Source organism: Pedobacter frigidisoli, from assembly GCF_032678525.1.
GTDB lineage: Bacteria > Bacteroidota > Bacteroidia > Sphingobacteriales > Sphingobacteriaceae > Pedobacter > Pedobacter frigidisoli_A.
Map to the genome: position 1 here is coordinate 288,357 of NZ_JAVTSE010000002.1, position 57,671 is coordinate 346,027.

Annotated in this window: 48 protein-coding genes and 1 tRNA gene (2 of these 49 cut by a window edge); 24 read left to right on the top strand and 25 right to left on the bottom strand. The window is 40.5% G+C overall.

Features of this window, described 5'->3' with window-relative positions:
• Both R2Q80_RS06225 and R2Q80_RS06230 read right to left on the bottom strand, forming a co-directional pair.
• Positions 1–1,108, bottom strand: the 5' portion of a protein-coding gene (locus R2Q80_RS06225) for an amidohydrolase family protein (protein ID WP_316798769.1). 59 nt of this gene lie to the left of the window's left edge; the window shows 1,108 of its 1,167 coding nt (coding positions 1–1,108); the start codon lies at positions 1,106–1,108; its stop codon lies beyond the left edge, outside the window.
• A gap of 113 nt (positions 1,109–1,221) precedes the next feature.
• Positions 1,222–1,294 (bottom strand) — tRNA-Thr (locus tag R2Q80_RS06230).
• Positions 1,295–1,539: 245 nt separating this feature from the next.
• Here R2Q80_RS06230 and R2Q80_RS06235 point away from each other — a divergent pair.
• The 5 genes from R2Q80_RS06235 (at position 1,540) to R2Q80_RS06255 (ending at position 5,656) form a co-directional block, all read left to right on the top strand.
• The gene (locus R2Q80_RS06235; protein WP_316798770.1) at positions 1,540–1,854 is read left to right on the top strand and encodes a hypothetical protein; all 315 of its coding nucleotides are present in this window, start codon (positions 1,540–1,542) and stop codon (positions 1,852–1,854) included.
• 116 nt (positions 1,855–1,970) lie between these two features.
• Complete coding sequence (locus R2Q80_RS06240; protein ID WP_116169014.1) at positions 1,971–2,285, top strand: hypothetical protein; 315 nt, start codon at positions 1,971–1,973, stop codon at positions 2,283–2,285.
• Positions 2,286–2,353: 68 nt separating this feature from the next.
• Positions 2,354–3,685, top strand: a complete 1,332-nt coding sequence (locus R2Q80_RS06245; protein WP_316798771.1) for a sigma-54 dependent transcriptional regulator — start codon at positions 2,354–2,356, stop codon at positions 3,683–3,685.
• A gap of 55 nt (positions 3,686–3,740) precedes the next feature.
• Complete coding sequence (gene rsgA / locus R2Q80_RS06250) at positions 3,741–4,661, top strand: ribosome small subunit-dependent GTPase A (RefSeq protein WP_316798772.1); 921 nt, start codon at positions 3,741–3,743, stop codon at positions 4,659–4,661.
• 41 nt (positions 4,662–4,702) lie between these two features.
• Positions 4,703–5,656 (top strand): Smr/MutS family protein, encoded by a 954-nt coding sequence (locus tag R2Q80_RS06255; RefSeq protein WP_316798773.1) that lies wholly within the window; start codon positions 4,703–4,705, stop codon positions 5,654–5,656.
• 56 nt (positions 5,657–5,712) lie between these two features.
• On the opposite strand, the gene R2Q80_RS06260 is transcribed toward R2Q80_RS06255, so the two are convergent.
• From R2Q80_RS06260 to R2Q80_RS06270, 3 genes are all read right to left on the bottom strand, one after another.
• Positions 5,713–6,399 (bottom strand): hypothetical protein, encoded by a 687-nt coding sequence (locus R2Q80_RS06260; RefSeq protein WP_316798774.1) that lies wholly within the window; start codon positions 6,397–6,399, stop codon positions 5,713–5,715.
• A gap of 4 nt (positions 6,400–6,403) precedes the next feature.
• Positions 6,404–6,910: a hypothetical protein gene (locus tag R2Q80_RS06265; protein WP_316798775.1), complete on the bottom strand. Its 507-nt coding sequence runs from the start codon at positions 6,908–6,910 to the stop codon at positions 6,404–6,406.
• A 67-nt stretch (positions 6,911–6,977) separates the two neighbouring features.
• Positions 6,978–7,709, bottom strand: coding sequence for an intradiol ring-cleavage dioxygenase (locus R2Q80_RS06270; protein ID WP_316798776.1), 732 nt, complete (start codon positions 7,707–7,709; stop codon positions 6,978–6,980).
• 208 nt (positions 7,710–7,917) lie between these two features.
• On the opposite strand from R2Q80_RS06270, the gene R2Q80_RS06275 reads away from it, so the two are divergent.
• Together R2Q80_RS06275 and secA are read left to right on the top strand one after the other, a co-directional pair.
• Positions 7,918–8,217, top strand: a complete 300-nt coding sequence (locus tag R2Q80_RS06275) for a hypothetical protein (protein ID WP_316798777.1) — start codon at positions 7,918–7,920, stop codon at positions 8,215–8,217.
• Positions 8,218–8,349: 132 nt separating this feature from the next.
• Positions 8,350–11,652, top strand: a complete 3,303-nt coding sequence (gene secA / locus R2Q80_RS06280) for a preprotein translocase subunit SecA (RefSeq protein ID WP_316798778.1) — start codon at positions 8,350–8,352, stop codon at positions 11,650–11,652.
• Positions 11,653–11,734: 82 nt separating this feature from the next.
• On the opposite strand, the gene R2Q80_RS06285 is transcribed toward secA, so the two are convergent.
• Together R2Q80_RS06285 and R2Q80_RS06290 are read right to left on the bottom strand one after the other, a co-directional pair.
• Positions 11,735–12,547, bottom strand: a complete 813-nt coding sequence (locus tag R2Q80_RS06285; protein ID WP_316798779.1) for a DUF4249 family protein — start codon at positions 12,545–12,547, stop codon at positions 11,735–11,737.
• Positions 12,538–15,312, bottom strand: coding sequence for a TonB-dependent receptor (locus R2Q80_RS06290; RefSeq protein WP_316798780.1), 2,775 nt, complete (start codon positions 15,310–15,312; stop codon positions 12,538–12,540). Before R2Q80_RS06290 ends, R2Q80_RS06285 begins: the two co-directional genes overlap by 10 nt.
• A gap of 247 nt (positions 15,313–15,559) precedes the next feature.
• Between R2Q80_RS06290 and R2Q80_RS06295 the strand changes: the two genes are divergently transcribed.
• The 7 genes from R2Q80_RS06295 to R2Q80_RS06325 all read left to right on the top strand — a co-directional run bounded on the left by R2Q80_RS06295 (position 15,560) and on the right by R2Q80_RS06325 (position 22,593).
• A complete protein-coding gene (locus R2Q80_RS06295; protein ID WP_316798781.1) occupies positions 15,560–16,003 on the top strand; it encodes an SPOR domain-containing protein in 444 nt (147 codons plus the stop codon).
• Positions 15,990–17,171, top strand: coding sequence for a M20 family metallopeptidase (locus R2Q80_RS06300; RefSeq protein ID WP_316798782.1), 1,182 nt, complete (start codon positions 15,990–15,992; stop codon positions 17,169–17,171). The genes R2Q80_RS06295 and R2Q80_RS06300 overlap by 14 nt, the downstream gene beginning before the upstream one ends.
• Before the next feature lie 56 nt (positions 17,172–17,227).
• Positions 17,228–18,169, top strand: coding sequence for a hypothetical protein (locus tag R2Q80_RS06305; RefSeq protein WP_316798783.1), 942 nt, complete (start codon positions 17,228–17,230; stop codon positions 18,167–18,169).
• A 92-nt stretch (positions 18,170–18,261) separates the two neighbouring features.
• Positions 18,262–18,921, top strand: a complete 660-nt coding sequence (locus R2Q80_RS06310) for an SGNH/GDSL hydrolase family protein (RefSeq protein WP_316798784.1) — start codon at positions 18,262–18,264, stop codon at positions 18,919–18,921.
• A gap of 124 nt (positions 18,922–19,045) precedes the next feature.
• Positions 19,046–21,031 carry a DNA primase gene (gene dnaG, locus R2Q80_RS06315; RefSeq protein ID WP_316798785.1) on the top strand — a complete coding sequence of 662 codons (1,986 nt, stop codon included), beginning with the start codon at positions 19,046–19,048 and terminating at the stop codon, positions 21,029–21,031.
• Between the two features lie 133 nt (positions 21,032–21,164).
• Positions 21,165–21,530: a YraN family protein gene (locus R2Q80_RS06320; RefSeq protein WP_316798786.1), complete on the top strand. Its 366-nt coding sequence runs from the start codon at positions 21,165–21,167 to the stop codon at positions 21,528–21,530.
• Positions 21,508–22,593, top strand: a complete 1,086-nt coding sequence (locus R2Q80_RS06325) for a glutaminyl-peptide cyclotransferase (RefSeq protein ID WP_316798787.1) — start codon at positions 21,508–21,510, stop codon at positions 22,591–22,593. Before R2Q80_RS06320 ends, R2Q80_RS06325 begins: the two co-directional genes overlap by 23 nt.
• Here the strand turns inward: R2Q80_RS06325 and R2Q80_RS06330 are convergent.
• Positions 22,534–23,160 carry a DUF4251 domain-containing protein gene (locus R2Q80_RS06330; protein ID WP_316798788.1) on the bottom strand — a complete coding sequence of 209 codons (627 nt, stop codon included), beginning with the start codon at positions 23,158–23,160 and terminating at the stop codon, positions 22,534–22,536. The two genes, R2Q80_RS06325 and R2Q80_RS06330, sit on opposite strands and share 60 nt — an antisense overlap.
• Before the next feature lie 180 nt (positions 23,161–23,340).
• On the opposite strand from R2Q80_RS06330, the gene R2Q80_RS06335 reads away from it, so the two are divergent.
• The 4 genes from R2Q80_RS06335 to R2Q80_RS06350 all read left to right on the top strand — a co-directional run bounded on the left by R2Q80_RS06335 (position 23,341) and on the right by R2Q80_RS06350 (position 27,145).
• Positions 23,341–23,949, top strand: a complete 609-nt coding sequence (locus tag R2Q80_RS06335) for a ribonuclease HII (protein ID WP_316798789.1) — start codon at positions 23,341–23,343, stop codon at positions 23,947–23,949.
• Between the two features lie 22 nt (positions 23,950–23,971).
• Positions 23,972–25,174: a glycosyltransferase gene (locus R2Q80_RS06340; protein ID WP_316798790.1), complete on the top strand. Its 1,203-nt coding sequence runs from the start codon at positions 23,972–23,974 to the stop codon at positions 25,172–25,174.
• Between the two features lie 92 nt (positions 25,175–25,266).
• Positions 25,267–26,346 (top strand): glycine cleavage system aminomethyltransferase GcvT, encoded by a 1,080-nt coding sequence (gene gcvT / locus R2Q80_RS06345; RefSeq protein WP_316798791.1) that lies wholly within the window; start codon positions 25,267–25,269, stop codon positions 26,344–26,346.
• An 82-nt stretch (positions 26,347–26,428) separates the two neighbouring features.
• Positions 26,429–27,145 (top strand): 2-phosphosulfolactate phosphatase, encoded by a 717-nt coding sequence (locus R2Q80_RS06350; RefSeq protein WP_316798792.1) that lies wholly within the window; start codon positions 26,429–26,431, stop codon positions 27,143–27,145.
• 52 nt (positions 27,146–27,197) lie between these two features.
• Here R2Q80_RS06350 and R2Q80_RS06355 read toward each other — a convergent pair whose 3' ends face one another.
• Both R2Q80_RS06355 and R2Q80_RS06360 read right to left on the bottom strand, forming a co-directional pair.
• On the bottom strand, positions 27,198–28,088 hold the full coding sequence (locus R2Q80_RS06355; RefSeq protein WP_316798793.1) for a hypothetical protein: 891 nt from the start codon (positions 28,086–28,088) through the stop codon (positions 27,198–27,200).
• A gap of 96 nt (positions 28,089–28,184) precedes the next feature.
• Positions 28,185–28,889, bottom strand: a complete 705-nt coding sequence (locus R2Q80_RS06360; protein ID WP_316798794.1) for a DUF2490 domain-containing protein — start codon at positions 28,887–28,889, stop codon at positions 28,185–28,187.
• A 191-nt stretch (positions 28,890–29,080) separates the two neighbouring features.
• Here R2Q80_RS06360 and fabV point away from each other — a divergent pair, with 191 nt between their 5' ends.
• Positions 29,081–30,274 carry an enoyl-ACP reductase FabV gene (fabV, locus tag R2Q80_RS06365; protein ID WP_316798795.1) on the top strand — a complete coding sequence of 398 codons (1,194 nt, stop codon included), beginning with the start codon at positions 29,081–29,083 and terminating at the stop codon, positions 30,272–30,274.
• A gap of 253 nt (positions 30,275–30,527) precedes the next feature.
• A complete protein-coding gene (locus R2Q80_RS06370) occupies positions 30,528–30,980 on the top strand; it encodes a cold shock domain-containing protein (protein ID WP_316798796.1) in 453 nt (150 codons plus the stop codon).
• 120 nt (positions 30,981–31,100) lie between these two features.
• Here the strand turns inward: R2Q80_RS06370 and R2Q80_RS06375 are convergent, their stop codons facing one another.
• The 11 genes from R2Q80_RS06375 to R2Q80_RS06425 all read right to left on the bottom strand — a co-directional run bounded on the left by R2Q80_RS06375 (position 31,101) and on the right by R2Q80_RS06425 (position 46,556).
• A complete protein-coding gene (locus R2Q80_RS06375; protein ID WP_316798797.1) occupies positions 31,101–32,726 on the bottom strand; it encodes an NADP-dependent glyceraldehyde-3-phosphate dehydrogenase in 1,626 nt (541 codons plus the stop codon).
• A 97-nt stretch (positions 32,727–32,823) separates the two neighbouring features.
• A complete protein-coding gene (locus R2Q80_RS06380; RefSeq protein ID WP_316798798.1) occupies positions 32,824–34,263 on the bottom strand; it encodes an MFS transporter in 1,440 nt (479 codons plus the stop codon).
• A gap of 21 nt (positions 34,264–34,284) precedes the next feature.
• On the bottom strand, positions 34,285–34,947 hold the full coding sequence (locus R2Q80_RS06385; RefSeq protein WP_316798799.1) for a bifunctional 4-hydroxy-2-oxoglutarate aldolase/2-dehydro-3-deoxy-phosphogluconate aldolase: 663 nt from the start codon (positions 34,945–34,947) through the stop codon (positions 34,285–34,287).
• A complete protein-coding gene (locus R2Q80_RS06390) occupies positions 34,940–35,995 on the bottom strand; it encodes a sugar kinase (protein WP_316798800.1) in 1,056 nt (351 codons plus the stop codon). The genes R2Q80_RS06385 and R2Q80_RS06390 overlap by 8 nt, the downstream gene beginning before the upstream one ends.
• Positions 35,996–36,109: 114 nt before the next feature.
• Positions 36,110–37,510 (bottom strand): glucuronate isomerase, encoded by a 1,401-nt coding sequence (gene uxaC / locus R2Q80_RS06395; RefSeq protein WP_316798801.1) that lies wholly within the window; start codon positions 37,508–37,510, stop codon positions 36,110–36,112.
• 81 nt (positions 37,511–37,591) lie between these two features.
• Positions 37,592–39,238 (bottom strand): altronate dehydratase family protein, encoded by a 1,647-nt coding sequence (locus R2Q80_RS06400; protein ID WP_316798802.1) that lies wholly within the window; start codon positions 39,236–39,238, stop codon positions 37,592–37,594.
• Positions 39,239–39,241: 3 nt separating this feature from the next.
• Positions 39,242–40,753 (bottom strand): tagaturonate reductase, encoded by a 1,512-nt coding sequence (locus R2Q80_RS06405; RefSeq protein WP_316798803.1) that lies wholly within the window; start codon positions 40,751–40,753, stop codon positions 39,242–39,244.
• Between the two features lie 29 nt (positions 40,754–40,782).
• The gene (gene pelA, locus R2Q80_RS06410; RefSeq protein ID WP_316798804.1) at positions 40,783–41,814 is read right to left on the bottom strand and encodes a pectate lyase; all 1,032 of its coding nucleotides are present in this window, start codon (positions 41,812–41,814) and stop codon (positions 40,783–40,785) included.
• A gap of 17 nt (positions 41,815–41,831) precedes the next feature.
• On the bottom strand, positions 41,832–43,763 hold the full coding sequence (locus R2Q80_RS06415) for a DUF4350 domain-containing protein (protein ID WP_316798805.1): 1,932 nt from the start codon (positions 43,761–43,763) through the stop codon (positions 41,832–41,834).
• A 5-nt stretch (positions 43,764–43,768) separates the two neighbouring features.
• Positions 43,769–45,442: a glycoside hydrolase family 28 protein gene (locus R2Q80_RS06420; protein ID WP_316798806.1), complete on the bottom strand. Its 1,674-nt coding sequence runs from the start codon at positions 45,440–45,442 to the stop codon at positions 43,769–43,771.
• A 163-nt stretch (positions 45,443–45,605) separates the two neighbouring features.
• Positions 45,606–46,556, bottom strand: coding sequence for a pectinesterase family protein (locus tag R2Q80_RS06425; protein WP_316798807.1), 951 nt, complete (start codon positions 46,554–46,556; stop codon positions 45,606–45,608).
• 288 nt (positions 46,557–46,844) lie between these two features.
• On the opposite strand from R2Q80_RS06425, the gene R2Q80_RS06430 reads away from it, so the two are divergent.
• Complete coding sequence (locus R2Q80_RS06430; RefSeq protein ID WP_316798808.1) at positions 46,845–48,485, top strand: glycoside hydrolase 43 family protein; 1,641 nt, start codon at positions 46,845–46,847, stop codon at positions 48,483–48,485.
• A gap of 20 nt (positions 48,486–48,505) precedes the next feature.
• Positions 48,506–49,285, top strand: a complete 780-nt coding sequence (locus tag R2Q80_RS06435; RefSeq protein WP_316798809.1) for a rhamnogalacturonan acetylesterase — start codon at positions 48,506–48,508, stop codon at positions 49,283–49,285.
• A 72-nt stretch (positions 49,286–49,357) separates the two neighbouring features.
• On the opposite strand, the gene R2Q80_RS06440 is transcribed toward R2Q80_RS06435, so the two are convergent.
• A complete protein-coding gene (locus R2Q80_RS06440) occupies positions 49,358–50,140 on the bottom strand; it encodes a GLPGLI family protein (protein ID WP_316798810.1) in 783 nt (260 codons plus the stop codon).
• A 2-nt stretch (positions 50,141–50,142) separates the two neighbouring features.
• Positions 50,143–52,956 (bottom strand): TonB-dependent receptor, encoded by a 2,814-nt coding sequence (locus tag R2Q80_RS06445; protein ID WP_316798811.1) that lies wholly within the window; start codon positions 52,954–52,956, stop codon positions 50,143–50,145.
• 305 nt (positions 52,957–53,261) lie between these two features.
• Between R2Q80_RS06445 and R2Q80_RS06450 the strand changes: the two genes are divergently transcribed.
• Positions 53,262–54,899 (top strand): DUF4153 domain-containing protein, encoded by a 1,638-nt coding sequence (locus R2Q80_RS06450; RefSeq protein ID WP_316798812.1) that lies wholly within the window; start codon positions 53,262–53,264, stop codon positions 54,897–54,899.
• Positions 54,900–54,949: 50 nt separating this feature from the next.
• On the opposite strand, the gene R2Q80_RS06455 is transcribed toward R2Q80_RS06450, so the two are convergent.
• Both R2Q80_RS06455 and R2Q80_RS06460 read right to left on the bottom strand, forming a co-directional pair.
• Positions 54,950–55,666 (bottom strand): 3-ketoacyl-ACP reductase, encoded by a 717-nt coding sequence (locus R2Q80_RS06455; RefSeq protein ID WP_316798813.1) that lies wholly within the window; start codon positions 55,664–55,666, stop codon positions 54,950–54,952.
• Positions 55,667–55,685: 19 nt separating this feature from the next.
• Complete coding sequence (locus R2Q80_RS06460) at positions 55,686–57,227, bottom strand: aldehyde dehydrogenase family protein (RefSeq protein WP_316798814.1); 1,542 nt, start codon at positions 57,225–57,227, stop codon at positions 55,686–55,688.
• Positions 57,228–57,346: 119 nt separating this feature from the next.
• On the opposite strand from R2Q80_RS06460, the gene R2Q80_RS06465 reads away from it, so the two are divergent.
• A protein-coding gene (locus tag R2Q80_RS06465; RefSeq protein WP_316798815.1) for a M1 family metallopeptidase crosses the window boundary here: on the top strand, positions 57,347–57,671 show its 5' portion. Its footprint extends 2,186 nt past the window's final position; the window shows 325 of its 2,511 coding nt (coding positions 1–325); its start codon is at positions 57,347–57,349; its stop codon lies beyond the right edge, outside the window.

Below are 57,671 nucleotides of genomic sequence, written 5' to 3' on the forward strand. Positions count from 1 at the left end.
AATTCAAACCTGGAGATTTTCCAACCTCAATAGTCCCCAACTGACCCTGCAAGCCTAAAAATTCAGCACCGTTTTTTGTTGCCCATAACAAAAGATCTTCGAAACTCACTTTTTTGTGTTGCTGCAAAGTTTTCATTTCCGCTAAAATATTCAGCTGGCGATTGCTGGCTAAACTATCTGTTCCAAGCGTAATTTTCAGGCCTTCCGAAATCAGGAGATCTACATCAGGCAAAGCATTTTCGATGTATAGATTGGCCAGCGGGCAAAGACACCAATATAAATCAGGGTGATTTTGTTTAGCAAACTCAACATCGCCTTTTCCGGACATGGTATTGTGAACCAGGAGGGTTTTCTGACTGGTGCTATAGGGTAGCCAGCTGGGCAACGAGGTTTTCCCGGTGGGTTTAAAAAAAGAAATATCTAAACCTAAGAATTCGTAAAGCCCCAGAAAACCTCCTGTTTTGGATTTGAAGAATAAATTCTCGTTTACAGTTTCCTGATTGTGTATACTGATAAAAGTGTTTTCTTTTTCTGCACAATGGTTGATGAGCTCAAAGAGCGCCGGAGACACTGAATACGGCGCATGTGGAACAACCGAAGCCGGAAGAGGGGCGAAATCATTCTTAATTCCCAGAGCATACTCCATAATGGCGGTTGCCCTTTGGGGATTGAAACCCATGGCTTCCACAAAAGTATGGTAGTAAATCTGACTTTTCTGCTTGACTGCTTTCGATATCAGTTGATTGGAAATATCTCCAACGGCTACAATGCCATTATCGAACATTTGCTGATCAGCTTGCAACATCGCATTCTGAATTTGCACAGAGTCAGCCTGCCTGCTTTCGATAATGGTTTGTACAAACTCTACCAGGCCTGTATTTTCAGGAACCCGCCCCAGCATGTGCGACAACTCCAGATGACAGTGCGTATTCACAAAGCCGGGTACTATTGCACCTTTATATTTTACAATAGCTAAGCCGAGCAACTCTGCGTTTTCAAAAGTGAGTAATTGTGCAATTCTCCCCTCAGCATCAACAGCGACGACGCCATTGCGTATAGGTGATTCATTTACGGGAAATACCCAATCGGCAGAAAAGTATGTTAACATGGTGCAAATTAAGCGGATTATCAGGTTGCAAAAAAATTATTCTTTTTAAGCCTGCTTAATTTGATGATGAAATGATTTTGATTGAATGTCAGGATGGACTAAAGAAGAAAAAGAGCCTCCTATCGGAATCGAACCAATGACCTACTGATTACAAGTCAGTTGCTCTACCAGCTGAGCTAAGGAGGCTTTCAATCGGGCTGCAATGATAGAAAAAATATTTCTTTTCAAAAAATAATTTGGAAAAAAAGCCCTGAAAACGATGACATCTTGTAGCCCTTCACCCCAACCTGTGGAGAATCTCCACAGGCAGCATTTTCTGGCACAACAATAAAGTGCTCACCATAAGCGATTTACATAAATACACCGCTTTGGCATTATTATGAAACATTAGCAAGTATTGTTACACATATAAATTTTAAAAGTTATATACTATGAAAAAGTTCATTTTATCAGCTACATTTTTAGCTTTCGCAGGGTTCTCAGCAGTTCAGGCAAGTGAAGTAAAAGATTTAAAATCAGCTGCAATTGTTGCAGTTCAAGATAGCGCAGTAAAAACTCCGGTTAAACTGGAAGAATTACCAGAGCCGGTAACAACAGCATTAAAATCTGACGCTTATAAGGGTTGGACAGCAACTGAAGCCTGGTCGGTTAAAGAGGGTGCTAAAGAGTACTATTTAATCAACGTTAAAAAAGAAGCAGAAACTGGCTCAGTAAAAATCGATAAAGACGGTAAACCAGTTCAATAATAAACTGCCTTTAACCAAGGCATAATCAACCAGACCGTGGCCTCCGGGCCACGGATAATTAAATCAGAATAACGAAATTGCTAACCACAATTTCATAACATTTAAATAATAAGACGATGAAAAAGTTAATTTTATCAGCTGCGTTCTTAGCTTTTGCAGGATTCTCAGCAGTACAGGCGAGTGAAGTAAATACAATTAAAAATGCTGCAATTGTTGCAGTTCAGGATAGTGCAGTAAAAACTCCGGTTAAACTGGAGGAGTTACCAGAGCCAGTTACAACCGCATTAAAATCTGATGCATATAAAGGCTGGACGGCAACTGAAGCATGGTCAGTGAAAGAAGGTACAAAAGAATACTACCTGATTAATGTTAAAAAAGAAGCAGAAACAGGATCAGTGAAAATTGATAAAGACGGTAAGCCCGTACAATAACCCCAAATATTACATCTACCTAGTATAAGAAAAGCCGGTTTTTAACTGGCTTTTCTTATTTTTGTTGTATGGCGAGAATCCTGATTTTAGAAGACGATACAACTTTTGCGCAGTTACTTGACGGTTTTTTAACTAAAAATGGCCACGAGATTTCTCTTGTAACCAGCATTAAGCAATGTGTTAAATTAATTGAAAATCAGGAATTTGATTTGTGCCTGATCGATTATCGCTTGCCCGATGGAATTGGATTTGAAGTAATTACACACACCCGGAACTTAGGTTTGAGTGTGCCAATTATTATCATGACCAGCTTCAACGATGTTCGGACGGCAGTGAAATCTATGCAAATGGGCGCATTCGATTACATTACCAAGCCGGTTAATCCTGATGAACTTTTGATGGTGATTAAAGATTCTTTAAACAAGAAGGATCAAAAAACGGTAATAGCCGATAACACTGATGAAGATTTTATTAAAGGTAAAAGTGCAATTGCCGACCGCCTGTATGAACACATTGCATTGGTAGCACCAACAGATATGTCGGTAATTATTCAGGGGGAAAGTGGTACGGGTAAAGAATTTGCCGCGAGGACCTTGCATCAGCAAAGCAAGCGAGCAGATAAACCATTTATCGCCATAGATTGTGGGGCCCTATCAAAAGATCTGGCCGCAAGTGAGTTGTTCGGACATATGAAGGGCGCTTTCACCGGCGCACTGAATGACAAAAAAGGGCAGTTTGAAGCCGCCAATGGTGGAACCTTGTTTTTGGACGAAGTTGGAAACCTGAGTTATGAAGTGCAGATTAAGTTGTTGCGGGCGTTACAGGAACGGGTAATACAGCCATTGGGGAGCACCAAACAGGTAGCAGTTGATGTGAGGATAGTAACCGCTACAAATGATGACTTAATTAACAGTATATCTGGCGGCGAGTTCAGAGAAGATTTATATCATCGCCTAAACGAGTTTAAAATTCAACTTCCGGCTTTAAGGGAAAGAGGGGGTGATCTGGAACTCTTCATCAACCACTTTATCCGTTTATCCAACCGTGATCTGGATCGTAATGTAAAAAGCATATCGGCCGAAGCCAAATCGCTGTTATTAAACTACGACTGGCCTGGTAACCTTCGTGAGTTAAGCAATGTAATCAAACGGATGGTATTGTTAACACCAGGAGATGTTGCACAACTTAGTGCACTTCCCGATGAAATGACTATTGCAGTCAATCAGCAAACTATGCCTGGAAGTTCATCTGATTTAAAGGCATTAAATGAAGTTAACGAGAAAGCGCTCATTGCGGAAGCACTGATTAAGGCAAAATATAATAAATCTAAAGCAGCAAAAATGCTGAATATCGACCGGAAAACATTATATGCGAAAATGGAGCGATATGGCATTGAGTAATAAGTAACCGGATTTCACTTACATCTTCTATCGTTTTCATACCTTTGTTCAATATATGCAGGGCTTAGTTATAAAATCTACAGGAAGCTGGTATAGTGTTTTGGCTGATGATGGCGAACGCTATGATTGCCGGATTGTAGGGAAATTCAGAATTAAAGGAATTAAAACCACAAACCCTATCGCTGTTGGCGACCGTGTAAAGTTCGACATGGAAAGAGACAGTAATCAGGGCTTAATCAACGAATTGCTGCCACGCAAAAACTACATCATCCGGAAATCGATCAATTTAAGTAAACAGGCTCAAATTCTGGCTGCAAATCTGGATATGGCAATTTTGCTGGTTACACTTGCCTCACCCAGAACCTCATTAGGATTTATCGATAGATTTCTGGTGACAGCAGAAGCTTATGATGTACCTGCTGTGCTTGTTTTTAACAAACTGGATTTATTCAGTAAACAGGGACTGGAAATTCTTCAGGAATTTAAAGATATATATGAAAACATTGGTTATCCATGTTATGAGGTGTCGGCACTTAAAGGCATCAATATTCCAGTGGTTCAGGAATTGATTACTGATAAAATCACCCTGATATCAGGCCATTCGGGAGTGGGTAAATCAAGTTTGATTAATGCCCTTTTACCCGACCGGGATCTGCGGACCGGTGAGGTATCTGACTGGAGTGATAAAGGGCAGCACACTACCACCTTTGCAGAAATGTTCCAGTTACCACAGGGTGGCTTTATTGTAGACACGCCGGGAATCAGGGAATTGGGGATTATAGATATTGAGAAAGAAGAACTCGGACATTTCTTTCCCGAAATATTTAAAACTTCACACGATTGCCGCTTTAATAATTGCCGGCACATTAATGAACCCGGCTGCGCAGTGATGGAAGCGGTTGAAGCAGGCGAAATTGCCGGTTCCAGGTACGACAGCTACCTGAGTATTTACCATAACAACGACACCAGACATTAAGCAGAAGATCTTTGCACTTTACCTTTGGTTAAAAATTAAATATGAAATTCAAACTTGGAGATTTTGTCCGTTTTGTTGATGAAAAACGAGAAGGTTATGTGACCAGAATTATTGATGCACAAACACTTGGTGTAACCGATGAAGATGGTTTTGAAATTCCGGTTGCAGTAAGTAATTTAACTTCGGTTCACGGCTACGGCGAAACTGCAGCAGACCATGATGCGCCGAAGCCAATTCAGGTTAATGCACCCTCTATCCATAAAATAGAAAACGGAATCTATGTTGCCGTAGCTACCGATAATAAAGCGGGAAACGTAGTACATTTTCATTTGGTAAACCACCTGCCTGTGGTTCTTCTGGCAAGCTTAACCAGTGAGAAAAAAGCAAAATATGCGGGACTGTACCATGGCATTATTCAAAGTTCTGAGGCTACATTAATACATTCGGCCTCACTGGCTGATTTAGACCTTTGGCCTGAATTTATCTTCCAGATATTGCTTTTCAGCAAGAACGATATAAAGCCTGCCGATCCGTTAGTGATATACAAAAAATTCAGGGCTAAGGATTTCTCTACTGAGCAAAAAGATCTCCCTTACCTAAAGAATAAGGGCTGGCTTATTCGGCTGGATGATATTGCCCAGGTCAACATCGACCCGCAAAAACTAAAGGAAAGTTTCTATAAATCGGCTGCCGAAAAGAAAACGGTAGATATACCTGCCAAGGAAATCGACCTTCATATTGAAAAGCTTCGCGATGACCATCATTTTCTGGAAACGGATGAGATTTTACAGATTCAGCTTAACCATTTCCAAAATGCACTGGATGCGGCCATTGTACACCATTTCGATAAAATTATTTTCATCCATGGAACGGGCAACGGAACGTTAAGAAACAAAATCCATAAACTGATCAGCATGAATCCACATATCAAAACTTATATGGATGCACAAAAAGAAAAGTTTGGTTACGGAGCAACTGAGATTATATTTAAATAACAAAATATCAAAGTAATAATGAATTTAAACTTGTTTATTTACAGATAGCAAATCCATCAAAACTCTAAAATTAATATGATAGCGTTATTGCTGAGGGCTTCCAGTTCTACCTGTTCGGTATCCCAAAGCGATAAACTATCTCTGGCATGCATTAACCTGCCTTCAATTTCAAATGCGCCATCAATAACGATACAAAAAAACTTACTTTGATTATTTTGCATGCTATAGATGGCTTCCTCGCGTCCCGCAAAAATACCAGCACTAAGCTTAAAGGGCAATTTGGGATGTGATACAATCTGGATCAGCTGGTTGGGATTTTTCTCAAAATCAAAATTAAAAAGCATATCACGCGCCCGCAGCAAAAACATATCTGTATTTATGCCTAACTGGATATAATTCACCACACTGTTAGCATAAGGGTTACTAATCTCCAATACTTCACCTTTCCCTAAGTTAAGTACCTGTACCTGCCCGGTATCTATCGAAAATTCATTACCGCCCTGCACCAGATCAATGCCCCCTGTTATCGGAAAGAAAATCTGATAGGAGTCTTGCTTTGAAAGAAAGAAATTAAGCTTCCCACCGGCAATAGATTCGTCGTTGCATAGGAACAGATCTCCATATGGCGCTCGGTGTTCACTGTAGTATTTTTCAAAATTGAATGTGCTGTATCTTCGGAAGATAGCGGTTTCATCAAATCCGCGCTGATCTGCCAAAAATATTTGTCCAGGTGTAAGTGCCATAACTTTAGCTTAAATGTTTGATAGAATGAATGCTCACAAATGGTTGCAGTTGAAAAAGGTTAGTAAATATTTCATCACCTTCTGTTGCCTGCTCCTGTGAAACAAGCAACTGATTGTCGACGGTATCATGCCAAACCATTGGTTTCGAAAAAAAGTTAATAGCGACTTTATGCCTCCCAATATCATTAATATCAGAGTTAATAATCTCAAATTTAAAGTTTTCGAAAGTTAGAAACCGCCTGCCTAAGTTGTCAAGTATATCAGGGATAATACCATTTAACTGCCGTAGATAGCCTGTAACCGCTGCACTTACCAGAAAATGAAGCTTATCTGCTCCTGGCACATTGATTATTAACTCAGCAAAGGTATTGTATTTCAGCTCCTGATTATATAATTGCGATTGCATTTTAAATTCCAGAAAACTGTCTTCATGCACAAATTTGTCCCAGGGATTTGCGTTCGAGTCGTCGATTATTTTTCGGTAGCAGAGAATAATTTTTTTCTTAGGCATGGCATAAAATTAAAAAAGACGTCAGGAAATCCTAACGTCTGATTGAAAATAAAAAAATATAAGGATACTACGCTTTTACGTTTAACTTAAAAGTAAGATCGAACCCGGCAGCGAGTGTACCTGTTACTGCTGCTATTTGCACACCTGTTTTATCATCACTGAAAACATTGTCGGCATTATTATAAGTATAGCCTGTTAAACCTTTGCTATAACCGTTTACCAATGCAAGAGAAGTACCTGAACCTTCAGGAAAAGCAATTTGGGTAACATTCAATGATGTACCTGCAGCATTGTAAACATGCACATGTATATGTGTTGCGCGCCCGCTGTACCAGCCGGGAAAGATAGATGTAAAAGTTACCAGACCATTTGAATCGGTAGTTTGGCGCCCACGCAGGAAGTGAACAGACTGATAGTTGGTGGATTGCATACTGGTACCGCCATATTCTGAATAGTTACCTTCTGCATCGCAATGCCAGATATCTACAATTGCACCGGCTAAGGCTGCACAACTATTGTTAAGGTTACCAATGGTGATTTTAGCTGTTAACTTATAGCCGGTCCGTCCGTCGGTAATATCACTTCGAACATAAGATGCCGGGGTCTTTGTAGGGAAAGGCCCTTCTGTTTCCGTTGGCGCAACTGTACAGGTACCATTTGTACTTGCCGTTGTGCCAGCACTGCCTGATCCAGATGTAGTACCATCGTCACTAATGCTGCTCTTTTTGCAGGCTTCAATAATTACCGGAGTGGAGACTGCCCCAATCATCAAACTCCTGATGAAATTTTTTCTTTCCATGGCTAGACTGTTTTGTTTCGTTAGATAAAGTTAAGAATACGTCAGGATGTAACAACGATGTGACGGTGTATGGCAGAATTGTATCGTTAAATACTAAGTTGTTTAATAAAAACAAGCAGCGATAAGTTAGCCCTTAATTTGAGGTACAGTTTTTGACCGGATGTAATTTCGTTTTATAAAAGATTAAAACTAGCTTTGCCCCAATTTAATGAAACACCTCGTTACCATATCTCTTGTATTCTTTAGCTTAACACATTTGGCAAAAGCCGAGCGCGTTGAGGGGCTTCGGATATTAAATGAATATTGCAATGAGCACAAAATCAGCTTTAATGCCACAGGCAGGACAACCATTCAGCTCAATGAAGATAGAAATCCTTACCTGCTATCGTACAGCAAACTTGCTTTAATAGGTACGCAGGCGCCATTAAAAGTAGCAAAATATATCAGCGCAGACCAGGTAATTGCTGACCTAACGATTCGGAGAAAACCGAAAAACAACAGCCCTTAGTTCTTTTTCAAAAATCTAATACAAGATTTTCCCCACCCCATTTAACTCAATAACGGCCAAATTGACTTATTAAAGCAATGGCTCGCTTATTGAAATTCAATTTTATTTATATACAATACGATTTAAAATATAATGTTAGGATTTTTAGCAAAGATTTTCGGAAGTAAATCTGAAAGAGATATCAAGACCATTCAGCCATTGGTGGTCAAAATAAACGAACAATACAGTAAACTATCAGCACTTAGCAATGATGAGTTGCGCGGTAAAACCATTGAATTCAAAAGCAGAATTGCAGACTTTTTAACCGAAGTCGATGGCAAAATCGCTGCACTGAAAGCTGATGCAGAGAATGAAGCACTTGATCTGCATGAAAAAACAGCCATTTATGATCAGGTTGATGCTTTAGGCAAAGACCGTGATGCAGAATTGGAGAAGGTACTTTTGGAAATTTTGCCTGAAGCATTTGCAGTAGTTAAAGAAACTTCACGCCGTTTGAGTGAAAATGACTATCTGGAAGTTACGGCCACGGAGTTTGACCGGAACTATGCTGCGCGCAGAAACAATGTTAAAATTGTTGGTGACAAAGCACACTGGGCCAATAAGTGGGAAGCTGCTGGTACTGAAGTTGCCTGGAACATGGTTCATTACGATGTACAGTTAATTGGTGGTATTGTCTTGCACAGTGGTAAAATTGCTGAAATGGCTACCGGTGAGGGTAAAACCCTGGTAAGTACACTACCTGCATATTTAAATGCATTAGCAGGTCAGGGTGTTCATATCGTTACCGTGAATGATTACCTGGCCCGACGTGATAGTGAGTGGAATGGCCCGTTATTTGAATTCCACGGTCTAACAGTAGACTGTATCGACAAGCACGAGCCAAATTCTGAAGAAAGAAGAAAAGCTTATGCTGCTGATATTACTTATGGAACCAACAATGAGTTTGGATTCGACTATCTTCGTGACAACATGTCGCAAACACCGGATCAACTGGTACAACGTAAGTTGCATTTTGCAATGGTGGATGAGGTCGATTCAGTGTTAATTGATGATGCCCGTACGCCTTTAATTATATCAGGTCCCATCCCGCATGGAGATCAACACGAGTTTTACGAGCTGAAACCACGCATTGAGCGTTTGGTAAATGCGCAGAAAGCTTATGTTACACAGGCATTGAACGAAGCAAAAAAATTAATCAATGCAGGTAATACCGGAACCGAAGAAGGTGAAGGAGGTTTAGCATTGTTACGTGCTTACCGTGGTTTACCAAAAAACAAGGCACTAATTAAATTCTTAAGTGAAAGCGGTGTCCGCGGACTGTTATTGAAAACTGAGAACCATTACATGGCCGATCAGTCTAAGAATATGCCGAAAGTAGATTCTGAATTGTTTTTCTATATAGATGAGAAAAACAATCAGGTTGAGCTTACCGAAAAAGGTATCGAACTGATTACGCAATCAGGAGAAGACCCTCATTTCTTTGTATTGCCTGATGTTGGTACTGAAGTAGCAGAACTGGAAAAATCTGCTTTACCGCTGGAAGATAAAGTTGTACAGAAAGATGCTTTAATGCGCGACTATTCAGTAAAAGCTGAGCGCATCCACTCGGTGAACCAGTTATTGAAAGCCTATACCTTATTTGAGATTGATGTGGAATACATCATCGATGAAGGAAAGATTAAAATTGTTGATGAGCAAACCGGCCGTATTATGGATGGCCGCCGTTACTCAGACGGATTGCATCAGGCTATTGAGGCTAAGGAAAATGTTAAAGTTGAAGATGCTACCCAAACCTATGCAACTGTAACCTTACAGAACTATTTCCGGATGTACCACAAACTTTGCGGTATGACGGGTACAGCTACTACAGAAGCAGGTGAGTTCTGGTCGATCTATAAATTAGATGTTGTTGAAATTCCAACCAACAGAAATATATCCAGACAGGATGAACAGGATTACGTTTACCGTACTGTTCGTGAAAAGTACAATGCTGTAGCGGATGAGATTGTAAAATTAACGCAGGCAGGTCGCCCGGTACTGGTAGGTACAACTTCGGTTGAAATCTCTGAGCTATTAAGCCGCATGCTTAAACTTCGCGGAATAAAACACAATGTATTGAATGCGAAGATGCACCAGAAAGAGGCAGATATTGTTGCCGAAGCCGGACAGGCAGGGCAGGTGACCATTGCAACGAACATGGCCGGTCGTGGAACGGATATTAAACTGGGTGCTGGTGTTAAAGATGCCGGTGGTTTAGCTATCGTAGGTACTGAACGTCACGAATCCCGTCGTGTTGACAGGCAGTTACGCGGTCGTGCCGGTCGCCAGGGTGATCCGGGTTCTTCTCAGTTCTTTGTTTCATTAGAAGATAACTTAATGCGACTATTCGGTTCTGAAAGAATATCAAGCATTATGGTGCGTATGGGAATCGAAGATGGAGAAGTGATCCAGCATTCTATGATTACCAAATCTATCGAACGCGCACAAAAGAAAGTTGAAGAGAATAACTTTGGTATCCGTAAACGTTTACTGGAGTATGATGATGTGATGAACTCACAACGTACTGTAATTTACGCTAAACGTAAAAACGCCTTGTTTGGCGAGCGTTTGGATGTGGATATGAACAATATGGTTTTTGATGTCGCTGAAGATATTGTAACAGAATATAAAGAAGAAGCAAATTATGAAGGTTTTAAACTGGAAGTAATTAAAAACTTCTCTGTGGATACAGCCATCACTGAAAAAGAATTCACATCGACCAATGTGGCACAGTTAACGGAAAGATTATTTGAGGAAGCTGAAGCATTTTACAGCAGAAAATCTGAAGCCATTGTTCAGCAGTCACTACCTGTTTTAACTCAGGTCTATGAAGAACGCGGTCAGCATATCGAACAAATCGTGGTTCCTTTTACAGATGGCATCCGCGGTATTCAGGTGGCTGTTGATTTGAAAAAAGCAATCGATAACAAAGGAAAAGAAGTTGTACGCTCATTTGAAAAAACGATTGTATTAGCCTTGATAGACGATAGCTGGAAAGAGCATTTACGTGAAATGGATGACTTAAAGCAATCGGTTCAAAACGCTGTTTATGAGCAAAAAGACCCATTGGTAATTTATAAAATGGAAGCATTCAACCTGTTCAAGAGCATGCTGAATGCGGTGAATAAAGAAGTAGTAAGCTTCCTGTATAAAGGTGGAATCCCTGTTCAGCAAGATCCGGAGCAAGTTAAAGAGGCACCAGCACCTGTTAAACAGCCGAAGTTGCAAACCACCAAACAAGAGTTTGGACGTGAAGAACCAGGCATTGAATTTGGTGACACCCGCGAAGCGGTTCCGCAACAACCTGTTCGTAAAGAAGCGACAGTTGGCCGTAATGAACCCTGCCCTTGTGGTAGCGGCAAGAAATACAAAAATTGCCACGGCGCGAATTTGTAAGTAAATTCAAGCTAAAATATAAAAGCCTTTTCGATCAAATCGAAAAGGCTTTTTTGTTAATTAAAATTCAAATAGTTTTCCTTTATTCCTGATAAACGTGAAGTAATACAGAATCCCTTGTCATTGCGGTAAAAATCCCAAGGCCATTTTTGATATTGGTTGGCGGATTGGTGAGGTTTAAAGAACTTGTTGAACTGCTGTTCACGATATTATTGTATTCTGCATTGACATGGTAAAGGTATACATCATAATAGCCAGAGAACTGGAACATCATTCGCTGCGTTTTGAACGTCGACACCTGCCCGAGATACTCTTCAATATCCTCATAATCATTTCGGCGTCCAAATCCACTCCCAATACGGTTCGGGCTGGTTTCCTGGTTTTTAAATACCATCAGATATTCGCCCTTATCCGGATTACTCCAGGAAAAATTAACTGCCGTAAAAGTGGTTGTGCTCGAATCAGGATCTGGATCCGGAACAGCCTGTTCAATAGATGAAGAGGCAAAAGAAACCGGTTTAGCAGGAACAAGAGTTTCTCCTGATACTGTTGTACCATTGTACACAAAACTGAAAGAGCAGGTGTTACCCGGAATAATCAAATCTGTTTCTGTACTGGTATAAACACCCCCTGATGATTCCTTCAGGGTGAGGCCTTTACTGCCATTGTTAAAACTTACAGTCAGCCCGGTTACTGGAGCACCGTAACTGGCGGTATCCAGTAAACCTTTCTGCTTATAAACCTTCAATATTACGATCTTTCCATTGGTTAAATAAGCTTGCACTACAGGACGGTCGGCAATTGAATCTTCGCCTCCATCCTTTTTACAGGCCAGGTAAGCAGTAGCGATGAGCAGCAAGAAGAATATTCTTTTAAGTATATTTTTTATTTCCATTTTAAGCTAAGGGTAATGTTTGGTGTAAAGCCCAGATAATTTACGTTGGTAGTAATCACCTGATTATTGTAAATGGTATATTCCTTATACCAGACATTTGTTCTGTTGTAAACATTAAATAGTGAGAAGCTAATACTTCCGGTTTTCCGGTTGTCAATCTTGATTAAATCTAGTGTAGCAGCAAGATCCAGCCTGTGGTAAGCCGGCATTCTTTCCGTATTCTTTCCGCTGATGGTTAAGTAAGTTTTGCTGCTTCCACTGGCATTATCGATAGTATAACTGGCTATTGGTGCGGTGTAAGGTTTGCCGGTAGCAAATATCCAGGTGGCAGAGAATGTCCAGTTTCCAAGTTTGTACATGTTTACCGCTTTGAATTCATTTCGTGCATCCTGGTTTGCCGAGTAATAACTGGCTCCGTAATCGTCGAACTGGTTTCTGGCAATGGCCATGGTATAGCTTAGCCAACCGGTATATTTCCCTGCTTTCTTTTGCAGCAAAAACTCCACTCCAGAGGTATACCCGTGCCCGTTGTAAAAGTGCTCTTCTAAGGTAGACGACATCCTGTTACCTGACAAACGCTGTGAATATTCTGTTAATCCATTGAGTGTTTTATAATAGCCCTCTACATCGAAGAGGTATTTATCGGTTTCGTAACTGAAACCGGCAATGTAATGATTGGCACTTCCAACAGGTATACTGTTTCCGTTAGCCAGCACCCAGAAATCTCTGCTACCCGAGAGGATATCCTCACGTACCACCCGGTTAATAAACTGATAAAACCTGCCAGTGGCGGCTTTCAAGGTAAAGCGGTTAGTTAATGTATAGGTTCCTGAAAAACGGGGTTCAAAATAGGTTTTACCCGTAGACGAATAATAGGTTTCTCTTACTCCGCCTTTAAACTGTAACTTTTCCCAGGGGCTGAATTCACCTTCTGCATATGCAGCAACAGTTTTGGCGTCTTTTGACTGATCAATTAAAGTGCTGGTGTCGTTCTGACTGTACTTATAAATCACATTTTGTGCCGATCCGTATGCTCCGAATAAAAACTTAACCTTGTTATTCACCTGATATTCCCAGTCTGATTTAAAACTCCAGTCTTTTAACCGGTTACGTTCAATGGTTCCGGTACTTACCGAACTCTCTGTGCCATCGGCATTGGTAACACCAATGGTATTGGTTCTATCCCGATCGCTATGGTAGCTGGAGTAACTCACCAATGTATTGGAATATAATTCACTATTCCAGCGTCTTGACCACTTCATGCTGGATCCCAAATTACCATAAGTGGTTTTGTCGGTAATCGTTGGACTTATAGACGAACTGCTGGTGGTCAAAAATGATGGCACACTGATCGTGCGACTGTTGTCGAGGTCATCATCACCCTGGTAAACGCTCCATGCAACCAAATCTTTTTGCCCTAAATTGAGGGTGTATTTAGCATTTAAATCGTAAAAAAATGATGTAGGTGTAGTTGAAGCCTGAGCTCCCCCAAAACCTCCACCACCGCCTGGACCTGCGGAAACAGTACTGGTTTTGTTAAACTGGCTAAAAATTTTATTGTATAAAGGGCCCTGATACGATTTTCTAAGCGCCAGTAAGAAGGATCCATTCTTCTTAACAGGTGTTTCCAGATAAACATTGGCCGACAATAAACTGATATCCCCTCCAACATTCCAGTCTTTCTTAGTTCCTTCTTTACCGGTAATTTCTGTGACACTTGATAAGCGTCCGCCATATTTTGCAGAGAAACCACCTTTAAACAGCTGCACATCTTTTACAGCGTTACTGTTAAACGCACTAAAGAAACCATAAAGGTGATCTACCTGATAAACCGTAAATCCATCAAAAAGTACCAGGTTCTGATCAGGCGTACCACCGCGCACATAAGCGCCGGAGGATGATTCATTACTCGCACTCACCCCAGGCATCAGCTGAAAGGAACGTAAAATGTCTTTTTCTCCTAAATTTGGAAGTTCTGCAAGTTTAGCCGGCGATATCTGCAGCACACTTACCTTGCGCTTGTCGGTGCTCATGATCCCATCATTCTTCTTACTTTTAATGGTTACCTCTTCCAGATTATTTCTGGCAACTGTTAAACCAATGGATAGTACTTCCTTAGGATTTATGGAAGTGAGTGCCAAACGATCAGACAAATAGCCAACATAAGCGGTAGCCAATACGCAGGTATCAGCCGGAATGTTGGAAAGGGTAAAATAGCCGTCGGCATTGGTGGTGGCCCTTAAGCCTGTGTTTTCAATATTAACCACAGCCCCCGGCAGCGATTCTCCGCTAAGCTGATCCACTACCCTGCCTGTTAATTTAAACCGTTGCAGGTTAACCTTCCCGCCACCTTTACGAACCGTATCGACTTTTTCTGTGGTAATGGTCCTCACACTCTGGCTTTCCAAAGGCTGGCTTGATCGTTGTGCACGTTGTAAAGCCCTTACCTCTTCAGGAGTTCTGACGATGTAGATGGTACCATCGGGCTCTACCCAATAATGGAGTTCGGCCGATTGACAAAGCATTTTCAAAGCAATGTTTAAGGGTGTATTATCAAAGCGCTCGGAAATCAGCTTTTTTTCAGCAAGACTCCGGTCAAATACAATTTTAAGTTGGTGTGTTTTGACGAAGTTATCCAAAACAATATCAAGCGTTGTAGTATAAAAGCCATTTACAGTTACTTTGCTTAAAAGCTTTTGTTGAGCGGAAGAATAGTGGATGGAAATAAAACCTAGAAATAAGGTAATGAGTATCTTTTTTATCATAATTGGAGCTAAATTTAACTGACAATAAGTGGCTCATTTTAAAATATCGACAGAACGGCCTTATGTATCGATAACTATCCCGGACTTTGAGACGACCGTTAAATTTGTTTTCTCTAAACAGAATTATTGTTGGTTTGCAACGCCAGGTTTAATGCATTTGCACAACCCATTAAGAATGTCGATTTTTGCAACAGGTTTGGCATTTCTATTGTTCAAACAATTTTTGAATCGCCAAGGTTAATGATACATGAAAATAATACTTACCTCCATTTTTTGCTTATTACTGTTTAATGCATCATTTGCACAAAAAGGTGAGGTAACCGTGATTAAAGATCCTTTGATCGATAGCCTGATTGCGAAACGTGCTCAAGTATATAGAGCTGTTGGAGAAGTGAAAACAGGAAAACCTGTTGTATCGGCTTATGGTTATCGCGTACAGGTATTTTACGGCTCTGACCGGCGTGAAGTATTTAACCAGCAGGCACGTTTTAAAAGCTTATATCCGAAACTAAATACCTACCTGGTTTACAAAGAGCCAAACTATTACGTGCGCGTAGGCGATTTCCGGACACGTTTGGAAGCCCAGCGCCTAATGAATGAGATCAGACCAACATTCCCTACATTGTTTATTTTCAGGGAAAAAATTAATGCCCCACAATTAGATACCACAACAAACGATGATCAAAAATAAAGTTCAGGACTTAGCCGCTCAGATTTTTAAAGATGTAGTTGGTTTTCGTCAACATTTACATGCCCATCCCGAATTATCCTTCAAGGAATTTGAAACTTCTTTATATGTAAAAGATAAATTGAGTAAATGGGGAATTGAATTTACAAGCTGTGCGAATACAGGCGTGGTAGGTTTAATTAAAGGCAACAAGCCATCGGATAAAGTAATTGCACTAAGGGCAGATATGGATGCCCTGCCGATCCATGAGGCTAATGACAAGCCCTATGCATCAAAAAATCCCGGGGTAATGCATGCCTGCGGACATGATGTCCATACTTCCTCTTTATTGGGTACAGCATACATATTAAATCAGTTAAAAGATGATTTCGGTGGAACGGTTAAACTGATTTTTCAACCTGCGGAAGAACTTCTTCCTGGAGGGGCGAGTATCATGATCAAAGAAGGTGTGCTGGAAGATCCTAAGCCAGATTATATTGTTGGCCAGCATGTAATGCCTTTAATTGATGCGGGCAAGGTGGGCTTCCGTTCCGGGATCTACATGGCCTCTACAGATGAATTATATGTTACCGTTACCGGAAAAGGTGGCCATGGTGCACAGCCTCACCAAAACATAGACCCTGTACTCATTGCTTCACATATTATTATTGCCTTGCAGCAAATTGTATCACGCAATGCCGATCCCAGGTTGCCGTCTGTACTTTCTTTTGGTAAGGTAACAGCAAACGGTGCAACGAATATTATTCCCAATGAGGTAAAAATTGAAGGTACTTTTAGAACTTTAGATGAAGATTGGAGAGCGGAAGCCCATAAAAGAATGAAAAAAATGGCAGAGGGAATTGCAGAAAGCATGGGCGGAAGCTGTGATTTTGATATCCATAAAGGTTATCCGTTTTTGATTAATGAAGCAAAACTAACGGCTAATGCCAGAATATCTGCAGAGGAATATCTGGGCCAGGAAAATGTAGTTGATCTGGATATCTGGATGGCTGCAGAAGATTTCTCCTTTTATTCCCAGGTAACTGATGCTTGTTTTTATCGCTTAGGTACTGGCAATGCAGAAAAAGACACACAGTATTCGGTGCATACGCCAAGGTTTGATGTAGATGAGGATGCATTACAATTATCTACAGGTTTAATGGCCTATATTGCACTGAAACAACTGGATTAGTACAGTGGATGATGAGATCCAGATTTTTCAAGGCATTTTTTTGCCCTATCATTAATATGAAAAAAACATTATCGGCTTTATTATTCCTTTCCCTATCTTATTTTGGTTATGCGCAGGAAATCCCGCGCTTTAATCCTGATACGATAAAAACCATTACACTTGATTCTACCGTTAGTATAAAAGCAGAGCGATTGAATATTGAAACTTTTATCAACCGGATTGTGAACGATACCTCCTTCTATGAATCATTCCGGGATATGAAGCGATACAGTTTTATTGCTGAGAACCGGATTTATAGCTACGACAAGAAAAACAAGGTAGATGGAAAAATTTACCGTAAAATAAAACATAATAATGCAGGTCAATACAAGATGGAATACCTCGCAAAAGAAGAGAGCGGCAACCTTTATAAAAAGAACGGGAAATATCAGCTTTACACCGTGGAAATGTTCGATTACATTTTTATGAATGCCTATAACAGTGATTTTGTTCCCAATGCCCCGGCCAGTGACGGCAAAGGAGGCACCAACGAAAGCTATAAAGATAAACTCAAAACCCTGATTTTTAATCCGGGGCGACCAGTTAAGGTCCCTTTCATTGGCAGTAAAACTGAGATTTTTTCTGCTAATATGCGCCAGTATTATGACTACGCATTTTCAAGTGGCACCTACCTGGATTCCATCCCTGTATATCGCTTTAAAGTATCTGTTAAACCTGATTTAAGCAGCTGGACCAAAGATGGGTTGATGATAAAAGACCTGGTGACTATTTTCGATAAGCGAAATTTCAATATCTTGGGCAGGTACGTAGATATGAAATACAGTAACATGCTTTTTGATTTCGATGTACAGATGAATATTGAGATGGGTTATTTCGGAGACGATAAGCTACCCACCAAAATTACCTATCAGGGGAACTGGGATTACCCATTCAAAAAAGAAGAACGGGCCAGTTTCCTGATTGTACATAAAGATTATAAGCTTGAAAAGGGCAAGTGATATAATACATCCATGTGAAAAGACTTATCTTTAATATCATAAATTATTAATCAGGCTTAAAACCAAGAGCCATTATATCATTAGAAATAAATATGAAAAAATTAATCAGAGCCACCGTTTTACTAAGTTTTTGCTTCATTGCGTTCACATCTATGACATTTAAACCCAAACGAATTATTTTCTTCGGCGACTCCATCACTCAGCAGGGGGTTTCAAAAAACGGTTATGTAACATTAATCAGGAAAGCACTCGATTCTACTAAATATGATGTTATTGGTGCAGGTATTGGTGGCAACAAAGTGTATGATTTATACCTTCGTTTAGAAGATGACGTTTTAAATAAAAAGCCGGATTTGGTGGTGATCTATGTTGGCATAAACGACGTGTGGCATAAACAATCTTCGCACACCGGAACAGATTACGACAAATACCTGAAGTTTTACCAGGCCCTAATCAAGAAGATTCAGGATGTAGGTAGTAAAGTAGTTTTGGTTACGCCATCAGTTGTGGGCGAGAGGAAAGACGGCACCAATCCTTTAGACGGGGATCTGAATAAATATGCTGCCGGGATTCGCGAGCTTGCTGCTAAGAACAACCTTCCCGTATGTGATTTGAGAAAAGTATTCACGGAATACGAGAATAAAAACAATCCTGAAGATAAGGAAAAAGGTGTTTTAACAGTAGATCGCGTTCATTTAAATGAAACAGGCAATCAGCTGGTTGCTGACCAGTTACTGCCCTTGGTAAAATAATATTTCTTAAAACCTCAGCCTTAACAAGGCATTTTATCAGAACACAAAGATATTTCTTTGTGTTCTTTGTGTTTTTTCTCTGTTATCTTTGTGGTGAACAAGAAGAGGAAAGCGCCGTGCGTATATGATCAACCGCGAAACGATAGATAAGATAATGGATACCGCCCGTATTGAGGAGGTAGTTGGGGATTTTGTGCACTTAAAAAAACGCGGAACAAGTCTAATTGGCAACTGCCCCTTCCATGGGGAAAAAACGCCTTCATTTCACGTGTCGGTAACTAAAGGTATTTATAAATGCTTTGGGTGTGGCAAAGGTGGTGATTCCGTTAGGTTTATCATGGATCATGAGAAATATTCATATCCTGAAGCACTTAAATTTTTAGCCAATAAATACAACATCGAAGTTGAGGAAGCAGAGCTGTCGCCCGAAGCTGCCGAAGCACAGAGTGCTAAAGAGAGCCTCTATATTGTATCGCAGTATGCGGCGGCATTCTTTGTAAAACAGCTTTGGGATACTTCGGAAGGAAAAGCTATTGGCCTCAGCTATTTTAAAGAACGGGGATTCAGAGAAGATATCCTAAAGAAATTTGAAGTGGGTTATTCACCCGATGTTTGGGATGCACTTACTCAAAGCGCAACAGGAGCGGGACATAAAATGGAGTTTGTGGAATCTACAGGATTATCCATCAAAAATGATAATGGAAAAATTTACGACCGGTTCCGCGGTCGCGTAATGTTCCCCATTCATAATTTCACAGGCAGAATAATTGGTTTCGGAGGTAGAACCCTAAAAACCGACAAAAATGTTCCCAAATATGTGAATTCGCCTGAGAGCGAGATTTATCATAAATCTAATGTGCTTTACGGCTTATTCCATGCCAAAAAAGCCATTCGCGACCTGGATAACTGTTATCTGGCAGAGGGCTATGCCGATGTGCTTTCCGTTCATCAGGCTGGCATTGAGAATGTGGTGGCCTCTTCAGGAACCTCATTAACAGTGGAACAAATTAAGCTAATTGGCCGTTTCACTCAAAACATTACCATTCTGTTTGATGGCGATGCCGCAGGAATAAAGGCTTCTTTAAGAGGATTGGACATGATTCTGGAAGAGGGGCTTAACGTTAAAATTGTTTCTTTCCCGGATGGGCATGACCCAGATTCTTATATGCACCACGTTGGAGCGGGAGCGTTCAAAACTTATCTCGAGAACAACCGGAAAGACTTTATCCTGTATAAAGCAAATGTATTGCTTAAAGACGCCGGAAACGACCCGATCAAACGCGCAGGCATTATACGCGACATTGTAGAAAGTATTGCCAAAATACCCGATCCGATTAAAGCTTCGGTCTTTGTACGCGAGTCGAGCAACCTGCTGCAAATTGAAGAAAGTATTTTAATGAGCGAGCTGAACAAAATGCGTTCCGCTAAGTTGAAAAAAAACTTTGAAGGAAGTCAAAGGGCTGGGAATGTAAATTCGAATAATAGCCCATATTCTTCAGGTCCGCCTGAGCCCCTTGGACCACCGGATGATTTATGGGATGATAGTGCAGGGCCTGGTGGCCAGGAGCAGCAAACAGCGAATACCGATGAGATACAGGAAAAGGAGATTGTTCGCTTGTTGCTCACATATGGGCACGAGTTCGTAAACTGGGATAAGATCGATGATATGTATATAGGCCCGTTCATTATGCAAAACCTGGCCGATGTGGAGTTTGAGGATTTACTCTGCAAGAAAATTGTAGACCATTATAGCTCAGAAATTGATCAGGGCAGACTCCCTACAGCCAATCATTTTATAAAACACGAGGAACGTGATATTGCAGATCTGGCGATCACCTTATCTACATCCGAATATGCATTGAGTGAAAACTGGTTAAACAAGCACTTAATTTATGTTAAAGATGAAAGCATGAACCTCAAGGCAACTATCCTGGGCGGAATTTTTCACCTGAAAAAACGTAAAGTTGATAAAATATTAACTAATCTGCTAAAGGAAATAAAAGAGGAGAAAGACACCGATAATCAAATGATTTTAATGCAACGATACGGTGTGATTAAGGGTGTAGAAAGGGAGATATCAAAATTTCTGGGGTCAGTAATTGTTAAATAAGATCAATATGCAGAGATTTTATTTTCAGTCTTAGCCCGAAAGATTCGATTTTTATTTTGAACCTGATACAAAAATTAATACTTTCAAACTTAGTCATCCCATTCTATCAGTTTATCATTTAATTATTGATCAAATGGCAAGACATAATGAATTAGGAAAAGAAGGAGAAGGTATTGCAAAAACATATCTGCAAAAGCAGGGATTTGAAATCCTCGACGAAAACTGGACGAGCGGAAAATCTGAGATAGATTTAATTGTCCGCAAAGACCGGGTTATCATTTTTGTAGAAGTGAAAACAAGGAGTTCAGCTGCATTTGGCGAGCCTGAGGATTTTGTTGAAAAGCATAAACAAAAGCAAATGGAATTGGCAGCTACTGCCTACATCGCGATCATGAATCACCGCCATGATATTCGGTTTGACATCATAGCAATTACTTTTACCACTAATAAAGAATATAAATTAAATCATATAGAAGATGCTTTTTGGCCACAAGATTAAAAACATTAAAAACAACTTATTAGCATGTGCAATTTTAGCGTTTATAGCGGGTTGTAGTGATGATGCGCCCAACACCTACAGAAGCTTCGCTTCACCGATGATCGGTCAGAATGTGTCAGCAGGAACGGAATTTGAAATCAAGGTACTATTTGGAAAAGAGAAGAAAGTAGATTCAGTTGTTTACCTGATTGATACAGGTACGGTTGCCGCTAAAGCAGATACAGCAGCCTTTAAAGTAAAAACTGAGGGACTGAAATTGGGAAACCACCTGCTTACCGCCAGGATTTATGGCGAAGGCGAACCGGAGGAACTCACCTCTAACATCAATATTCTTCCTGCACAGCCGCCTGTTGAATATACCTATAAAGTAGTTAAAACATTACCTCATGATACTTCTTCCTATGTTGAGGGTTTAGAATATCATGATGGCTTTTTTTACGAAAGCGCGGGGGATTACGGTAATTCCAGCTTAAGAAAGGTCGACCCCTCAACAGGAAAAGTACTGAAGAAAGCAGACCTTGACAAGCAGTACTTTGGCGAGGGAATGACAGTGATTGGTGATAAGATTATTCAACTCACTTACCGGGAGAAAGTTGGCTTTGTATACGATAAGGCAACTTTTAAAAAGCTTTCACAGTTTTCCTACGGCGAAGGAACCCAGGAAGGGTGGGGTTTGAACTTTGATGGCCAGAGAGTCCTTAAGACCGATGGCTCAAATACCATATTTTTCCTGGATAAAGATTCCTACAAAAAAACAGGATCTATTGACGTATTCGATAATAAAGGAAGTATTCAACAACTTAATGAGCTGGAATACATTGATGGAAAAATATATGCGAATGTATATACAACCAATAATATCCTCATCATTGATCCCGCAACAGGGGCGGTAGAAGGAAAGATTGATCTTTCGGGCCTGTTACCTGAAGGTTATTTTAAAACCGAGGATGCTGTTAACAACAACGTATTAAATGGAATCGCTTACGATAAAGCTACCAAGCGCTTATTTGTAACCGGTAAAAAATGGCCACATATTTTTGAGGTAAAAATATTCAAAAAATAAACATCGAAGCCAGATCTCATGATCTGGCTTCGATGTTTTAATCTTTTTAACGGGCTCATCTAAGTAGCCGTTGAAAACGATAGGCTGCTTGTTTACACTACTTGCGGTTAAGGATGCATATCCGTTTTGTGAAATATTGATGGTAAACCGATAATTTTCCCGGGTTACATCCTTTGTATTGATTTGAATAATGTAAGCCCCTTTTCTACTCTTGCTTTCTGTATAGGTAAAGTTTTTGGAAGTAAACTTAATTCCTCCTTCATTCGAATTGTAGGGTGCACTGAATGCTCTGCCATAATAGGGTAAGTAGGCGACTACACTGTCTTTTGTTACCTTAACATCATACTGCGAGCCTGTCAGGTTAATCATGGTGCCACTCTGTGCGCCAGGCATTGCACTCATAATTCTATTGATGTCATTATTCGCCATTGGCAATGCGGTGTTGGCAACGAAATTGTAGGCCTTATTACCAACAATCTTTGCAGTAGTTTCTTTATCAGTTTGAGCGTAGGAAGCAAATGATATTGAAATCAGGGCCAATCCTAAAAGTCTTCTTAAATGTTTCATAATATGTGTTTTAACTATTGAACATTTTAATGATGCACAGGTTTAAACAATTCCATAAAATCAGGAGTATTGTTAACCGTGAATAAATAAAGATACGAAATCGTAAACTGAGCAGTTTAGTAAAAAATAAACCTTTAGAAAATGATTACAAAGATTATACTTAATAATTAAATTTGCATCATGTTATTAAGCTGTTTTCAGGACGATTTTTTAGAGGCGGGCTGCGATGAAGCTGGAAGAGGCTGCCTGGCCGGACCAGTATTCGCCGCCGCGGTAATATTGCCAAAAGGTTTTATACTGGAGGGTTTAAACGATTCAAAACAGCTAAGTCACGAACAACGGGATATGCTCCGCCCCATTATTGAAAGAGAAGCCCTGGCCTGGGCAGTAGCATCCTGCGACCATGAGGAAATAGACCGCATAAACATATTAAATGCATCTTTCCTGGCCATGCACCGGGCGATAAAAAAGTTGCACACTCCACCTGAATATCTTGTCATAGACGGTAATCGTTTTAAAGCCTACCCTCAAATCCCGCATAGTTGTATTATTAAAGGAGATGGAAAATACCTGAACATTGCTGCAGCTTCCATCCTGGCTAAAACGCATCGTGATGAATTTATGAGTAATTTACATATTGAATACCCCGAATACGGATGGCAGAAAAATAAAGGCTACCCAACCATTGCACATCGCAAAGCGGTAATCGAAATAGGCTTGTCTCCATTTCACCGCAAGACTTTCACTGTTAGCGCACCACAGTTAGATTTGTTTTCAAACAACGCCTAATTTTTAGTATTTTCACATCATTGTGAAAATTCTGCTGATTACCAAGAAGATCCCTTTTCCACCAAACAGTGGTTATCCGATTGTGGTGTACAACACCATGAAAGGCCTGCTGCAACTTGGTGCAGATATCACTTTATTCAGCCTCAACCCCGAAAAAGGCCGGGTTGACGTAGAAGATATTTACGACCCCATATTCGAACAGATTAAGCACCATACAGTGGATCTGGATGTTGATGTAAATGTCTGGTCGGCATTTTTCAATATCTTCACGAATGAATCTTACAATGTATCCCGGTACTACAATGAAGATGCAGCCCGTCAGCTTGAAAACCTGCTCCGCGAAAACACATTCGACATCATCCAGTTTGAGGGCCTTTTTGTAGTCCCTTATCTTGATGTGGTTAAGGCCAATAGCAACGCAAGACTAATCTACCGCGCACATAATATTGAGTTTACGCTGTGGGAACGTTTATCTCATTCCGAGCAATTTTTGATCAGGAGAAAATATCTTGCCTTTCTGGCCCAACGTTTAAAAGCCTACGAAACAGACCAGATTAACCGTTTTCACCATATTTTTGCCATTAGCGAGCCCGACAGACAAAGCATTTTGCGCTTTGGATGCAAAGTGCCGATGAGTGTATTTCCGGTAGCCATCGATCTGGAGAAATATAAGATTGATAAATCGAAAACAAGTTTCCCAACGCTGTTTCACCTAGGTGCGATGGACTGGCGTCCAAACCAGGAAGGATTGGAATGGTTTCTCGATGATATATGGCCTGATATTGAAAAGCTGAATAAAGACCTGCGGTTTTATATTGCAGGTAAGAACATGCAGAAACACTTTTTTGAATATGATTCGGAAAACCTGATCGTGGAAGGTGAAGTTTTTGATGCCATAGAATTTATCAACTCCAAAGCCATTATGATTGTTCCTTTAATTTCAGGAACAGGTATGCGTGTAAAAATTATCGAGGGTATGGCCATGAAGAAATGCATCATTGCTACGGCAACAGCGGCTGAAGGAATTAATTGCAGGCATGGATATGATATATTAATTGCTGACACCGCCGATGAGTTTTATCGTTCGATTTTACAATGTGTCATCAACCCTAAAAGGTGGATGGAAATTGGTGAAAATGCCAGAAAAACGGTAGAAAATGACCATGCTGTAAATTTGGTTTCCGTCAAAATGCTTAAGGTTTATGAGGAGTTGATGAGTGCTTAACTTATTCGTCGACCACTGAAGTTTAATCAATAAAATTTAAACAAAAAGATTCTCATTTTCTTAGTACTTTTGCCGCCAACTAGATTTTAATCATGAAAAATACCGCTTTAACAGAAAAACACATCGCCCTTGGAGCCAAAATGGTTTCATTTGCAGGATATAACATGCCTGTAACTTATGAAGGTATTAATGCCGAACACGCAACCGTTCGTAACGGTGTAGGCGTTTTCGATGTTAGCCACATGGGCGAATTTATTCTGAAAGGCGAAAATGCATTAGATTTAATTCAGCGGGTTACCAGCAACGATGCTGCTAAACTTTATGATGGTAAGGTACAATACTCTTGTCTGCCCAACCTGGATGGTGGCATCGTTGACGATCTATTGGTTTATCGAATTGACGAAAAAACCTACATGCTGGTTGTAAATGCTTCCAATATCGATAAAGACTGGAACTGGATACAGCAGTTCAATGATAAAGGTGTTGAAATGCATAACATTTCAGATCAGACTTCTCTTCTGGCTATTCAGGGGCCAAAAGCTGCTGATGCATTGCAAAGCTTAACCGATGTAAATTTAGCATCGATGGAATATTACACTTTCGTAAAAGGAACATTTGCCGGCGTTGATAATGTAGTGATTTCTGCTACAGGCTATACTGGTGCAGGTGGTTTTGAGATTTATTTCGAAAACCAATATGCAAATCAAATCTGGGATGCAATTTTTGAAGCAGGTGCCCCCTATAACATCAAACCAATTGGCCTTGGTGCCCGCGACACCCTGCGTTTGGAAATGGGTTTCTGTTTATATGGAAACGACATTGATGATACCACTTCGCCTATTGAAGCAGGATTAGGATGGATCACCAAGTTCTCAAAATCATTTACTAATTCAGAAGCTTTACAAGCCCAGAAAGAAGCCGGAGTACAAAAAAAACTGGTTGGTTTTGAAATGATAGACCGGGGCATTCCACGTCACGATTATGAAATTGTTGATGCAGATGGCAATGTGATCGGTAAAGTTACTTCGGGCACACAGGCTCCATCCCTGCAAAAAGCAATTGGTATGGGCTACATCACTAAAGATTTCTCAAAGGAAGGTACTGAAATTTTCATTTCTATCCGCAACACGTCAATTAAGGCGAAAGTGGTTAAGTTTCCTTTTTATAAATAGATTGGAGACTCATAGATATGAGATCTGAAAGTACCACATATCAGATCTCACATCTTAAATCTCACATCCCATATCTCTTGCTATGTCAAAAAAAATAGAAGTTTGTTTAACGCCGGCACTGATTGATCTTTACGATATTGAGCAAAGTATTGTGGTGGTGATTGATATCCTCAGAGCTACATCGTCCATCACCTATGGCATAGAAAATGGTGCTGAAGCCATTATTCCTGTTGCCAATGTAGAAGATTGTTTAAACTATAGCGATAAAGGATATTTACTGGCCGCAGAGCGAAATGGTGAAGTAGTTGCAGGTTATGATTTTGGTAATTCCCCGTTCTCATACACTAAAGAAAAGGTTGAGGGTAAAACCGTGGTATTAACCACCACCAATGGCACAAAAGCATTGCATCTGGCTAATAAGAGGGCATTTCAAGTGGTCATCGGCTCTTTTTTAAATTTAGATGCGCTATGCAATTACTTGCAACACCAGGATAAAAATGTACTCTTGCTTTGTGCGGGCTGGAAAGATCAGTTTAACCTGGAAGACACTTTATTTGCAGGAGCAGTGGTGAGCAAATTGCGCAGAAGTTTCGAACATTTTGATGATTCAAGTGTGGCTGCTGAAGATTTGTACAATCTCGCTAAAGATGATTTAAGAAAATACCTACATAAATCATCACACAGTAACCGCCTTGCACAACTGAATATTGAAGAAGACGTTGTATTCTGCCTTCAGCTGAATATTTGCGACAGCATACCGGTTTTAAAAGGAGAACGTTTGGTAAAGCTTGAAGCTTAAGATAATGCCTAAAAACACAAGAGGCCGGTTGAATCAACCGGCCTCTTGTGTTTTAGAATTGGACCCCAATTACCCACATATTTTCGAGGTAATTAATTTTCTGACTGGCCTTATCTACCTTATCATATCCGGTAGTATGAACGTTTGTTAAATTAGTTGCCCCCACTTTGGTCGTATTCTGAAGATAAACATTTTTCCAGACGTAAAACTTAAGACCAATTTTGGCAGAAACGCCATAACCCGAAACATTAAAATTATTATTTCTTCCCTCTCCGAATAAACGCACATCAGACCTGGGAACCATTAACCCGCCACCAAGTCCGGTTTCAAGCGTTAATGAGGTGTTTCCTCCGGGAGCAACCCAGATATCATCATACCGCTCAATTTCGATGTTAGCATAGTTAAAACCATCAGTATGCTCGTAAGTGAGCATGCTTTCCTTAACATTGATCGTTTGACCGTTATAATCACCTGCCATATTCCCGGTTGGCACATTATTTTGTGAAATGCTGGTACCGATGTGACCGGTAATAGCAACGCTTTGCGGAATATCCATCACATATTTCATGTGATCCCACCCAATGGAAATACTATAATTATCTTTAATGAAATAGCCTACACGAATATTGTATTGTGGAACAGTTATTAATCCCGGATTAATATAATCCCAGCTGAGTTTTGACTGGCGATCATGCGCTACCACATCCTTCAAGGTAAAATCATAATTTGGCCCCTGGAAGTGAATGTCACTTTTTCCATACCAGGATTGATTATACCCCCAGTGAAAATAAAAATTACCTTTACGGGAGAAGTTTCTTTTATGTTCGGGATTAAATAAGCTCTTTGATGCTGGAGTGTTCTCAGTTGATGAGGCTTTGATTTCCTGGGCCTGCATTCTCTTTCCGAATAACATTGCCAGAAATAATATCGATATTCTTTTCACGCAGCAAATTGAGCAAAAAGCACGAACTAATACAAATGCTTTAACATTTTGTCATCGCCCCGACATCAAATATGACTTTAAATCATTAAAACAGCATTAGAATCTGGTGTAAACTGCGAGCTGTATAATATTATTATTGGTGTGTCCTGAAATATTTTTCACCGCCTGATTCATATATCCCACTTCCAGATCAAATTTCTTCGAGAAACGATAGCCCAAAGCTAAATAGGCTCTGTTTTGATCAAATACACTATTGCTAATTTTGTCGTTATTCTGGATGTTCAAAAACACTTCGTTCTGCAGGGCAATAAAGGGCCCGGCTACAAATGCTGCTTCTGTCTTCTTTAATGGTTGGATCAGCCTGAAAAAATAGCGGAATCTTTGTGAAAAAACATCTTCACCTGCCCGGCCAATAAATCGTTGCTCTACCCTGAATCTGTGGCTCGCGAAAATACTGCTCAGTTTGTGTGTATAAATATATTGCTCGAAAATCCGGTGTTCATGTTGAAATGTATTACCTGCAATAACAGACTGCGATTGGGTAGTCTGCCATAAGTAACCCAGGGCTACATTATGCTGATCATTAATAAAATATTGCACGGCAGGGCGAACCAGCGTATTCCGTACATATTTCCAGTCATCTGCACTGCGTGCCTGAAAATCAAACTGCAAACCCCATTTTTTATTAAATTTGGTATTGTTTAAAAACATAAACCAGCCCGAGTTCTGGTATTGTGTTTGCGCCATAATACTTGCACTGGCCATGAATGATACCAGGGCCAACAATAATAATTTCTTCATTCTGAGATATTCCGGTTATCTGTAACCGCTAAAATTACGAAAATACGGGTCAAATTACCTCCGCACAAGTTGTTAATTTCATTTTCATTTACCGTTAATCGATTAAACATTTATCTTCGTTAAAGATTTGGCCCTGACTGTTATTTCAGCAGCGGTCGATTTTAAGATTACAAAACGTAAATAAGAACAACATGATTATTGAACCGAGAATGAGGGGCTTTATTTGTTTAACAGCACACCCGGACGGATGTGCTCAAAACGTAAAGAACCAAATTGAATATGTAAAATCTAAGGGTGCTATCAACGGTCCTAAAAAAGTATTGGTAATTGGTGCGTCTACAGGCTTCGGTCTTGCATCACGCATTACCGCTGCTTATGGTTCTGATGCGGCAACAATCGGTGTGTTTTTTGAGAAAGCACCCTCAGCAGGCAAAACAGCATCTCCGGGTTGGTACAATAGTGCTGCTTTTGAAAAAGAAGCACATGCTTCAGGTTTATACGCTAAAAGCATTAATGGTGATGCTTTTTCAAATGAAATCAAGCAACAAACTATTGATTTGATCAAAGCTGACTTAGGCCAGGTTGATTTGGTTATTTACAGTTTAGCTTCCCCGGTAAGAAAACACCCGGTTACTGAAGTTTTACACCGTTCTACTTTAAAACCAATTGGCACAACTTACACCAATAAAACAGTAGATTTTCATACCGGTAATGTAACTGAAATTTCTATTGAGCCCGCTACCGACGAGGATATTGCAAACACCGTTGCCGTGATGGGTGGCGAAGACTGGGCGATGTGGATTGACGCATTAAAAGCAGAAAACTTATTGTCGGAGGGTGCTACAACTGTAGCCTATTCATATATCGGCCCGGCATTAACCGAACCGGTTTACCGGAAAGGCACTATTGGCCGTGCTAAAGATAATCTGGAAGCAACCGCTTTCACCATTTCAGATAAACTGAAAGACATTAATGGTCAGGCTTACGTTTCAGTAAACAAGGCATTGGTAACTCAGGCAAGCTCCGCCATTCCGGTGATCCCGTTGTACATTTCATTGTTATACAAAATAATGAAAGAAGAAGGTATTCACGAAGGAACAATTGAACAGATACAACGCTTGTATGCCGATCGCTTGTATACCGGTAGCGATATTCCTGTTGATGAGAAAGGAAGAATCAGAATCGACGATTGGGAAATGCGTGACGATGTTCAGGCAAAAGTGGCTAAGCTTTGGGAAGAAGCCACAACTGAAACCTTGCCGGCAATTGGCGATTTAGCTGGTTACCGTTCAGATTTTCTAAGCTTATTTGGTTTCGAAATTGATGGGGTAGATTACGCGAAAGATGCCAATGAAGTAGTAGAAATTGAAGGTTTGGTAAGTTAGTGAATCCGTCATTTATTGAAAGCGATACTCATATTTTAAACAGGTGGCTGACGCAAAACGTCAGCCACTTTTGTTTAGTTTTATCTCCGGATGTCCCTGAAAAAGAGGAATGCGAGTCTGATCACATTGAAAATAATGTCAGGCTGTAAAAAATCCAGAATAATTAAAATGTTATTTTCGCTTAACTATTGCTATATTTGATCAATTCCCATTACTACTCAACATTATAACATCGAAAAGGATTAAATAAAATATGGCTAAATCTCAGGCAAGCTACACCAAACAGGAGAATGAAAAAAAACGTTTAAAAAAACAGAAGGAAAAACTGGAGAAGAGAGAAGAGCGCCAGGCCAATGCAAAAAAAGGCTTAGCTCTTGAAGATATGATGGCATATGTTGACGAGAACGGAAACATCTCATCAACCCCACCTGATCCGGCTAAGAAAAAGGTTATTAATACTGAAGACATTCAGATTGGTGTATCCAGACAAGCGGACATTATTGATGAAAACCCTGTTAAAAAAGGAACAGTAAGCTTTTTTAATGATAGCAAAGGTTATGGTTTCATCAAAAACACGGAGACACAAGATAGCATTTTCGTTCATGCAAATGGATGTATTACGCAAATAAAAGAAGGTGATAAAGTAACTTTCGAAGTAGAGATGGGACAAAAAGGCCCGACTGCTGTCAAAGTAACCAAAGCTTAGTTTTACAAACGCAAAAAACAAACTTTGCCTGTGCGCCACGCATAGGGTAAAGTTAAAAAATAAAACCCCGGACTTACAGCCTTCAGCTGTTCATCCGGGGTTTATGTTTTGGAGTAATTTCTAAAAGATATACTTCGTACTTAAGAAATTCGAATCATCTCCTTTTACAATTTCGTTCAACAGCTTCTTGTTATCATCAGTAAACTTTGTTGCCACTAACGAACGGATAGAAAATGACCGTAAAGCATCTACAACCGAAAGCGTTCCCTCGGCACTATCTTTACGCCCGGTGAACGGGAAGGCATCTGGTCCTCGCTGACATTGGCAGTTGATATTCACCCGACTTACCTGATTAACGAGTGGATCGATAAGTGAAGATATTACAGCTGCATTATTACTGAAAATACTAACCTGTTGCCCATGTGGAGAATCAATTAGATATTCTATTGGCTCTTCTAAATCATCAAATGGTACTACCGGAACTATTGGACCAAATTGTTCTTCTCTGTACAATTTCATATTACTGTTTACAGGATATACTACTGCAGGGTAAACAAAGGTCTCCAATGTTTGTCCTCCATTGATGTTTACAACTTTTGCACCATGAGCAACTGCATCATCGATACACTCTTTAAGGTATTCCGGTTTATTTAATTCAGGAAGAGGGGTCAGGTTCACACCTTTCTCCCATGGCATCCCAAACTTAAGTTTTCCTATCTCTGCAGATAGACGTTTTAAAAACTCCTGCGCCAGACTCCGATGCACATAAACGATTTTGATAGCGGTACAACGCTGCCCGTTAAATGACAATGATCCTAAAACTGTTTCGGAAACTGCCAGATCCAGATCTGCATCTTTAGTTATGATAGCAGCGTTTTTAGCATCTAAACCTAAAATTGCCCTCAGTCTGTTTACTTTAGGGTGCAGTTTTTTAAGTTCGTTAGCTACTTTGCTTGATCCGATTAAGGTTAACACATTGATTTTTCCGGATTTCATTAATCCCGGAACAATTGTATTTCCCCTTCCGTAAATGGTATTCACCACGCCTTTTGGAAAACTTGAACGAAATGCCTCAAGCAAGGGATAATGTAATAACGTACCGTGTTTAGGTGGTTTGAATAACAGCGTATTTCCCATAATCAGTGCAGGAATAAGCGTTGTAAAGGTTTCATTTAAAGGATAATTAAATGGCCCCATACAAAGCACTACCCCAAGCGGAGAACGACGAACCTGGGCGATAATACCCTGTTCAATTTCGAAACGGGAGGATTGTCTGTCAATATCTTTTAAGGCATCTATTGTTGCGTAGATATACTCAACCGTGCGATCAAATTCTTTTACAGAATCAGCATATGACTTACCAATTTCCCACATAATTAATTTCGCAACTATTTCCTTTTGCTCCATCATTTTATGTGTAAAGTTCTCTACACAGGTAATTCGGTCTGCCACGCTCATGGTTGGCCACTGTCCGCGACCGTTATCATAAGCGGCAACAGCGGCTTCCAGTGCTTCCTGAGATTCTTTTTCAGTACAAACAGGAAAGCTGCCAATCCGTTTTCGTTTATAACCATCAGGAGTTTTTATACATACGGGAGAGAAAACTTCGTTAAAAGGTCCACTCCAGGTTTTCATCTCTCCATTAGAAAGAAATTCCTTCTGATTGATTTCTTCCTTTAGCCTAAATTCCTCTGGAATCTGGCTTTCTTCAACGAAAATACTTTCGAGGTTTAGCGGTGTGCTCAATTTGATTGTTTATTAGGTTTATAATTAGGTTAATCTATGGTTCAAGTAGATTAATCTTGCGTAGTGCAGAAGACACAAAGGCCTCCTGCAAAGGTTTTTATTTTAGCTCGATCACTTTATATTTTGGAACCAGACTTTTCATCACGATCCAGCCAATTAAATAACAAACGGCACAGATAGAGAAGATAATGAAATAACCAGCTTCCTCGCCTTTGAATCCCATGAAGTCAATTTTATTCTTACCCGTGTAGTCGAACAATAATCCAGATCCTTTATTGATAATAAAAGAGCCCAGTCCACCTGCCATACCACCAATACCGGTAATGGTTGCTATTGCTTTTTTTGGAAACATATCGCCCACAGTTGAAAAGATATTCGCCGACCAGGCCTGGTGTGCCGCACCGGCAATACCAATAATAATTACCGGAATCCAATAAGTAATGTGACCAAGCGGTTGAGCTGCCAAAGCAAGAAGCGGAAAGAAGGCAAAAATCAACATGGCTCTCATTCTTCCTTCATAAGGATTCATCCCCTTTTTATCTACGAAATAGGTTGGCAACCAACCTCCGATAATGGAAAGCAGGGTAATCATGTACAAAACGAATAAAGGCAGTGCACTTTGCGTTGAATCCATTCCATACACCGATTTCAAATAGGCAGGAGTCCAGAATAAGAAAAACCACCACACGCCATCAGTCATGAATTTACCAAAAGCAAATGCCCAGGTCTGATTGTATTTGAAACAATCAATGAAAGAAACCTTTTCCTTAGTCTCTTCAACATAGTCTGCCAGTTTGCGGTCATTAATCAAATCCTGCTGTATGTAGGCAAGTTCTTCCGCGCTAACTCTTTTATGTAATTCTGGTTTATTATAAACAAATACCCATAGTCCCATCCATATAAAACCTAAAGCACCAATGATGATGAAAGACATTTCCCATCCGTAAGCTTTGGCTATAAAAGGAATAGTAATAGGGGCCGCCAGAGCGCCTACGGTTGCACCGGCATTAAATATACTCGTTGCAAATGCGCGGTCTTTCTTAGGGAAGTATTCGGCCGTTGCCTTAATGGCGGCAGGAAAATTTCCAGCCTCACCAACAGCCAATACAAATCGGGCAAAAATAAATAGGGTTACACTAACCGAAACAACCATTCCTGTGTCATTAACCCGGGCAATAATTTCTTTCGCACCCTCAAAACCAACAAACCAGTTTCCGTTGATGATACCGGCGGTGGCAATACCACAAAATGCGTGTAAACATGCCCCAACAGACCAAACTCCGATAGCCCATAAGAAACCTTTCCTGGTATCTAACTTATCAACCAGCCTGCCAGCAAAAAGCATTGAAACTGCATAAAAAATTGAGAATAATGCGGTGATATTTCCATAGTCATTATTGTCCCAATGAAATTCTGGTTTAATGAAATCAGTCCATGTTAACGAAAGTACCTGTCTGTCTAAATAATTGATTGTTGTGGCAAGAAATAGAAGCAAACATATTGTCCACCTGTAGCTGCCTGTTTTTGGTTGTTTCATTTGGTTAGGTTCTAAAAAAAATTACTTGCTTTGTTGAATAAGGTCCAGCGCCAATACCGTGTTATCGTGCAGCTCCTCGTAAAGCCCTTTAGTCATTACGTCTTTACTGATTAATTTACTACCCATGCCTACCGCACAAACGCCAGCTTTAAACCAGGTTTTGAGGTTATCGGCATTAATTTCTACTCCGCCAGTTGGCATGAACAGCTGTCCGGCAAATAAATCTTTGATTGATGAAATAAATTCAGGCCCCAGAATATTGGCTGGAAAAATTTTGATTAACATCGCTTTGTGTTCCTGCGCAACACTGATTTCGGTTGGCGTCATACAACCGGGAATCCAGAGCATACCAATTTTATTGGCAATTTCTGCAACCTCCGGATTTACAATAGGGGCCACAATAAAATCGGTTCCTGCATCAATAAAAGCATGCGCTTCTGCAGGAGTTTTTACGGTACCAATACCCAGATAAAGATCGGGCATTTCTGCATCACGTACCTCTTTTAGCTTTTTAAAGTTCGGCAATGCCGATTTACCCCTGTTGGTATATTCAAAAACACGAACACCAGCTTTGTATAAGGTGCGGAGGATTTCTACACTGCCTGCTTCACTATCCTGATAAAAAAGCGGGAGCATTCCCTGTTCCAGGATGGCATCTAAAATTTTGTGTTTGTTGTTAGTCATGGCGTATAATTCTTTTTTCTATATCCGTAACAGTGCTGGTTGTAGCATCACTCGGAATGTATAATTTATCGTATGCGGCAGCTGTAGCGAAATTCAATGTTGCTGAAGCCGTAAGGCCCTGGTAAAATCCGTAAATCAATCCGGCCATAAAGCAATCTCCACTGCCTACTTTATCTAAAATTTCTTCTGATACGTATTCTGGCGATACCGTTAATGTACCATCTGCATAAAGTGCAGTATAATACCTGATTCCTTTACCATGATCAAAACGAAAGGTATTGGCCACAGCTTTACAGGAGGGAAACGATTTCAGAATTTCTGCTGAAGTATCTTTAGCCTGTTGTAACAAAGTTTCTTTGGCATAACCTTCCGATGGCAATAAGTCTTCGTGTATGGCAGTCCCGAGCATTTTATTTGCTGCCCATACATTGCCCATAATTAAGGTTGCATATTCTGCCAGCTGTGGTAAAATGTCTATGGGTTGCTTACCGTATTTCCAAAGCTTGGCCCTGAAATTTAAGTCAAGAGATATAGTAATATTTCTGGCATGGGCTGCTTTAACAGCTTCCAGGCAAACATCGGCAAGAGTTTGGTTAATTGCCGGACAAATGGCACTGAAATGAAACCAGGTTACGCCTTCAAAAACACTATCCCAGTTGATCTGGCCAACTTTTAAATCGGCGTAGGAGGAATTTGCCCTATCGTAAATTACACCTGCATTTTTCAAATCCTTTCCCTTCGGAAGATAGTATAAACCTAAACGATCACCGTGAAAAACCATTGGTGTGGTATCTACATTTCTTTCATTCAGATAAGCTACAATTTCCTCAGTAATTGAATTAGCGGGCATCGCCGACAAGTAGGTAGATGGCACTTCCCACAATGCTAATGCGGTAGCTACATTAAGCTCGGCACCACCAATATAGAACGGCAGTTTATTTTCTTTGAGCCATTGTCCATCCATATCCGGACAGATGCGCAAAAGTATTTCCCCAAAACTTAAAACTTTTTCTCCCTTTTTTACCAGGGTTGATATCTGGTCGCTCATTTTTATATTCAAGTGGCGCATTTTATGCAGTTTCTATCAACTGTATGAAAAGGAAAGGAAAACGTTTGAAATGATTTTATTCCAACGATTTCCTTTCAAAAAGCCTTATAATGGTTAAAATGTAAAGTAATTTTTTGCGTTAAAGTACGAAATATCCTGCACTATTTTACCCACCCACTCTAAATCAGCAGGCAATTCACCGTTTTCAATATCCTCTCCAAACAGGTTACAAACTATTCTTCTGAAATACTCATGACGGGGGAATGACAGGAAACTTCTCGAATCGGTCAACATTCCTACCAGACGGCTTAACAAGCCCATGTTTGATAGGGCATTTAATTGCTTAATCATTCCGTCTTTCTGATCTAAAAACCACCACGCTGATCCAAACTGAACCTTACCGGCAACAGATCCGTCGTTGAAATTCCCGATCATGGTCGCGATTAATTCATTGTCGGCAGGGTTTAAATTGTAAATAATGGTTTTAGCCAGTTTATCCTGATTATCTAAACGATTTAAAAATTTAGAAAGCATTCGCGCCTGACTAAAATCGCCTATCGAATCCCAGCCTGTATCAGGCCCTAACTGGCGCAGCATGCGGGCGTTATTGTTTCTCAAGGCGCCCAGATGATATTGTTGAACCCATCCTTTTTCGTGGTCCCACTCTGCAAAATAAATCAGCATCGCCGATTTAAATTTGAGGTTTTCATCGTACGAAATGGCTTGTTTCCTTCTTATTTTATCAAAAATAGAGGTGATCTCCTCATCGGTATAATCTTCAGCATAAATTTGCTCCAAACCGTGGTCAGACACCGAACAACCGTTTTCAGCAAAATAGTCATGACGGCCTTTTAAGGCATCAATATACTGTTGGAAGTTTGTAATTGAAATCCCCGAAACAGTTTCCAGCTTATCAATGTATTCGTTTAATCCCTCCACATCGTCACTGTTCATGGCTTTATCCGGACGGAAAGCAGGCAACATTTTCAAAGCTACCCCTTCTGAGGCCAGTTGCTGATGAAAATTCAGACTATCCAGGGGATCATCGGTAGTACAAACGGTTTCCACATTCATTTTTGCCAGTAAACCACGTACCGAGTATTCCGATGTTTGTAATTTGGCCGCGCACTCATCATAGATTTTCCGTGCAGTTTTACCTGATAAAATATCGTTGATGCCAAAATACCGCTGCAACTCTAAATGTGTCCAGTGGTATAAAGGATTTCTCAGCGTATATGGAACAGTTTCTGCCCACTTTTCAAATTTCTCGAAATCTGATGCATCGCCTGTAATATATTTTTCATCAACGCCGTTTGCACGCATCGCTCTCCACTTATAGTGGTCGCCTGCTAACCAAACCTGAGTAATATTTTCGAATTGCTTGTTATTAGCAATCTGCTCTGGAATTAAATGATTATGGTAATCGATAATGGGTAATGATTTTGCGAAATCGTGGTACAGCTTTACAGCCGTTTCGCTTTCCAAAAGGAAATTGTCGTCTAAAAAAGGTTTCATTCTTTTCTTTATAATTGGAGAAAGCGGGTGGGCGATTATGAAACCCGCTAACTGTAAAAATTTTTATTAATTCTATGTCCGTTAAAGACTTACGCCACGTTTCCATGGAATAAAATCATCCTGATTTAACAGAACAGCCTTAGGGATCACTTCCCCACTTGCCGCCCTGATACAGTATTCCAGAATATCTTCACCCATTTGCTCAATGGTTTTTTCCCCCTCGATTACCGGACCGCAGTTGATATCAATGATATCACCCATACGTTTGGTTAAAACATTATTAGTGGCTACTTTAATCGTCGGACAAACAGGATTTCCGGTAGGGGTACCCAAACCTGTGGTAAACAGTATTAATGTTGCACCGGAAGCTGCTTTACCTGTTGTGGCTTCCACGTCGTTTCCAGGTGTACAAACCAGGTTTAATCCTGGCTTTGTTGCCGGTTCGGTGTAATCTAATACATCTTCAACCGGCGATGTCCCTCCTTTTTTGGCTGCACCGGTACTTTTTATGGCATCGGTTATTAAACCATCTTTAATATTTCCCGGTGATGGGTTCATGAAAAAGCCTGATCCAACATTTTCTGCGGCCTGGTTATAGGCAGTCATCAGCTGAATAAATTTACGCGCAGCGGTCTCATCTTTCGTACGGTCAATCAATTGCTGTTCGGCGCCGCATAGCTCTGGAAATTCAGCTAAAAGAACGGTCCCTCCCAGTGCTACCAGCAAATCTGAAGTATAACCCACTGCAGGGTTTGCGCTAATACCACTAAAGCCATCACTACCGCCACACTTTACCCCTAAAACCAGTTTGCTAACTGGTGCAGGCTGACGTTCAATTTTATTGATTTCGGTTAAGCCGATAAAAGTTTTTCTGATGGCTTCTTTTACCAGTTGCTCTTCACTTTGCGACTGCTGCTGTTCAAAAACAAATAAAGGCTTATCAAAATTTGGAGACCGCTGTTTAAGGTCGTCCATAAAATCCTTTACCTGTAAATTCTGGCATCCCAAACTTAAAACGGTAACTCCGGCAACATTTGGATGATCAGCATAAGCAGCAAGAAGCTTGCTTAACACGGCTGCATCCTGGCGGGTACCTCCACAACCACCCTGGTGATTCAGAAATTTAATGCCGTCTACATTTTTAAAAATACGGTTCGCAACCGGATTGGCCTGTCCGATGGAAGTGGTATCGGCATCTTCGATATTTTCTCCGTTCTTATAGGCTTCTACAAGATGATGCGCATACGATTTATATTTATCAGTTACCGCATATCCCAACTCATTATGTAAAGCTTCACGGATCACATCAAGATTGCGGTTTTCGCAAAAAACTGTCGGGATAAACAACCAGTAATTGGCAGTACCTACGCGGCCATCACTCCGGTGGTATCCATTAAAGGTTCTTCCTTCAAACTTAGAAACATCAGGTGCCTGCCACTGATAATGGTAAGGCTTGAACTCAAAAGGTTCAGATGCATGTTTCGTGTTCTCCGTGTCCATCAATCCACCCTTTGGAATGAAATGCTGTGCTTTTCCTACCAACACACCATACATCATGATGTGATCTCCCTCATTCATATCCTGCATAAAAAACTTATGCTTCGCCTGAATGTCATCATGCAGGATATAATCTTGCCCATCGTAAATAACCGTTTCGCCTTTTGCTAAATTTTGCAAGGCTACCAATACGTTATCGTTAGGATGGATTTTTAAAATTCTAGTCACCATTTTTTAAGCTGTTCTTTCTTTGTGTAAGTTACTTAAAGTTTCCTTAGCACCTTTATTTTGTAGTGATTCAACGTGCGATTTTATTGCAGCATTAAAACCAGGATAATTATTCAAATTTTTATTCCAAAGCCTTCTGTCGCCCAGAATACTATCAACTACGGTCTCCGGATTTTTCCAGTATTCATAAAGTTCACTGGCCATTTCATCTTGTATCGGAAAGGTTTTACCATCTACACCTGCAGTATATACGTCACCGTTTTTATGCACATTCATAAATACGATGTAGGCCGCAACCCCCAGAGCCGTAAGCTGTGGAACTTCATTTTTCAGGGCATAATAACCTCTGATTAAAGGCATATTACGCATCTGTAATTTTGAGGTATAGTTGAGTGTAATGGCTTGCCACTGGTGTTCAAGAAACGGATTACTAAAACGGTCTACTACGCTTTTTGCAAAGGTGATCGCTTCATCTTGGGTAATGTCCGAACTTTCTACAACAGGTGCAATCTCCTCTTTCATGAGTGTTAAAACATGATTTGAGAACTCTTCATCCTGCATGGCTTCTTTAACAGTGTGGAATCCGGCCAGAATAGCCAGGCCACAACTAATGGTATGGGTTCCGTTTAGTAAACGAAGTTTCAACTCTTTAAACTTATCGATCGAAGGAACAATAAAAATACCTTTATCCGCCTTTGCAAAAGATAGAATTTCTTTCACCTTGTCGCTTGACGATTCTATTGCCCAAAGTCTGAATGGTTCGGCCATAATCATCAAACCATCGCTGTAACCCAATTCCGCCTCAATTGCTTTCTGTTCCTCGACAGGGAGTTTGCCAGGCACAATACGGTCAACCAATGTTTTGCAAAAATGGTTAGCCGTTTTAAGCCAGTTCTCAAAATCCCAGCCTAATTTGTTTTGGATAGCCAGGTCAAGAATTATTTCTTTAAGCTTGTCTGCATTGTCGCTGATTAACTCAGTAGGCACGATAACCATTCCACTTTCTTCCGAGCCGTTGAAGGCTTTATATCGTTCAAAAAGAAAAGCCAGGAGTTTGCCTGGAAAAGACTGTGGCGGAAAGTCGGTAATCTTATCTTCACTTTTCACTATACCTACCTCGGTAGTATTGGAGACAACCACCTTCATTTCTGGCTGATGAGCAGTTTTTAAAATCTCTGCCCATTCAGAGGTAGCCGATAAAACACGACTGATGGATGAATTGATGGTATTTTCCTCTACCACAACCCCGTCTTCAATCCCTTTTACGCAAAGCGTATATAAGCCGTTCTGATCAGCGAAATCGTCAACACCTGCTTTGGAAGTTGTTTTAACCACCACTATCCGTCCGTTGAAAATCCCCTGGTGATTGGCTTTATCAATAAAGTAATCAGGCAAACCGCGCAATAAAACACCAGTCCCAAATTGGATTACTTTTTCTGGTAACTCCAGCATTCCGGCTGTAGGCTTCAAAACCTTGTCACCATTGATGTTTTGTAAATTCTCCTTGTTTAAAATCATGTTCTTACGATTTCCGTTATATAAATTTTCTATTTTCCCTTAGCAGCTAACCACTTCGGGTATTCTTTTTCAATTAATTTTTGCGCCCAGTTTCCGTACCACGCATAACCACTTCGTCTTTCAGGGCTTAATTCTTCCAGTTTAGATTTAATGGTATTGTCACGGTCGCCAAAAATAGGAGCGTTCTTATCCAGATCATAAAACCGGGCCCACACCATGCTGCTATCATCGGCTACCAGCGCTGCCACTTTTCCTTTTTCCCTGTCGAAACGATAACCCTGTATCTTATACGTCTCAAACCATTTTAAAGCAGCTGCTACAGCAGTTTTGATCTCTTTAGAAGGTTTATCCAGGGACATTAGAAAACGGACAATACCCACCGATTCGCTCGTGGCCAATGATGCTGGCTCAAAGTTCCGCGCCTTTGCAGGCAGAAGGGAATCTTTGTCATATTGGGCAGCCCAGATAGTTAGCTGACCATTTTGCTTAACCTGTGTTTGTAAAATACAATTTATTCCTGTCGTAACTGCTTTTGCGGCTTTGGGAACGTATTTGGCATCTACCGCCTCGAAATCATTTCTTTTGGTTGCAACATCCTGAAGGATGTTTAATACGTTAATCATTGCATCATCATTGAAAGTAATTTCCGATCGGTACAATGCTTTATCCGGGTAATATTGCGGCCAGCCACCATTTGCATACTGAGCAGTCAGAATATAATCTATCCCTTTTTCGGCAGCCTGTAAATAGGCTTTGTTCCCTGTCTTTTTATATGCCTTAACCAAATAAATCACCTCTCTGCTGGTGGCTTTGTTATCAAAGGTTGCATGCAGATCTTTAGTTGACTTAATTTTAGCCAGTAATTCCGGACTGAGTCCAGCATCATAATTCACCACACTTTTATCTTCAAGCTGCTTAGGCCAACCCCCGTTTCCAAGTTGATAAACCAGCATTTTTTCTGCAGTAGAATCTGTTGCTACCTGCCCATAAGATGTCGCAAGCAGAATGCTACAAAAGCAGGTTGCCAATATTTTAATTCTCATCATGTTTGCTAGTTTCATTGTTATCCTCGGAGATTTTATTTCTTACCTGGAACCTGCTTAATTAACCAGCTCACTAAATCATTAGTGGCTTTGAAGTTCTCAAACTCCGCGGGCAGCTTTCTTCCATCGATATACTCATTATAAAACCAGGGATCACCAACAGCGAAAACGGTTCCTTTTCCATATTTAGCTGTTGCGATAACCACATCTCCTTTATCTGTTAATGCGGATGCTGCAGGACTCTTCGCAACAATGGTTGAAATTTCTTTGATGTAAACCTTTTTTGCTGTTTTAAATATGGAATTCCCGGCTGGAATGTAAACAGCACCCTGCTCAAAGTTTGCCCCCTGCACCTTATTGCGGCTATCTTCGTTAAAGTGAATACCGAAGCTTTCAGGCAAAACATTAAATTTCGCTATTTCACAGTTTCCTGCATCATTCAGCAACAATACCAGTACGCCACCGGCCTTTACCCATTCACTAACCTGCTTTGCATGCTCCGCAGTCATAAAGTTGGGATTGGCCGTTTCCTTTTCAGTGTCCGGATCTACGATGATATAAATATTCGTACCCTTTAAATTTGCAGTTGTAGGCGCAGATTTTAAGGTAGTTGTTTTCACCCCGGCATCGTTGAATACCTTACCAAACAATGAAAATCCATTGTTATCATCTTCATTCCAAACATAATGAAAGGGGATTTTATCTCCGGCTGGACCGGTTATATATTCGTTATTAAAAAATTTATCAACCGTTACAGTTAAGCCCTTACCAGGTTTCGGTAAAGCATCTGTTTCCATCTCTGCCGCAGCGCATACAAATGCCCCCATACCCTTGGGGTCGTTTGTAATTACTTTTTCACTGATGTAATAATCGAAACTTCCATCACGGTATTTTGGCTTACCTCCTAAACCGGAAACAGAAACCGTTTTAGTTAAGTTTACACGTTCATCACCGGCATTTTCAACAAATTCCTTTTTCAGTCCGGCATAACCTTTATTCGCCGCAGCCATAAAAGATTGGGGTAACCAGCCTTTCCGAACACCTTTTGCCAGTCCGTAAACGAACATGCTCGATGCTGAACTTTCAAGATAATTGCCTTTTCGTGCGGGCATATCCATGATATCAAACCAAACACCTGATCTGTGGTCCTGATACTTTACAGTTGCAGTCGCTGTACGGTTTAATATCGCTAACAATTCCTTTCGCTGTGGGTGATTTTCAGGGAAATTATCTAATACATCAACCAGAGCCATGATGTACCAACCCATTGCCCTTGCCCAGAAATTTGGCGAGCGTCCTGTGGTCTTATCTGCCCATTGCTCGGCTTTACTCTCATCGTAACCGTGGTAAAGCAAGCCCGTTTTTGCGTCACGTGCATTCTTTTCCATTAAGATAAACTGCTTTGCCACGTCATCAAATGCAGCGTCTTTTTTCATCAGTTTGGCGTATTCAGCATAAAAAGGTTCCCCCATGTACAAGCCATCCAGCCACATCTGATTGGGATATATTTTTTTATGCCAAAAGCCTCCCTCATTGGTACGGGGCTGCTTTTGCAGCTGATCGTACAAACGTGTGGCCGCAAGTAGATATTTTTGCTGACCGGTTACTTTATATAACAGTAAAAGGGATCGGCCATTTTTAACATTGTCGATATTAAAATCTTCAGCTTTATAGGTGGCAATATTTCCTTCTTTGTCCAGGTAGGCATCCATGGAAGACTGGATGTATTTAAAATACTTTCCGTCACCGGTATTCCGCCAAACTGCCGCTGCACCTTCAAGTACCACCCCCATATCATAACTCCATCTCGGGCCTTTTGCACCTTTTAAAACTGTTGTATCCTGAAAAAGCTTTTCCATCGCAGTTAATGTCAACTGTTCAGAAAGTTTCTTTTGAGCAAAACCATTCTGTACAAAAGATGAGCATCCTAATATGGCTACCGCTGTATATAAAATTGTTTTCTTCATGTTTTTCATTTTGCAATTTCCAATACCGATTGATTAATACCTTCGCCAAATGCCGATGTTTTCTTTGCTTTTGACACATCTGTTCTGGTAACTTTTATCCCCCTGGTTTTATCGCCACTGATATTAAACAGAAGATCAGCACCGTTTTTATATAGAAGTCCGTTGAAGCTGATGTTTGTACCATTCTGTACGCTTACAATCGGATTGGTATCATCCGTAATGACCTTAACATTTTTAAGCGAGATACCTGATGCCTCAATGATTTCAATTCCTTTTTTTGCCTGAATGGTCACATTTTCAAGTTGAACACCTTTAATATTCATCTCTGGTAAACCCCTGAAGAAAATTGCTTTATCAGCGCCGTTTGCAACGACGTCTTTAATATAGAAATTTTTAAACTGGGGTGTGGCTTCAGTTACTGGTACTGTTACCGTTTTAATTGCCTCACGTTTTTCTCCTGCCAACGGAACAGGATCAACAGCAGCATAATACATGTCAAACAGAATAGCTTCGCCGGGAATATCGATCATATTGATATTGTTCACGAAGATATTTTCCACTACGCCGCCTCTTCCACGTGTGGTTTTAAAACGCAGGCCAATATCAGTGCCAATAAAAGAACAATCGTAAACCCAGATATTCCTGGCACCACCACTCATTTCACTGCCAATCACGAAACCGCCGTGTGCGTGGTAAACCACATTATTCCTTACAATCACGTTTTCGGTTGGAACGCCTCGCTTGCGCCCGGCTTCATCCCTTCCTGATTTAATACAAATGCCATCGTCGCCAACATCAAAGGTACTGCCTTCAATAAGTACATTTTTACATGATTCAACATCAACACCATCTCCGTTTTGTGCATACCAGGGGTTTTTCACCTGTAAATTTCGTAGCGTTAAATCCTGGCAAAGTAAAGGATGTAAATTCCATGCCGGCGAATTCTGAAAGGTTACGCTTTCTAACAATACTTTTTTGCAATTGGTAAGTACAACCAGGTTTGGCCTTAAAAAATCTTTAATATCTTCATAATCAGCAGCAGTTTTTCCGGCAACAATCACCCCTGCATTTTTAGTTTTCGAGCCTTTAACTGTTTTTTCGGATGGGTACCACATTTTCCCGTCTTCACTAACCACACCACCTGAAGCAATTAATTTCTTCCACTGTGTTTCCGTAAGCTTATCTTTTTTAACCATGCGCCATGCACCACCATTACCATCTACAATACCTGTACCTGTAATGGCGATATTTTCGAGATCAGTACCCGAAATCGGACTTTGGTTTCTCCATGCAGGTTGCCCTTCCCAATTGCCTTCAACCAGTTTATACTGATTGAAATCATCGGTAAACTGCAGGATGGCATCACGCTTCAGATGAAGGTTTACGTTGCTCTTAAGTTCAATAGGGCCAGTCAACCATAATCCCGATGGGATTAATACGACCCCCCCACCCTTTTTGCTTACAGCAGAAATTGCCTGATTAATCATTGAGGTATTTAAAGTAATACCATCACCTTTAGCACCTAGAGAAACGATGCTTGTAGTGTCCTTTCTAAAATTAACTTGCTGTATGACTGGAAGTTTAGGATTTGACTGTGCCAGCACCGAACCTGCAGATAACAAAAAAATACATGCGAGAGCTATTTTAGAACGGTATAAACTACCAGAAATATGTTTCATTATTTGTGCTGTTAAATTATATTTGGTTATCGTAATAACAAGTGTACGTTGTTTGGGTGTAAAAGAGAAAAGAAATCTATGCAATCGTTGCCGGAAAACGCAACAAAAAAAGAAAAAAGGTATACTTTAAGATACTGACTTAAAAGAACTTACAATCTACTTATCATTGAGGCAACCACCCACGGAAAACGTTTTCCAAAATGTAACTTTTATATTCAGTTTCTGAAAGCTGATGCGACCAGTTTGCCCTGCCTTTGGTATCGGCACCCTTTCCTTTGTTTTTATACTCTGCATAATAGGCTGTTTGCTCATTACTCGCCTTGCCCCAGTTATTCCATCCCTCACTACGAATCAGCTCTGGCAAGTCACAGTTTAAAAACACAACCTTGGCATAGGGTCTCCATGGACGCCCAAGGAAAAAACTATTTATCGGCGCGTCTCCCTTAACTTTGCAGTTATTGAAAACATAGCCGTAGCGGGTCGTATCGGCAGTGGAAGCAGCAGTAATATACCCTTGCTTTTTACAAAAGAGGATACAGTTCTCGAACCAGGCGGTAGCCGCACCGAAAATATAATCTACCGTTCCTTCAATGTAGCAATTTTTATAGTATTGACGGTTGTTTCCCCCATAAGTGTATAGCGTATCCTGAAAACCTAAAAATCTGCAGTTGGTGAAAACAGATTTATCTCCTCCTGCCCAAACGGCAACGGCCTGGCCAACCGGACCAGACGAATTTTCGAAGGTGATGTTTTCAGCAGAAAATCCTTCCCCATAAATATAGAAACTCGATGAGCCCGAAGTACCTTTCTCTTCCCCAAAAGTGTTTTTCTTCTGTGCATAATCATCATAGGTTAAAATGGTTTCGTTTAAACTCTCTCCAATAAATTTCACGTTTTTTTTAGATGCCGCAAGGATAAGCTTCTCTTTATAAATACCTTTTTTAATAAAGATTACGGTTACTTTATTTCTAAAATCAGGAACAGCTTGAATCGCTTCCTGTACGGTTTTAAAGTTACCACTTCCGTCTGCAGCGACTACAAAATCTGCTTTTATTTCCATTGCATCTACGGCAAAAGAAATGATGGTGAATAAAAATAGGATAATGGATTTCATAAATCTGGTTAGAGTAAAATAAAATCGGCCACGTAAAGGTTTAAACTCCACCACGCAGCCGTGTTTTACAATATATGATAAACAATGTTAAACATTATAAATCAGCAGAAAGAAAAAAAATAAATAATAAACACCGCAAACGATGTCGGGAACGATTGCATAGTAAAGATTGGGCATCAGCTAAAAAATGCTTATTCTTGTTCACAAGCCAATATTTGCGGTGATACACTACCAGGATCATGTGGCTGCAGATTTTGAGCAATTTACTCCTAACCAAATACAATGGAAATGAAATACTTATTGCACTCCATGCTTGCTATCATCCTTTTTGCAACCATGGCTGCTCAGGCCCAAAAGCCAGCTGAAGTTTCGAAAGTGTGGGTATCCGATCTGGGTAACGGAACCTATCAAAACCCGGTTCTGCATGCAGACTATTCAGATCCTGATGCCATTCGAGTAGGCGATGATTTTTATATGATTGCGTCCAGTTTCGATGCCATACCCGGCCTGCCCATCCTCCATTCAAAAGACCTGGTTAACTGGAAAATTATCGGACACGCTTTGAAACGCCAGCCACCATTTGAACATTTCGAAAAAACACAGCACGGAAATGGCGTGTGGGCTCCGTCTATTCGTTACAGAAACGGCGAGTTTTATATCTATTATCCCGACCCGGACTTCGGAATTTACATAACCAAAGCAAAAAGCATTACCGGCGAATGGTCATCACCAAGACTGGTAGCAGGCGGGAAGGGTCTCATCGATCCGTGCCCACTTTGGGATGACGATGGAAAAGCATATCTGGCATATGCTTATGCAGGTAGTCGTGCCGGTATCAAAAGTGTATTGGCAGTGATGCCCCTATCAGCCGACGGAACGAGGGCAATGGCAACGGGTAGAATTGTTTACGACGGCCATGAACTCGACCCGACCATTGAGGGGCCAAAATTTTACAAAAGAAATGGGTATTACTATCTGTTTGCGCCTGCCGGCGGTGTGTCTACTGGCTGGCAACTGGCATTAAGAAGTAAAAATGTATTTGGACCGTACGAACGAAAAGTAGTGATGGATCAGGGTAATTCAATAGTTAACGGCCCTCATCAGGGTGCCTGGGTAAATACCCAGAAAGGAGATGACTGGTTTATACACTTTCAGGATAAAGATGCTTACGGAAGAGTAGTGCACCTGCAGCCTATGAAATGGATTAACAACTGGCCAGTTATAGGAACAGATCAAGATGGTGATGGGACGGGTGAGCCGGTAACGGTTTATAAAAAGCCTGATATAGGTAAAGTTTACCCCATTGCAACACCTGCAGAAAGCGATGACTTCAACACTATTGCTTTAGGTCTGCAATGGCAATGGCAGGCCAATCCTCAGCCAGCCTGGTTTTTCACCGACGCAGGCAAAGGCGTACTAAAACTCTACAGCGCAAAAGTTCCTGACGAAACAAAAAACCTTTGGGATGTACCGAATTTACTGATGCAGAAGTTTCCTGCAGAGGAATTTATGGCAACGGCCAAAATAAATTTTAAACCCAATCCAAAGTTAGAAAATGAACAGACAGGCCTTGTAGTAATGGGGAGGAGTTACGCTCAGCTCAGCATTAAGAGTAAAAAGGACGCGCTGTATCTCGTATATGGTGTATGCCAGAATGCAGATAAGGCAAAAACCGAAAATGAAAAAGAGATCGTTAAACTTAAATCCGGACAGCTGCAATTGCGTGTACGGGTTTTGAAGGGGGCACAGTGTCAGTTCAGTTATAGCGAAGACGGAATAAACTTCTTTAATGCCGGTGAGGTGTTTCAGGCAACTGCCGGACAATGGATTGGAGCCAAGCTGGGTTTATTTTCGATCAGAGATACCCAAACCAATGATTCTGGTGTGGCGGAATATGATTGGTTTAAAATAGAAAAATTGATACCGTAAATTAAAATCTGCTATTTATAATGAAAAGATACCCTTTTGTAGTTGCATCGCTGGGCGTTGCAGTTTTGTTGATGTCATTCCTGTTAAAGTCTCCGCCGGTTAAAGTTTACTTAATCGGAGATTCTACTGTAGCCGACTATAGTATGGAAAAAGATTATATGGAGAAGAAATACCCTATCACCGGCTGGGGGCAGGTTTTTCAACCTTTTCTGAGCTCAGACAGTTTACCTAAGCTCCGAAAACTGATTAAAGGTGACAGTGCCATTGTGATCGATAAGGCAAAAGGCGGAAGAAGCACCAAAACCTTTTTTAACGAAGGCAGATGGAAAGAGGTAATGGATTCTCTGAATAAGAATGACCTGGTATTGATCCAGTTCGGCCATAATGATGGTGCAAAAGACCGTCCCGAGCGCTACGTAGATATTCCTGGCTATAAAGATTATTTGAGAATGTATGTCAAAGACACAAGGGCTAAAGGAGCAATTCCTGTATTACTAACACCGGTTGCCAGGAATAGTCCCTGGAAAGAGGGGAAATTATTCAATTCTCATACCGATTACCCACAGGCAGTAAAAGATGTAGCCAAAGAGCTTAATGTTAAAATGATCGACCTGAATGAACTTTCGGCAAAGTTCTTTACTAAGAAAGGGAAAGATTTTTCGGCCAGAAACTATTTTATGAATCTGGATTCGGGTAAATATGTTGCTTATCCGAAAGGACAAAAAGACAACACCCATTTCCAGCCAGAGGGTGCCAGAGAAGTAGCCAGAATAGTGTACAATGCGCTAAAAAAGCTTTGATAATTGGCTCCCGGTACATTAGATGACATATCCCGGAGCCAACTACGATGATTGAACAAATGCGATGGACTGTTAAAAATTGAAAACTTTCGAAGCTGATAAGGCCTCCGAACCCCAGTCTTTTAGTGCGCCAGCTACAATTTTACCCAGGGCCGCGTTTGTAGTGGGTTTTCCTTTTACTGGTGCAGTCAGATCTTTTTCAGGAACGGTAACCTCGGTTACTTTAGTAGCAAACCAGGTCATATTCTCATGAGGCACAGCAAGGCCTAAAATCATGCCAGGCAAGCCTGTAAAAGATTCAGGGCCACCAGACACTGCAATCTGATTAGTATAATAAGCTACGACATAAATTGAATCCATAATCACCGCATTTGCCCGTCTGCATTCATACCCTGCAATCTCACGTGTTTCATCGGTAATTTTCCAGTTAATTTTACGCAAACTATCCTTAACCAGATAGGTTTCCTCGTAAACTCGTTTTTGGGAAGTACTTGTTTGTGTATTAAAATCAGTAGCAATAGTATTCTTTAAATCAGCAAACAAATCTCTTGTTACCCAGTTGTTGCTCATCGTCTCTTCAGGCGAAGTCCATTTATATAAACTTTTGTTTTTTGTGAAACTCAGACTACTTTTTGAGACTTTAAACTGAGGGAAATTTTTCTTATACTGATCAAAAGCCGGTCCGTACCAGGACTCGTTTTCCTTATTAATCTTCTTTTTGATAATGGCATACATATTCGATCTTTTCTCAAACTCGATTACCCCGTTTTGAACGAAGTGTACATTTTGTGCAAACAGGTTTGCATTAACGAAAGTAAGTGTAGTTATGATGAGATATTTAAGCGTTTTTTTCATGATTATTTTTTTGTTTGAAGACCACCACCCATTTTACTAAAATCCCATATTAGGGAGAACAAAAAGTATCGTTGAATAGTAGTATAGCTACTTTGTGTTATGTTCCCATTCGAGGCAGAACGGTCAAAACCAACATTTTGATTAAGAATATCGTTCACTGCTAAAGAGGCCTTCAAATTTTGCGATTTGAAAAACTTTTTAGATACCGAAGCGTTCCAGAGAAAACGCGAAAAATCCTGGTTAAAGGTTTGGGTTGCTCCCTTAAACTCGTATTGCCCGTCAGTATAAACCTCAAATTTACCCGGAAGCTGGACTTCAATTCTTCCATAACCGTCCCATCCCCATCCATCACTGTTACTGGAAGTATTCACACTCGCCCTGGCAACATTGTAGGTAGGCCCAAAACGTCCGTAGAAATTATACTTTTTCTCTATATATTTTGAAATGTTAACCCCACCCTGGTAAACATAATTTTTTGTATTGTTTAACACCCGGTTACCAACACCATTTACAAGGCTGGTAATGTAATTGTAAGAGGTATTTCCGTATACATAACCATTGATACCAACGTTCATATCAATGCCTTTTATTTTTCTGCTCGTTTGACCATTAAATGAAAAGTTTGATGGTATTTCATTAGAAAGATTGACAGATTTATAAGTACTCTTTGCTGTCGATGTCTCCGTAACCACATCGCTCACAATCGGATTTGCAGTAAAGCTGTAATAGGCGCTTAGCCAGATTGACTGATCGGAAATCACTTTATAAGAATTATAATTTGCGCTTATACTACTTCTGAAAGAAGGACGCAATTCGGGATTACCAAGCGTAATATTCAATGGATCCGTATTGACACGAATAGGCTGAATTTGCTCCAGGGTAGGTTGATTGGTGTTACCGTTGTAATTAAACCTTAATGATTTCTGCTGTGAAAACCGATACTGATAGGAAGCCTGAGGCATATAATTGACAAAATTGCGCGTATACGCCCTGTTGTTATATACATCGAACTGTTTGAAGTTAACCCCGCTGAACTTGGAGCCTAAGGTTGCAATTGATTTTCCTTTTTTATAATTTAATACAGCACCGCCCTGATTGATGATCTGGTCCAGTTCATAATCATTACTAAACTCAGTATCTAAAATATTGTATACACCATTTGCAGATTGATTAAAAGATTTGCGGTCTGATTGACCATTCATTAAACTCAATCCATAATTCACAATTACACTTAAAGAAGTCGTTATGGGTTCTGTATAAGCTAGATTAGACCTGAAGGTGGAATTGGTAATCTGGTTGACTTTATACTGATTAATCAAACTGTCAGGCCTACCTGTTGCATAAAATTTATTATCCGAGTTTAGATAACCTTCCGTATCGCTTTTGTTGATAGATTCACTTAAACTTAACGAAAGGGTACGTCCTTTTTTCTTAAGCCGCTTGGTTAGTAAAGCAGTGGCATTAAACACCTGATCCTTTACATTGTTCTCGAGCTTCCTGTCGGTTGAATTAATAAGCGAACCAGCGCCATTCCGGCTTTCAGTGTTATATCTATTGAAGGTGTTACTTTCTTTTAAAGTTCCATCAACACTTACTTTAAGCGTTAAGGTGGTATCTAATTTAATTTCGTACGTGGCATCCAGTTTCTGCCTGAACATATCATTATTGTTGTATTGATCCGACACGTTATTGATCACCCCAGCAGTTTGATTATTCTGGCTAATGGTATTCCGGTCGCCACTTACCCGTATCGATCCGATTTTGTAGTTCGTATTTAGCGATTCTTTGTCTTTATTCCACTTACTGTCGAAATGCAAACCTCCCGTTCGTGCTACCGGTAAGCCCTCACCGTTATATTGCCCGTCGTAACTATCAAAATCATCGCCACCTGAATTGAAATACATATATCCATCGTCGCTCATCGTCATGGCGCTACCGCTATATTTATCCCGGTCATCCCAGCCTAAACCAACTGTACCGTTATTGCCAAAAATACCATAGGCAGAAAACTTCTTTTTACCCCAGAACTTGTTTAGCATCAATTGTCCGGAATAATAATCATCAGTTCCATACCCGCCCTGTGCTTTACCAAAATAACCATTCTTTTTATCCTCTTTCAGTTTCACATTGATTGTTTTGGTTTTTTCACCATCGTCGATACCGGTAAAACTGGCCTGATCACTCGCTTTGTCGTAAAGCTGAACAGATTCAACCATATCTGCGCGCAGGTTTTTGGTTACCAGCGTTGGGTCGTCACCGAAAAACTCTTCTCCATCAACCAATACTTTCTGAACAGTTTTACCCTGTGCGGTAATCTTTCCGTCTTTATCTACCTGTATACCTGGAAACTGCTTAAGCAAATCTTCTACTTTCGAATTGGGCTCGATATTAAAAGCTTTAGGGTCAAACTCAACAGTGTCCCCTTTTATTTTCATCGCTGCGCGGTTACCCTTAATAATGACATCGGCTAAAAGCTTTGCCATGCCTGTTAAATTTATCTTCCCAAAGTCTTTGACCTGGGTAGTTGAATCGAGGGTAAAATGCTCCACAAAATCGGCGTATTTTGGATAAGAGGCTAATAAAATGAACTTACCGTTTTTTATGCCATTGAGTTCAAAAGTCCCATTTTCAGATGTCCGTGTAAATTTCACCAGTGTAGAGTCTTTGGCATTTAAAATCGCCACGGATGTTCCAGACAGTAGTGTTGTTGAAGCAGTATCGATCGTGCGTCCTTTAATGCTGTGCTGCTGTGTTTGCGCCTTTAAACAGGTGCCAAAGGAAAACAGCAGGCACACAGAGAGTAAGAGTCGTTTCATTAAGTAGATTGTTTTGTTTCCCCTAAAGTAAACTAATCCCTTAGTTTTATAAAACGTTTTAACCTTTTTTAACAAAAAATTATGTATTATCTTCACTACATATTCTATGAAACGCAAATATGAAGCTTCCGTCTCTAAATCATCTTTACACCGGATTAATAAACGTCATTAGACGGTTCCCGCTTGAATTTTTATTTGCGCTTTGCGCTACATTTTGCTGGTGTTATTATATTCACCTTTCCGATTACAGGCAGCGAACTGAGTTACACGAAGAACTTCGTGATACGCTCATAAAGTGTATCATAATGATGAACCTGGCACTGGCATTTATGCTGGCACTGGATTTATTTGCAGAACGGAACAATTATCCAACTGTAAAAAAATGGATGATGCGAATGGTTGCGCTCGCCTTTTGCGTGCTGATTTTCTTTCTGCTTGACCCAATCCATCGAATTGCAGACATGTTCAGGATTGTGCTGCTGGCCTTCGCATTTCATCTTTTAGTCGCTTTTTCCCCATTTACGGGCAGTGACAATACTCAGGGGTTCTGGCAGTTTAATAAAATCCTCTTCCTGCGGTTTCTAACATCAGCCTTATATTCGGCGGTGCTGTTTGCAGGACTGGCAATTGCCCTGGTTGCCATAGACGGTCTATTTGCAGCAGATATCAGATGGTCTACCTACATGATAGTTTTTGCCATTATTACTGCAGGTTTCAATACCATATTCTTCCTTTCTGGGTTACCTACTGATATTCCCGGCCTAAATGAAGATCACAGTTATCCAAAAGGTTTAAAAATATTTACCCAGTTCGTGCTCATTCCGCTGATGACCATTTACCTGGCCATACTATTGGTTTATGAAATTAAGATCATCATCCTTTGGCAATTACCCAAAGGCCTTGTGTCGAGCTTAGTATTGGGTTACGCTGTTTTTGGCATATTATCGTTGCTGTTAATTTACCCAATAAAGGATACTGCCGGCAATGGCTGGATTAAATTATTTTCTAAGTTTTTTTACGTCATGCTTATCCCATTAATCATACTGCTAACACTTGCCGTATCAAAACGTGTGGGGCATTATGGAATTACCGAAAGCCGGTACATCATCATCGTATTGGCTTTGTGGCTGGCGGCCATTACAATCTACTTCCTGTTCAGTAAAAAACAAAATATCAAAACCATTCCTGTAAGCCTTTGCCTCATTGCTCTGCTGGCTACTTATGGCCCGCAGAGTGCGTTTTCAGTTTCAAAGTATTCGCAGCTGAACCGACTGGAAAGAATGTTGAAATCGAAGAAACCTGAAGACCTGAAAGAGAGACCATCCGTAATCAGATACCTCATACAAGCCCATGGGTTAGCCATCCTTCAGCCATTTGTTAAAAAAGATCTTTCTGAAATTGAACGTAAAATAGAACTTAAAAATGATTACGTCTATAAGCAGCGGGAAGATAAAATAGATACGGCAATGGCGTTGCTAAAGATAAAAGACGAAGGAACTGCCAGAAAGAGCATTAGTTTCACACTAGTGAATGATGAAAATGAGATTTTAAAGGTTAAGGGCTATGATTATGCAATAGAGATGAACACTTACCCTCAGCCTAAAAATTTCGTAGTAAATGGCCACAAAATAGAAACCAATAGCAATAATGCAGGAAACAAACTGACCTTATCAGTAGATGCGATAGAAGTCTTATACATTGACGTAAACAAAATTTTCAAAGAAGCCATACCCGCCTTCAAGAGAGATAGCCTGAAAGCAACAAAAAATAAGCAGGAATTTTATTATCCCGGAAAGCTGATGCAGTTTAGCAAAACACTGGCAGGTTATGAATATACAGTTGTTATTACTTCGCTGCAACAAACCTATTATCCTGACGATGACACGGAGATTGCGAGAAACTGGGGAGATTCCAAAAGCTATTTACTTATTAAAAAGCTTTAGCAAAAAATATCAATAGCGTTACTAAATGGTCATTTAGTAACGCTATCAGTTTAGGGGTTGGTAGACCAGGCAGAAACGTCTTTAATAAAAATCCTTCTGTTTAACTTCAGCTGTGCAATAATCAATTCAGCCAGATCTTCAGGTTGCATCACCTTATCCGGGTTGCCATCTGTTAACTTCAGATCAATTGCCATATCCGTAGCAGTGGTACTTGGTGCTAGTGCAGTAACCCTGATGTTATGCTTCCTCATTTCCTGCATCAGAGAAGTCGAAAATGCATTAACCGCTGCTTTTGAGGCAGAATAAGCACTGGTTACAGCCGCAGGACTAAAAGCAGATGAGCTGGAAATATTAATGATATCTCCGGTTTGCTTCTCCATCATTTGCGGAACAACAGCACGGGTTACGAAATAAGTACCGATTAAATTGGTTTGTATTACTTCCTGCCATTCGGTTGGATCAAGCTCTAAAAACTTGGCAAATTTTCCGATTCCGGCATTGTTGATCAGGATATCAATGAATCCAAGTTCTGACTGTATTTTCTCAACAGCACTGTTTACCGAGTCCAGATTTGCTACATCAGCCGTAGCTGTAGCCACCTTAACATGATATGTCTTTAACTCTTCAGCAAGTTGATCCAGATGACTCTGGGTTCTGCCAACCAGCGCAACATTTACACCTTCATTCGCCAGGGCAATGGCAATTGCCTTGCCTATCCCTCTTCCTGCACCAGTAATTAATGCATTTTTCCCTGATATATTTTCCATTTTATTGATGTTATTTTTACTACAAATCAAATTTAATCCCCTGTGCCAAGGGCAAAGTATCCGAATAATTGATGGTATTCGTTTGCCTGCGCATGTAGGCTCTCCAGGCATCCGATCCGCTTTCCCTACCGCCGCCTGTTTCTTTTTCACCACCAAAAGCGCCACCAATTTCGGCGCCTGATGTGCCGATGTTCACATTTGCAATACCACAATCAGAACCTATAGCAGATAAGAATTGCTCGGCTTCTCTTAAGTTCAAAGTCATAATTGCCGATGACAAACCCTGGGGCACGCCATTTTGTAAATCAATTGCCTCTTTCAGTGTACTATATTTAATCAGGTACAGGATAGGAGCGAAGGTTTCATGCTGCACAATTTTGTATTCATTCTTTACTTCAGCGATGCAAGGCCTCACATAACAGCCACTGGTATAATGATCACCTGTTAAAACGCCGCCCTCTACAATAAAATTACCACCTTCCACTTTACATTTCTGTATCGAATCGAGATAAGCTGCAACAGCATCCTGATCTATAAGTGGCCCCACGTGATTATGCTCATCAAGGGGGTTGCCGATACGTAACTGATCATAAGCTTTAACCAGCTTCTCTTTAAACGCGTCATACACACTTTCGTGAATAATCAACCTCCGGGTGGATGTACAACGTTGCCCGGCAGTACCTACGGCACCGAACACCGCGCCTATCAAACTCATATCCAAATCCGCATATTCAGAAATGATGATCGCATTATTACCACCTAATTCTAAAAGGCTTTTCCCCAGGCGTGCGCCCACTGTAGCAGCAACCTCTTTACCCATCCGGGTAGATCCTGTTGCCGAAATTAAAGGAATCCTGCTGTCATTTGTCATTAATTCACCAACTACCCGGTCACCTAAAATCAGGTTGCAAACGCCTTCTGCTACATCATTTTGCTTAAAAACATCCGCAATAATGTGCTGACAGGCTATTGCGGTTAGCGGTGTTTTTTCTGATGGTTTCCAGATGCAAACATTGCCACAGACTAATGCCAGGGCCGCATTCCAGCTCCACACCGCCACAGGGAAGTTGAATGCTGAAATGATACCTACAATCCCAAGCGGATGCCATTGCTCATACATCCTGTGGCCCGGCCTCTCGCTATGCATGGTTAAACCATAAAGCTGACGTGACAGTCCTACGGCAAGATCGCAGATATCTATCATCTCCTGAACTTCCCCAAGCCCTTCCTGAAGACTTTTACCCATCTCATAAGAAACCAGTGTTCCTAAAGCTTCTTTCTTCTGCCTCAATGCATCACCAAACTGGCGCACCACTTCACCTCTTTTCGGTGCAGGAACGGTTTTCCATTGAGCAAAAGCAGTTTTTGCTTTTTCTACAATGGTTTCATAGTCTCCAGGGCTGGCTACTTTAGCTGTAGCAATGAGTTTTCCATCAACAGGAGAGAAGCTTGCTAAACTTTCAGTGTTTAAATTGCCTCCCCAAACCTTTCCGGTACTGAAAGCGGCATTGTTGATTTCTATACCAAGCTCATTTAAAATAGACTGAATATCTGTATTCATATATCTAACGATTTACACAAAAAAACGAAAAATTAAAGTAAAGCAGCCTACATTTGAGTCTTTACTTTATCACAATTGTTAAAGGTTGTGACCTGGTAAATGCATTAAAATCATAAAAAATGAATAAAAAATCCCTACGCATTAGCCTTTTCCTGGCTATTGCACTCCTCTCAAATGCCGTTTTTGCACAAGAACAATCACCGGAAAAGTCTGCCGGTCTTTCGCCTTACCGCGTCACAGCAACCAAGGTCAATGATTTGGTACACACTAAACTCGATGTATCTTTTGATTATGCGAAACGATACTTATATGGTAAAGAATGGCTAACCTTAAAGCCTCATTTTTATGCTACCGATTCACTAACTCTCGATGCACAGGGAATGGACATCAAGACTGTAGCGTTGGTTGGCGCAAAAGGAAATACGCCTTTAAAGTATACCTATC

Excerpts from the sequence above, each read along its gene's own strand:
- fabV (WP_316798795.1), top strand. The coding sequence starts at position 29,081 with ATGATTATTGAACCGAGAATGAGGGGCTTTATTTGTTTAACAGCACAC.
- R2Q80_RS06285 (WP_316798779.1), bottom strand. The coding sequence starts at position 12,547 with ATGGAAATAAAAAATATACTTAAAAGAATATTCTTCTTGCTGCTCATC.
- R2Q80_RS06255 (WP_316798773.1), top strand. The coding sequence starts at position 4,703 with ATGAAATTCAAACTTGGAGATTTTGTCCGTTTTGTTGATGAAAAACGA.
- R2Q80_RS06430 (WP_316798808.1), top strand. The coding sequence starts at position 46,845 with ATGAAATACTTATTGCACTCCATGCTTGCTATCATCCTTTTTGCAACC.
- R2Q80_RS06265 (WP_316798775.1), bottom strand. The coding sequence starts at position 6,910 with ATGCCTAAGAAAAAAATTATTCTCTGCTACCGAAAAATAATCGACGAC.
- R2Q80_RS06425 (WP_316798807.1), bottom strand. The coding sequence starts at position 46,556 with ATGAAATCCATTATCCTATTTTTATTCACCATCATTTCTTTTGCCGTA.
- R2Q80_RS06270 (WP_316798776.1), bottom strand. The coding sequence starts at position 7,709 with ATGGAAAGAAAAAATTTCATCAGGAGTTTGATGATTGGGGCAGTCTCC.
- R2Q80_RS06440 (WP_316798810.1), bottom strand. The coding sequence starts at position 50,140 with ATGAAAAAAACGCTTAAATATCTCATCATAACTACACTTACTTTCGTT.
- R2Q80_RS06400 (WP_316798802.1), bottom strand. The coding sequence starts at position 39,238 with ATGGTGACTAGAATTTTAAAAATCCATCCTAACGATAACGTATTGGTA.
- R2Q80_RS06360 (WP_316798794.1), bottom strand. The coding sequence starts at position 28,889 with ATGAAGAAATTATTATTGTTGGCCCTGGTATCATTCATGGCCAGTGCA.
- R2Q80_RS06370 (WP_316798796.1), top strand. The coding sequence starts at position 30,528 with ATGGCTAAATCTCAGGCAAGCTACACCAAACAGGAGAATGAAAAAAAA.
- R2Q80_RS06290 (WP_316798780.1), bottom strand. The coding sequence starts at position 15,312 with ATGATAAAAAAGATACTCATTACCTTATTTCTAGGTTTTATTTCCATC.
- R2Q80_RS06460 (WP_316798814.1), bottom strand. The coding sequence starts at position 57,227 with ATGAATACAGATATTCAGTCTATTTTAAATGAGCTTGGTATAGAAATC.
- R2Q80_RS06235 (WP_316798770.1), top strand. The coding sequence starts at position 1,540 with ATGAAAAAGTTCATTTTATCAGCTACATTTTTAGCTTTCGCAGGGTTC.
- R2Q80_RS06275 (WP_316798777.1), top strand. The coding sequence starts at position 7,918 with ATGAAACACCTCGTTACCATATCTCTTGTATTCTTTAGCTTAACACAT.
- R2Q80_RS06325 (WP_316798787.1), top strand. The coding sequence starts at position 21,508 with ATGCTTTTTGGCCACAAGATTAAAAACATTAAAAACAACTTATTAGCA.
- R2Q80_RS06320 (WP_316798786.1), top strand. The coding sequence starts at position 21,165 with ATGGCAAGACATAATGAATTAGGAAAAGAAGGAGAAGGTATTGCAAAA.
- R2Q80_RS06300 (WP_316798782.1), top strand. The coding sequence starts at position 15,990 with ATGATCAAAAATAAAGTTCAGGACTTAGCCGCTCAGATTTTTAAAGAT.
- R2Q80_RS06350 (WP_316798792.1), top strand. The coding sequence starts at position 26,429 with ATGTCAAAAAAAATAGAAGTTTGTTTAACGCCGGCACTGATTGATCTT.
- R2Q80_RS06305 (WP_316798783.1), top strand. The coding sequence starts at position 17,228 with ATGAAAAAAACATTATCGGCTTTATTATTCCTTTCCCTATCTTATTTT.
- R2Q80_RS06405 (WP_316798803.1), bottom strand. The coding sequence starts at position 40,753 with ATGATTTTAAACAAGGAGAATTTACAAAACATCAATGGTGACAAGGTT.
- gcvT (WP_316798791.1), top strand. The coding sequence starts at position 25,267 with ATGAAAAATACCGCTTTAACAGAAAAACACATCGCCCTTGGAGCCAAA.
- R2Q80_RS06330 (WP_316798788.1), bottom strand. The coding sequence starts at position 23,160 with ATGAAACATTTAAGAAGACTTTTAGGATTGGCCCTGATTTCAATATCA.
- R2Q80_RS06445 (WP_316798811.1), bottom strand. The coding sequence starts at position 52,956 with ATGAAACGACTCTTACTCTCTGTGTGCCTGCTGTTTTCCTTTGGCACC.
- R2Q80_RS06335 (WP_316798789.1), top strand. The coding sequence starts at position 23,341 with ATGTTATTAAGCTGTTTTCAGGACGATTTTTTAGAGGCGGGCTGCGAT.
- R2Q80_RS06245 (WP_316798771.1), top strand. The coding sequence starts at position 2,354 with ATGGCGAGAATCCTGATTTTAGAAGACGATACAACTTTTGCGCAGTTA.
- R2Q80_RS06295 (WP_316798781.1), top strand. The coding sequence starts at position 15,560 with ATGAAAATAATACTTACCTCCATTTTTTGCTTATTACTGTTTAATGCA.
- R2Q80_RS06435 (WP_316798809.1), top strand. The coding sequence starts at position 48,506 with ATGAAAAGATACCCTTTTGTAGTTGCATCGCTGGGCGTTGCAGTTTTG.
- R2Q80_RS06390 (WP_316798800.1), bottom strand. The coding sequence starts at position 35,995 with ATGAGCGACCAGATATCAACCCTGGTAAAAAAGGGAGAAAAAGTTTTA.
- R2Q80_RS06385 (WP_316798799.1), bottom strand. The coding sequence starts at position 34,947 with ATGACTAACAACAAACACAAAATTTTAGATGCCATCCTGGAACAGGGA.
- R2Q80_RS06260 (WP_316798774.1), bottom strand. The coding sequence starts at position 6,399 with ATGGCACTTACACCTGGACAAATATTTTTGGCAGATCAGCGCGGATTT.
- R2Q80_RS06420 (WP_316798806.1), bottom strand. The coding sequence starts at position 45,442 with ATGAAACATATTTCTGGTAGTTTATACCGTTCTAAAATAGCTCTCGCA.
- pelA (WP_316798804.1), bottom strand. The coding sequence starts at position 41,814 with ATGAAACTAGCAAACATGATGAGAATTAAAATATTGGCAACCTGCTTT.
- uxaC (WP_316798801.1), bottom strand. The coding sequence starts at position 37,510 with ATGAAACCTTTTTTAGACGACAATTTCCTTTTGGAAAGCGAAACGGCT.
- secA (WP_316798778.1), top strand. The coding sequence starts at position 8,350 with ATGTTAGGATTTTTAGCAAAGATTTTCGGAAGTAAATCTGAAAGAGAT.
- R2Q80_RS06450 (WP_316798812.1), top strand. The coding sequence starts at position 53,262 with ATGATGAACCTGGCACTGGCATTTATGCTGGCACTGGATTTATTTGCA.
- R2Q80_RS06415 (WP_316798805.1), bottom strand. The coding sequence starts at position 43,763 with ATGAAGAAAACAATTTTATATACAGCGGTAGCCATATTAGGATGCTCA.
- rsgA (WP_316798772.1), top strand. The coding sequence starts at position 3,741 with ATGCAGGGCTTAGTTATAAAATCTACAGGAAGCTGGTATAGTGTTTTG.
- dnaG (WP_316798785.1), top strand. The coding sequence starts at position 19,046 with ATGATCAACCGCGAAACGATAGATAAGATAATGGATACCGCCCGTATT.
- R2Q80_RS06240 (WP_116169014.1), top strand. The coding sequence starts at position 1,971 with ATGAAAAAGTTAATTTTATCAGCTGCGTTCTTAGCTTTTGCAGGATTC.
- R2Q80_RS06310 (WP_316798784.1), top strand. The coding sequence starts at position 18,262 with ATGAAAAAATTAATCAGAGCCACCGTTTTACTAAGTTTTTGCTTCATT.
- R2Q80_RS06380 (WP_316798798.1), bottom strand. The coding sequence starts at position 34,263 with ATGAAACAACCAAAAACAGGCAGCTACAGGTGGACAATATGTTTGCTT.
- R2Q80_RS06455 (WP_316798813.1), bottom strand. The coding sequence starts at position 55,666 with ATGGAAAATATATCAGGGAAAAATGCATTAATTACTGGTGCAGGAAGA.